This window comes from Burkholderia torrens, from assembly GCF_984668525.1.
Map to the genome: position 1 here is coordinate 456,764 of NZ_OZ480213.1, position 56,203 is coordinate 512,966.

The 56,203-nt window shown below is 66.3% G+C and carries 52 protein-coding genes and 1 pseudogene (2 of these 53 cut by a window edge); 26 read left to right on the forward strand and 27 right to left on the reverse strand.

What is annotated here, in order from left to right; translation table 11 throughout:
* The 3 genes from AC5LXX_RS32510 to AC5LXX_RS32520 form a co-directional block, all read left to right on the forward strand.
* Positions 1 to 3,162 carry the 3' portion of a YadA family autotransporter adhesin gene (locus AC5LXX_RS32510; protein ID WP_493414203.1) on the forward strand. 432 nt of this gene lie to the left of the window's left edge, so 3,162 of the gene's 3,594 nt are visible here — the last part of the coding sequence; the start codon falls outside the window, past its left edge; the stop codon is at positions 3,160 to 3,162.
* 168 nt (positions 3,163 to 3,330) lie between these two features.
* Positions 3,331 to 3,957 carry a methyltransferase domain-containing protein gene (locus AC5LXX_RS32515; RefSeq protein WP_493414204.1) on the forward strand — a complete coding sequence of 209 codons (627 nt, stop codon included), beginning with the start codon at positions 3,331 to 3,333 and terminating at the stop codon, positions 3,955 to 3,957.
* A gap of 239 nt (positions 3,958 to 4,196) precedes the next feature.
* Positions 4,197 to 4,604 (forward strand): VOC family protein, encoded by a 408-nt coding sequence (locus tag AC5LXX_RS32520; protein WP_322081000.1) that lies wholly within the window; start codon positions 4,197 to 4,199, stop codon positions 4,602 to 4,604.
* Between the two features lie 24 nt (positions 4,605 to 4,628).
* Here AC5LXX_RS32520 and AC5LXX_RS32525 read toward each other — a convergent pair whose 3' ends face one another.
* The 4 genes from AC5LXX_RS32525 to AC5LXX_RS32540 are packed head-to-tail and all read right to left on the reverse strand — an operon-like array spanning position 4,629 to position 7,845.
* Positions 4,629 to 5,162, reverse strand: a complete 534-nt coding sequence (locus tag AC5LXX_RS32525) for a P-loop NTPase family protein (protein WP_493414205.1) — start codon at positions 5,160 to 5,162, stop codon at positions 4,629 to 4,631.
* Between the two features lie 40 nt (positions 5,163 to 5,202).
* Positions 5,203 to 5,991: an ABC transporter ATP-binding protein gene (locus AC5LXX_RS32530; RefSeq protein WP_493414206.1), complete on the reverse strand. Its 789-nt coding sequence runs from the start codon at positions 5,989 to 5,991 to the stop codon at positions 5,203 to 5,205.
* Positions 5,988 to 6,842, reverse strand: a complete 855-nt coding sequence (locus AC5LXX_RS32535; RefSeq protein ID WP_493414207.1) for an ABC transporter permease — start codon at positions 6,840 to 6,842, stop codon at positions 5,988 to 5,990. The genes AC5LXX_RS32530 and AC5LXX_RS32535 overlap by 4 nt, the downstream gene beginning before the upstream one ends.
* 10 nt (positions 6,843 to 6,852) lie before the next feature.
* Positions 6,853 to 7,845 (reverse strand): aliphatic sulfonate ABC transporter substrate-binding protein, encoded by a 993-nt coding sequence (locus tag AC5LXX_RS32540; RefSeq protein ID WP_493414208.1) that lies wholly within the window; start codon positions 7,843 to 7,845, stop codon positions 6,853 to 6,855.
* A gap of 345 nt (positions 7,846 to 8,190) precedes the next feature.
* On the opposite strand from AC5LXX_RS32540, the gene AC5LXX_RS32545 reads away from it, so the two are divergent.
* Entirely contained in the window at positions 8,191 to 9,618 is a 1,428-nt protein-coding gene (locus tag AC5LXX_RS32545; protein ID WP_493414209.1) for an MFS transporter, read from the forward strand.
* A 124-nt stretch (positions 9,619 to 9,742) separates the two neighbouring features.
* On the opposite strand, the gene AC5LXX_RS32550 is transcribed toward AC5LXX_RS32545, so the two are convergent.
* Positions 9,743 to 11,143, reverse strand: coding sequence for an LLM class flavin-dependent oxidoreductase (locus tag AC5LXX_RS32550; RefSeq protein ID WP_493414210.1), 1,401 nt, complete (start codon positions 11,141 to 11,143; stop codon positions 9,743 to 9,745).
* Complete coding sequence (locus AC5LXX_RS32555; RefSeq protein WP_493414211.1) at positions 11,140 to 12,399, reverse strand: acyl-CoA dehydrogenase family protein; 1,260 nt, start codon at positions 12,397 to 12,399, stop codon at positions 11,140 to 11,142. The genes AC5LXX_RS32550 and AC5LXX_RS32555 overlap by 4 nt, the downstream gene beginning before the upstream one ends.
* A 292-nt stretch (positions 12,400 to 12,691) precedes the next feature.
* On the opposite strand from AC5LXX_RS32555, the gene AC5LXX_RS32560 reads away from it, so the two are divergent.
* Positions 12,692 to 13,930: an SfnB family sulfur acquisition oxidoreductase gene (locus AC5LXX_RS32560; RefSeq protein ID WP_493414212.1), complete on the forward strand. Its 1,239-nt coding sequence runs from the start codon at positions 12,692 to 12,694 to the stop codon at positions 13,928 to 13,930.
* Between the two features lie 55 nt (positions 13,931 to 13,985).
* Here AC5LXX_RS32560 and AC5LXX_RS32565 read toward each other — a convergent pair whose 3' ends face one another.
* From AC5LXX_RS32565 to AC5LXX_RS32600, 8 genes are all read right to left on the reverse strand, one after another.
* Entirely contained in the window at positions 13,986 to 14,813 is an 828-nt protein-coding gene (locus AC5LXX_RS32565) for an ABC transporter permease (RefSeq protein ID WP_493414213.1), read from the reverse strand.
* Positions 14,806 to 15,996 (reverse strand): ABC transporter substrate-binding protein, encoded by a 1,191-nt coding sequence (locus AC5LXX_RS32570; RefSeq protein ID WP_493414214.1) that lies wholly within the window; start codon positions 15,994 to 15,996, stop codon positions 14,806 to 14,808. The genes AC5LXX_RS32565 and AC5LXX_RS32570 overlap by 8 nt, the downstream gene beginning before the upstream one ends.
* Before the next feature lie 6 nt (positions 15,997 to 16,002).
* Positions 16,003 to 16,797, reverse strand: coding sequence for an ABC transporter ATP-binding protein (locus AC5LXX_RS32575; RefSeq protein ID WP_493414215.1), 795 nt, complete (start codon positions 16,795 to 16,797; stop codon positions 16,003 to 16,005).
* Complete coding sequence (locus AC5LXX_RS32580; RefSeq protein ID WP_493414216.1) at positions 16,794 to 17,891, reverse strand: acyl-CoA dehydrogenase family protein; 1,098 nt, start codon at positions 17,889 to 17,891, stop codon at positions 16,794 to 16,796. Before AC5LXX_RS32580 ends, AC5LXX_RS32575 begins: the two co-directional genes overlap by 4 nt.
* Positions 17,864 to 18,430: a carboxymuconolactone decarboxylase family protein gene (locus AC5LXX_RS32585; RefSeq protein WP_124448300.1), complete on the reverse strand. Its 567-nt coding sequence runs from the start codon at positions 18,428 to 18,430 to the stop codon at positions 17,864 to 17,866. The genes AC5LXX_RS32580 and AC5LXX_RS32585 overlap by 28 nt, the downstream gene beginning before the upstream one ends.
* Positions 18,431 to 18,545: 115 nt before the next feature.
* On the reverse strand, positions 18,546 to 19,505 hold the full coding sequence (locus tag AC5LXX_RS32590; protein ID WP_493414320.1) for an AraC family transcriptional regulator: 960 nt from the start codon (positions 19,503 to 19,505) through the stop codon (positions 18,546 to 18,548).
* Positions 19,506 to 19,794: 289 nt separating this feature from the next.
* On the reverse strand, positions 19,795 to 21,567 hold the full coding sequence (gene asnB, locus AC5LXX_RS32595; protein WP_493414217.1) for an asparagine synthase (glutamine-hydrolyzing): 1,773 nt from the start codon (positions 21,565 to 21,567) through the stop codon (positions 19,795 to 19,797).
* Between the two features lie 183 nt (positions 21,568 to 21,750).
* On the reverse strand, positions 21,751 to 22,659 hold the full coding sequence (locus AC5LXX_RS32600; RefSeq protein ID WP_493414218.1) for a LysR family transcriptional regulator: 909 nt from the start codon (positions 22,657 to 22,659) through the stop codon (positions 21,751 to 21,753).
* Between the two features lie 128 nt (positions 22,660 to 22,787).
* Here AC5LXX_RS32600 and AC5LXX_RS32605 point away from each other — a divergent pair, with 128 nt between their 5' ends.
* The 4 genes from AC5LXX_RS32605 (at position 22,788) to AC5LXX_RS32620 (ending at position 27,900) form a co-directional block, all read left to right on the forward strand.
* Positions 22,788 to 23,675 (forward strand): NAD(P)-dependent oxidoreductase, encoded by an 888-nt coding sequence (locus AC5LXX_RS32605; RefSeq protein WP_260435015.1) that lies wholly within the window; start codon positions 22,788 to 22,790, stop codon positions 23,673 to 23,675.
* Positions 23,676 to 23,729: 54 nt separating this feature from the next.
* The gene (locus tag AC5LXX_RS32610) at positions 23,730 to 25,247 is read left to right on the forward strand and encodes an aldehyde dehydrogenase family protein (RefSeq protein ID WP_493414219.1); all 1,518 of its coding nucleotides are present in this window, start codon (positions 23,730 to 23,732) and stop codon (positions 25,245 to 25,247) included.
* Between the two features lie 48 nt (positions 25,248 to 25,295).
* Positions 25,296 to 26,630 (forward strand): DUF3100 domain-containing protein, encoded by a 1,335-nt coding sequence (locus AC5LXX_RS32615; RefSeq protein ID WP_493414220.1) that lies wholly within the window; start codon positions 25,296 to 25,298, stop codon positions 26,628 to 26,630.
* 79 nt (positions 26,631 to 26,709) lie between these two features.
* Positions 26,710 to 27,900: a M20 aminoacylase family protein gene (locus AC5LXX_RS32620; RefSeq protein WP_493414221.1), complete on the forward strand. Its 1,191-nt coding sequence runs from the start codon at positions 26,710 to 26,712 to the stop codon at positions 27,898 to 27,900.
* 440 nt (positions 27,901 to 28,340) lie between these two features.
* On the opposite strand, the pseudogene AC5LXX_RS32625 reads toward AC5LXX_RS32620, so the two are convergent.
* From AC5LXX_RS32625 to AC5LXX_RS32635, 3 genes and pseudogenes are all read right to left on the reverse strand, one after another.
* A pseudogene (locus tag AC5LXX_RS32625) lies at positions 28,341 to 29,141 on the reverse strand (SDR family NAD(P)-dependent oxidoreductase); the annotation flags it as partial.
* Entirely contained in the window at positions 29,138 to 30,007 is an 870-nt protein-coding gene (locus AC5LXX_RS32630) for an SDR family NAD(P)-dependent oxidoreductase (RefSeq protein WP_493414222.1), read from the reverse strand. The pseudogene AC5LXX_RS32625 and the gene AC5LXX_RS32630, both read right to left, overlap by 4 nt.
* Positions 29,994 to 30,953 (reverse strand): alpha/beta hydrolase, encoded by a 960-nt coding sequence (locus AC5LXX_RS32635; RefSeq protein ID WP_493414223.1) that lies wholly within the window; start codon positions 30,951 to 30,953, stop codon positions 29,994 to 29,996. Before AC5LXX_RS32635 ends, AC5LXX_RS32630 begins: the two co-directional genes overlap by 14 nt.
* 56 nt (positions 30,954 to 31,009) lie before the next feature.
* Here AC5LXX_RS32635 and AC5LXX_RS32640 point away from each other — a divergent pair, with 56 nt between their 5' ends.
* From AC5LXX_RS32640 to lra1, 6 genes are all read left to right on the forward strand, one after another.
* A complete protein-coding gene (locus tag AC5LXX_RS32640; RefSeq protein ID WP_493414224.1) occupies positions 31,010 to 31,621 on the forward strand; it encodes a TetR/AcrR family transcriptional regulator in 612 nt (203 codons plus the stop codon).
* A 248-nt stretch (positions 31,622 to 31,869) separates the two neighbouring features.
* On the forward strand, positions 31,870 to 32,733 hold the full coding sequence (locus AC5LXX_RS32645; RefSeq protein WP_493414225.1) for a fumarylacetoacetate hydrolase family protein: 864 nt from the start codon (positions 31,870 to 31,872) through the stop codon (positions 32,731 to 32,733).
* Positions 32,730 to 33,482: an SDR family NAD(P)-dependent oxidoreductase gene (locus AC5LXX_RS32650; RefSeq protein WP_493414226.1), complete on the forward strand. Its 753-nt coding sequence runs from the start codon at positions 32,730 to 32,732 to the stop codon at positions 33,480 to 33,482. The genes AC5LXX_RS32645 and AC5LXX_RS32650 overlap by 4 nt, the downstream gene beginning before the upstream one ends.
* Positions 33,483 to 33,558: 76 nt before the next feature.
* Positions 33,559 to 34,887 (forward strand): MFS transporter, encoded by a 1,329-nt coding sequence (locus tag AC5LXX_RS32655; protein WP_493414227.1) that lies wholly within the window; start codon positions 33,559 to 33,561, stop codon positions 34,885 to 34,887.
* A gap of 30 nt (positions 34,888 to 34,917) precedes the next feature.
* Positions 34,918 to 36,096 (forward strand): L-rhamnonate dehydratase, encoded by a 1,179-nt coding sequence (gene rhmD, locus AC5LXX_RS32660; protein ID WP_493405907.1) that lies wholly within the window; start codon positions 34,918 to 34,920, stop codon positions 36,094 to 36,096.
* Positions 36,097 to 36,116: 20 nt separating this feature from the next.
* Positions 36,117 to 36,899, forward strand: a complete 783-nt coding sequence (gene lra1 / locus AC5LXX_RS32665; protein WP_012363568.1) for an L-rhamnose 1-dehydrogenase Lra1 — start codon at positions 36,117 to 36,119, stop codon at positions 36,897 to 36,899.
* Between the two features lie 29 nt (positions 36,900 to 36,928).
* On the opposite strand, the gene AC5LXX_RS32670 is transcribed toward lra1, so the two are convergent.
* The gene (locus AC5LXX_RS32670) at positions 36,929 to 37,873 is read right to left on the reverse strand and encodes a LysR family transcriptional regulator (protein ID WP_493414321.1); all 945 of its coding nucleotides are present in this window, start codon (positions 37,871 to 37,873) and stop codon (positions 36,929 to 36,931) included.
* A gap of 133 nt (positions 37,874 to 38,006) precedes the next feature.
* On the opposite strand from AC5LXX_RS32670, the gene AC5LXX_RS32675 reads away from it, so the two are divergent.
* The 7 genes from AC5LXX_RS32675 (at position 38,007) to AC5LXX_RS32705 (ending at position 46,687) form a co-directional block, all read left to right on the forward strand.
* Complete coding sequence (locus AC5LXX_RS32675; RefSeq protein WP_493414228.1) at positions 38,007 to 38,321, forward strand: L-rhamnose mutarotase; 315 nt, start codon at positions 38,007 to 38,009, stop codon at positions 38,319 to 38,321.
* Positions 38,322 to 38,341: 20 nt separating this feature from the next.
* Positions 38,342 to 39,241, forward strand: a complete 900-nt coding sequence (locus tag AC5LXX_RS32680; RefSeq protein ID WP_493414229.1) for an amidohydrolase family protein — start codon at positions 38,342 to 38,344, stop codon at positions 39,239 to 39,241.
* Positions 39,242 to 39,261: 20 nt separating this feature from the next.
* Positions 39,262 to 40,839 carry a sugar ABC transporter ATP-binding protein gene (locus AC5LXX_RS32685; protein WP_493414322.1) on the forward strand — a complete coding sequence of 526 codons (1,578 nt, stop codon included), beginning with the start codon at positions 39,262 to 39,264 and terminating at the stop codon, positions 40,837 to 40,839.
* Positions 40,840 to 40,916: 77 nt separating this feature from the next.
* The gene (locus tag AC5LXX_RS32690; RefSeq protein ID WP_493414323.1) at positions 40,917 to 41,882 is read left to right on the forward strand and encodes an ABC transporter permease; all 966 of its coding nucleotides are present in this window, start codon (positions 40,917 to 40,919) and stop codon (positions 41,880 to 41,882) included.
* Positions 41,875 to 42,876: an ABC transporter permease gene (locus tag AC5LXX_RS32695; protein ID WP_493414230.1), complete on the forward strand. Its 1,002-nt coding sequence runs from the start codon at positions 41,875 to 41,877 to the stop codon at positions 42,874 to 42,876. Before AC5LXX_RS32690 ends, AC5LXX_RS32695 begins: the two co-directional genes overlap by 8 nt.
* Positions 42,877 to 42,957: 81 nt before the next feature.
* On the forward strand, positions 42,958 to 43,965 hold the full coding sequence (gene rhaS, locus AC5LXX_RS32700; protein WP_493414231.1) for a rhamnose ABC transporter substrate-binding protein: 1,008 nt from the start codon (positions 42,958 to 42,960) through the stop codon (positions 43,963 to 43,965).
* A gap of 67 nt (positions 43,966 to 44,032) precedes the next feature.
* Complete coding sequence (locus tag AC5LXX_RS32705; RefSeq protein ID WP_493414232.1) at positions 44,033 to 46,687, forward strand: alpha-L-rhamnosidase-related protein; 2,655 nt, start codon at positions 44,033 to 44,035, stop codon at positions 46,685 to 46,687.
* A gap of 443 nt (positions 46,688 to 47,130) precedes the next feature.
* Here AC5LXX_RS32705 and AC5LXX_RS32710 read toward each other — a convergent pair whose 3' ends face one another.
* From AC5LXX_RS32710 to AC5LXX_RS32720, 3 genes are read right to left on the reverse strand one after another with little or no spacing between them, the layout of a single operon-like run.
* Positions 47,131 to 47,982, reverse strand: a complete 852-nt coding sequence (locus AC5LXX_RS32710; RefSeq protein ID WP_493414233.1) for an HpcH/HpaI aldolase/citrate lyase family protein — start codon at positions 47,980 to 47,982, stop codon at positions 47,131 to 47,133.
* A 3-nt stretch (positions 47,983 to 47,985) separates the two neighbouring features.
* Positions 47,986 to 49,176, reverse strand: coding sequence for a CaiB/BaiF CoA transferase family protein (locus AC5LXX_RS32715; protein ID WP_493414234.1), 1,191 nt, complete (start codon positions 49,174 to 49,176; stop codon positions 47,986 to 47,988).
* 2 nt (positions 49,177 to 49,178) lie between these two features.
* Complete coding sequence (locus AC5LXX_RS32720) at positions 49,179 to 50,351, reverse strand: acyl-CoA dehydrogenase family protein (RefSeq protein ID WP_493414235.1); 1,173 nt, start codon at positions 50,349 to 50,351, stop codon at positions 49,179 to 49,181.
* A 112-nt stretch (positions 50,352 to 50,463) separates the two neighbouring features.
* Here AC5LXX_RS32720 and AC5LXX_RS32725 point away from each other — a divergent pair, with 112 nt between their 5' ends.
* Positions 50,464 to 51,393, forward strand: coding sequence for a LysR family transcriptional regulator (locus tag AC5LXX_RS32725; protein WP_493414236.1), 930 nt, complete (start codon positions 50,464 to 50,466; stop codon positions 51,391 to 51,393).
* 40 nt (positions 51,394 to 51,433) lie between these two features.
* Here the strand turns inward: AC5LXX_RS32725 and AC5LXX_RS32730 are convergent, their stop codons facing one another.
* From AC5LXX_RS32730 to AC5LXX_RS32750, 5 genes are all read right to left on the reverse strand, one after another.
* Positions 51,434 to 51,748 (reverse strand): helicase, encoded by a 315-nt coding sequence (locus AC5LXX_RS32730; protein WP_493414237.1) that lies wholly within the window; start codon positions 51,746 to 51,748, stop codon positions 51,434 to 51,436.
* A gap of 99 nt (positions 51,749 to 51,847) precedes the next feature.
* Positions 51,848 to 52,102: a hypothetical protein gene (locus AC5LXX_RS32735; RefSeq protein ID WP_493414238.1), complete on the reverse strand. Its 255-nt coding sequence runs from the start codon at positions 52,100 to 52,102 to the stop codon at positions 51,848 to 51,850.
* Positions 52,103 to 52,213: 111 nt separating this feature from the next.
* Entirely contained in the window at positions 52,214 to 53,836 is a 1,623-nt protein-coding gene (gene groL, locus AC5LXX_RS32740) for a chaperonin GroEL (protein ID WP_493414239.1), read from the reverse strand.
* 77 nt (positions 53,837 to 53,913) lie between these two features.
* Positions 53,914 to 54,231 carry a co-chaperone GroES gene (locus tag AC5LXX_RS32745; RefSeq protein WP_493414240.1) on the reverse strand — a complete coding sequence of 106 codons (318 nt, stop codon included), beginning with the start codon at positions 54,229 to 54,231 and terminating at the stop codon, positions 53,914 to 53,916.
* Positions 54,232 to 54,256: 25 nt separating this feature from the next.
* Positions 54,257 to 54,430, reverse strand: coding sequence for a hypothetical protein (locus AC5LXX_RS32750; RefSeq protein WP_493414241.1), 174 nt, complete (start codon positions 54,428 to 54,430; stop codon positions 54,257 to 54,259).
* A gap of 196 nt (positions 54,431 to 54,626) precedes the next feature.
* On the opposite strand from AC5LXX_RS32750, the gene AC5LXX_RS32755 reads away from it, so the two are divergent.
* From AC5LXX_RS32755 to AC5LXX_RS32765, 3 genes are all read left to right on the forward strand, one after another.
* The gene (locus AC5LXX_RS32755; RefSeq protein WP_493414324.1) at positions 54,627 to 55,067 is read left to right on the forward strand and encodes an Hsp20/alpha crystallin family protein; all 441 of its coding nucleotides are present in this window, start codon (positions 54,627 to 54,629) and stop codon (positions 55,065 to 55,067) included.
* Between the two features lie 35 nt (positions 55,068 to 55,102).
* Entirely contained in the window at positions 55,103 to 55,516 is a 414-nt protein-coding gene (locus AC5LXX_RS32760) for an Hsp20/alpha crystallin family protein (RefSeq protein WP_493414242.1), read from the forward strand.
* Between the two features lie 84 nt (positions 55,517 to 55,600).
* Complete coding sequence (locus AC5LXX_RS32765; RefSeq protein ID WP_493414243.1) at positions 55,601 to 55,900, forward strand: hypothetical protein; 300 nt, start codon at positions 55,601 to 55,603, stop codon at positions 55,898 to 55,900.
* A gap of 61 nt (positions 55,901 to 55,961) precedes the next feature.
* Here AC5LXX_RS32765 and AC5LXX_RS32770 read toward each other — a convergent pair whose 3' ends face one another.
* Positions 55,962 to 56,203 carry the end of a DUF2878 domain-containing protein gene (locus AC5LXX_RS32770; protein ID WP_493414244.1) on the reverse strand. It continues 295 nt past the right edge of the window, so the window shows 242 of its 537 coding nt (coding positions 296-537); the start codon falls outside the window, past its right edge — the gene reads right to left on this strand; it ends in the stop codon at positions 55,962 to 55,964.

Genomic DNA, 56,203 nt, shown 5'->3' on the forward strand with positions numbered 1-56,203 from the left:
CTCGGCAACGTCGCGGATGCGCACGGCACGAGCTCGATCGCGCTCGGCCACTCGGCGCTCGCCAGCGGCGACCGCTCGGTCGCGATCGGCGGCGCGAACCCGACGTCGAGCGACGGCGTATCGGCCGGTGCATCGTACGACGCGGCGACGCAGACGCGTGCCGCCGGCACGCAGTCGGTGGCGATCGGCGCGGGCGCGCAGACGAACGGCAACAACCAGGTCGCGATCGGGTCGGGCAGCATCGGCGCGAACAACGGCGGCACGCCGGTCTTCGGCGGCACAGCCGCGCCGGTTGGCGGCGCGGTGTCGTTCGGCGCAATCGGCAGCGAACGCCAGCTCAAGAACGTCGCGGCGGGCGCGGCCGATACGGACGCCGTCAACGTCCAGCAGCTGAAGAACGTGAACAACACGCTCAGCACGGGTATCGGCAATGTCGACGCACGCGTGACGTCGGTCGGCAATTCGCTGTCGACCACGATCTCGAACGTCGACCAGCGCGTGACCAACGTCGGCAACAGCCTCAGCACCAGCATCGTCACCGCCACGCAGGACGTCGTGAAGTACACCGACAACACGCATGCGGCGATCGCGCTCGACGGCGCCGGCGGCACCACGATCGGTGGCGTCGCGGCGGGCGTGGCCGATACCGACGCCGTCAACGTCGGGCAATTGAAGGGCAGCGTCGCACCGCTGCAGACGTCCATCTCGACGGCAACCTCGAACATCGCGAACCTGCAGAGCAGCGTGACCGGCATCAACACGTCGCTGAGCACGGCCGCGTCGAACATCGGCGGCCTGCAGGCGGCCGATGCGCGCAACGTCAAGTACGACGGCGCAAGCGGCTTCGACTCGGTGACGTTCGCGGGCACGAACGGCACGACGCTGCACAACGTCGCCGACGGCAAGGACGTGCACGACGCGGTCAACGTCGGGCAACTGAGTGGCGGCCTCGCGTCGCTCAGCACGAGCGTGACGAACAACCTCAGCACGACGCTCGGCAACCTGAGCACGTCGATCACGAGCCAGATCGGCGACGCGACGAAGAACGCCGTGCAGTACGACAGCGACGCACACAGCGGCGTCACGCTCGGCGGAACGGGTGCGGCGGCACCGGTCGGCCTGCACAATGTCGCGGACGGGGTCGCCGCGAACGACGCCGTGAACGTGGGCCAGCTGGGCAAGGCGACCGACACGCTCAACCAGTCGATCACGACCGTCGGCAACCAGGTGACGACGAATACGGGCAATATCGCGGCGCTCCAGCAGGATGCGCTCCAGTGGAACCCGGGCCTCGGCGCCTACGATGCCAGCCACGGGGGCCACGGCCCGCAGCTCATCAGCAACGTTGCGGCCGGCAAGGCAGGCACCGATGCGGTCAACGTCGACCAGCTGACCGCGGCGATTCATGACGGTACGAGCCAGCTCGATGCGCTGGCCGTGAAATACGACGATGCGAGCAAGCAGCAGATTTCGCTCGGCGCGGGCAACGGCGGAAACCCGGTGCGCGTGACCAACGTCGCCGCCGGCAACGTGGCGGCCGGCAGCACCGATGCGGTGAACGGCGCGCAACTGCGCAGCGCGATCGACAGTACCGCGGCCGCACTCGGCGGCGGCGCGACGTCGAACCCCGACGGCTCGATCAGCGCACCGAACTACAAGATCGGCGGCAGCGCGTTCAACAATGTCGGCGACGCACTGACGAACCTCGACGGCCGCGTCGGCAGCAACACGACGACGCTCGCGAATCACGAAACGCGCCTCGGCAATGCCGAAACGAACATCGCGGGCAACACGGCCGCGATCGCCGGGCTGCAGCAGGACGCGCTGCAGTTCGACCCGACGCTCGGCGCATACAGCGCGGCGCGCGGCGGTGCGCCGACGAAGCTGGCGAACGTGGCCGACGGCAACGTCGCCGCGGGCAGCACGGACGCGGTGAACGGCGGCCAGCTGTCGGGCGTGAAAACCGCGCTCGAGCAGCAGATCACGAACGTATCGAACCAGGCCGGCGAAGCCGTGAAGAACGTCGTCAAGTACGACGTCGACACGAACGGCAACCGGCTGAATTCGGTGTCGCTCGTCGGCGGCGACGTCAATTCGTCCGTCGTGCTCAAGAACGTCGCCGCGGGCACCAGCGATACGGACGCGGTGAACGTGAAGCAGCTGAAGGACGTGCAGTCGAACCTCAACCAGCTCGGCGCGCTCGCCGTGCAGTACGACGACAGCTCGAAGAGCACGATCACGCTCGGCGGCGCCGGCGGCACGCGCATCACCAACGTTCAGGCAGGCACGCTCAGCGCCGCCAGCACGGATGCGGTGAACGGCTCGCAGCTGTATGCGACCAACCAGCAGGTGTCGAAGAACACCACCGACATCTCGAACCTGCAAGGCAGCGTGACCAACATCGCGAACGGCAAGGCCGGCCTCGTGCAGCAGCAGGATCCGAACGGCGCGATCACGGTCGGGAAGGACACGGGCGGCACCACCGTGAACTTCTCCGGCACGGCGGGCGACCGCGTGCTGACCGGCGTCGCGGCCGGCGTGAACGCCAACGACGCGGTCAACGTGGGCCAGTTCAACACCGCGCTGCAGAATGTCGCGGCCAACGACAAGATCCGCGCGGCCGCGACCGATGCGAACACCACGTGGATCGCGCGTGCCGATGCGGGTGCGATCGGCTCGACGGCGACGGCAACCGGCAAGAACGCGGTGGCGGTCGGCCAGGGCTCCGTCGCCGATCGCGACAACTCGTTCTCGGTCGGTGCGAAGGGCAGCGAGCGCCAGGTCACGAACGTCGCGGCCGGCACGGCGCCGACCGACGCGGTAAACGTGCAGCAGCTGAACGACAACCTCGCGACGGCGTCGACGCAGGCGAAGGGCTACACCGACCAGCGCATCGGACAGGTGTACAACTCGTTCAACGACCTGAAGAAGGACATGTACGGCGGTGTCGCGTCGGCGATGGCGGTAGCGGGCTTGCCGCAGCCGACCGGCGCGGGGCGCTCGATGGTGTCGGCGGCGACGTCGAACTATCACGGCCAGCAGGGCTTTGCGGCGGGGTACTCGTACGTGACGGAAAGCAACCGCTGGGTCGTCAAGGCATCGGTGACGGGCAACACGCGGTCGGACTTCGGCGCGGTGGTTGGTGCGGGTTATCAGTTCTAGCCGGCGCGTTTGACGTGATGCAATCAACAGTCCCGTGCAGATGCTCGGGATTGCGGAGCATCCCGATGTAATCGAGCGCGGTCGGCACGTGACTGGCAACGTGCCGACCGCGATTTCTCCGTATCATGTGGCTTCGGATCAAGCATTCACACCCTGCGGAGTTGCATCTTGAATGAAGCCAGCAAAGCAATAGCACGCCGTCTGCACGATGTCCGATTCGCTACGCGGTACTTCGTCGGCGACGGAATCGACGTGGGTGCGGGACACGATTCGATTGCGCAATATCATGAATTTTTCCCCGGCATGCGCTCGGTCCGTGCCTGGGACATGCCGGATGGCGATGCGCAACTCCTTGCCGGCGTGCCGGACGAAAGCTTCGATTTCGTGCACTCTTCTCATTGCCTCGAGCACATGCGCGACCCCGCGGAGGCGCTGCACAACTGGTTCCGGGTGCTGAAACCCAACGGCCATCTGGTATGCATGGTGCCCGATGAAGATCTGTACGAACAAGGCCAGTTCCCGTCCACGTTCAATGACGACCACAAATGGACGTTTACGTTATGGAAGGCACGGTCGTGGAGTTCTCGCTCGCTCAATCTGTTCGACTTGATTCAGACGTTGGGACCGTGTGCGCAGCCGCTCAAGGCGGAGTTGCTCGATGCCACTTTCCGGTTCCGCCTGCCTCGAGCGGACCAGACCTTGACGGCGGTCGGTGAAGCAGGCATCGAATTCGTGATCCGAAAGCGTCCCCCACAGGAAATGGTCGCGCACGGGCGACTTCCGGAAGCCGTCTGATCCGGCCGCGCGGCTCGGTACGCATGTCGCGCGTGGCCAGCCAGCCCCTCACGAATGCGAGTAGCGCGATCCGCCGCGATCGCCTCCATGCGCCAACGGACGGCCCCGCACGGGTTTCATGCGCAGTCCGGACGCCTGTCCAATGCGAGTTGTCGAATGTGAGCCTTCGCTCGTATTCTGAAGTCGTCGGGCGGAACGGCATGGGGCCACCGCCCATCACCGCATGCGAGAACACGACGATGACAGGCACCACACACACGATGAAGCTCAATCACCTGAGCTTTCCTTCGGCCGATACGCTGGCGACGGCCCGATTCTTCGAGCGCTACCTCGGCTTCACGATCGCGGGAAGCTGGGACCAATCCTGGATCCTGAAGCGCCCGGGCTTCGACGTCGTGATCGATCACGTCGGCGACGGCGTACCCGCATGGCCGGCGAATTTCCACGTCGGGTTCGAACTGCCGAGCCTCGATGCCGTGCGCGCGCTGTACGAGCGCTTCAGGGAAGAGGGCGTCGCGATGGAAACGGACATCTTCAACAACGGGCGCGGTTCGCGATTCTTTTGCCGGGAGCCCGGTGGCGTGATGTTCGAACTGAACACGCGCGCGGATGCCGCGCCGGAATATCAAGGCACGTTCGACGACTGACGCGGGGTGTCGCCCACGCCGTGCTCAACCGCCGGCGCGGGCATGCCTGTCGATGAACGCGCGAGTGTGCGAGGGCGCGGTGATTTCCGTCCATTGCAGATGCGCGTATTTCGGGTCGTCGCGCAGTTTCGCGAACTTGATGCGGTTCCTGTCGAACGTGGTGTACGACCACAGCAGCACCGAGTCGCGCGAGCAGAACGCCATTCGCAGCGATTCCCGGTTGCCGTGGGAAAGCTCGGTACGCGTGAGCCCGCGGCCGATCGTGCGCAGGAGCACACGGGAGAACACCGTCCAGCGACTGAAGTTGAGCCAGACGACGTGCGTGGCGCGCGACCACAGCACGTCGCGCACGGCGCTGTAGTTGCCGTCGGCGACCCAGCGGTCGCCGGTCGTCGCCGCCAGCAAGGCTTGCTCGAACTGTTCGGGCGGCACGGCGGTCCAGTCGGGACCCCAGTAGAGCCGGTCGAGTTCGATGTACGGGCAGCCTGCGGCAGTGGCCAGCGCGCTGGAGAAGGTGGATTTTCCCGCACCGCTTGTTCCGACGACGACGAAGCGCATGGTTTGACCGCGGTCGAATGTTCAGGCCGCGTATTGTGCCTTATTCCGTGCCGTCCACACGATCGTGAAAGCGCTGGAACGCACCGAGCAGCCGCGCACGCAGCGCGGCCAGCGCAGGATCGCGCCGATCGCGCGGCCGCGCGGCCTCGACGCGAATCTCGTCGTCGACGCGCCCAGGGTTCGGCGCGAGCATCAGCACGCGATCGCCGAGATACAGCGCTTCGTCGAGATCGTGCGTGACGACGATCGCGGCCATCCGGTGCCGGTGGACGACATCGAGCAGCAGCGTCTGCAAGCGCATCCGCGTGATCGCGTCGACCGCGCTGAACGGTTCGTCGAGCAGCAACAGATCCGGCTCACCGAACAGCCCGCGCGCGATCGCGGCGCGCTGGGCCATCCCGCCCGACAACGTGGCCGGCAGTTGCCGCGCGACGCCGGCCAGGCCGACTTCGTCGAGCAGGCGCGTGACACTCGGGTCGCGACCGCCGCGCGGGCCGGCCGCGAAGCCGACGTTGTCGGCGATCGACAGCCACGGCAGCAGCCGCGGCTCCTGGAAAATCACGCCGACGCGCGCGGACGGCCCGTCGAGCGCGATGCCGTCGAGGCTCACGTTGCCTCGGAAGTGCGCGTCGAGACCGGCAACGATCCGCAGCAGCGTGCTTTTCCCGCAGCCGCTCGGACCGACCACGCAGACGATCTCGCCGCGCGCCACCTGCAGCGCGATGTCGGCGAGGATCGTGCGGTCCCCGTATTGCTTGCGGGCGATCCGCAGGTCGAGCAGCGGCGTATCGGTATCCGCTGTTGTGCGCACAGAAGCCGCCGTACTCATTTCGAACCCTCGCGCGACGCGCCGTCGAACGCATCGCGCCAGCCGAGCCAGTGCAATTCGATGCGCCGCATCGCGCCGTCGGTCAGCTTGCCGAGCAACGCGAGCAGCAGAATCGCGCCGAACACGAGATCGGGGCGCCCGGTTTCCCGGCCGTCGCTCAACAGGAAGCCGAGGCCGCGCGTCGCCGCGATCAGCTCCGCGGCAACCATGAACATCCACGCGAGACTGAGGCCGGTACGCAGGCCGGTGAAGATCTGCGGCAGCGCGGCCGGCAGCAGGATGCGGCGGAACAGCGCGAGCGGGCCGAGCCGGTACACAGCGCCGAGCTCGACGAGCTTGCGGTCGACGTCGCGAATGCCGGCGACCACCGCGAGGTGAACCGGGAAGAATGCGCCGATCGCGATCAGCGTGATCTTCGGCGCTTCGTCGATGCCGAGCCACAGCAACAGCACGGGCACCCACGCGAGCGACGGAATCGCGCGCAGCGCCTGGAACGTCGGCTCGAGCAGCGCGTCGATGCGGCGGCTCAGGCCCATCGCCGCGCCGACGGCGAGCGCGAGCCCGGCGCCGGCCGCAAAACCGGCTGCGACCCGCAGCGTGCTCGCGCCGACATGGCGTGCGACACGCGTGACGCCCAGATGCGCGAGCGCATCGAGAATCTCGCTCGGCGCCGGGACGAGGTGGTCGGGCAGCCAGCCGCGCCGCACGACGCACTCCAGCAGCACGAGCGCAGCGAACGGCAGCGCGACGCCTGCGATGCGCCACGCGCGAAGCGGGTCGCGGCGGCCTGCACGGGCCGATGCCGCGTGACGCGTCGCGAGTGCGTCGCCGCGGGCGGCGGTGTCCGTCATCGCGGCATCCTCACTTCGACGCGGCGACGAGCGGGCGCGCGAACGACGGATCGATCAACGTATCGACGATCTTTGCGGGATCGACACCCGGCTTGGTCAGTTGCTCGGCCGTCAGCACCGGCGCCGCGGCCTTCAGCGCCGCGCGCTGGGTGTCGCCCGGCACCGGGTCGCTGAAGTCGTTGCGTTGCAGCTGCAGCTTCGCGACCGGCAGCGACACCTTCGATTCGTCGGCGACGATCTGCGCGGTGTCGGCCGGATGCGCAACGATCCACTGGCGCGCGCGGTCGTAGACCTTCAGCACACGTGCGACCGCCTGCGGATACTGGCCGGCGAACGCGTCGCGGACGTTCAGAAATCCATACGTATTGAAGGCAACGTTGCGGTACAGGAGGCGCGCGCCGTCGTCGAGCTGCGCCGCGGCCATGTGCGGATCGAGCCCGGCCCATGCATCGACCTGACCGTTCGCGAGGGCCGTGCGGCCGTCCGGATGCTGCAGGTTGACGATCTCGACGTCGTCGCGCGTCAGGCCGGCCGTGTGCAGCGCGCGCAGCGTGAACAGGAACGGATCGGTGCCGCGCGTCGCGGCGATTTTCTTGCCCTTCAGGTCGGCGAGCGTGCGGATCGGCGAATCCTTGCGTACCACGAGCGCCGTCCACTCGGGGCGGGAGAACACGTAGACCGCGTGGATCGGGTTGCCGTTCGCGCGTGCGAGTACCGACGCCAGCCCGGCCGCCGAGCCGAAATCGACCGCGCCGCTGTTCAGGTATTCGAGCGCGCGATTGCTGCCGAGGCTCAGCACCCAGCGAATTGCCGTGCCGTCGGCCTTGAACTCGTCGTCGAGCCAGCCGAAGTGGCGGATCACGAGGCTCTCGGGCGAGTAGTACGCATAGTCGACACGGATTTCCGCGGGCGTCGCCGCGTGCGCCTGCATCGATACGAGGCCGGCAAGCGCGGCAACGACGAGGGCCGCGGATTGCCACGCGCGGGACCAGAACGGCTTCATCGGGGAATCTCCGGAAGAGCGGCAACGCGCCGCGAACAGGCAGGTGATCGACTAATGTAACGAAGCGCCCGCGATCCGTTAACGAAGAAATCCGCGATTGAACATGCACGCTGCTGCTAAGCGCGCCGGTCGGGCAACTTTATGACGCAGGCCGATTAATTTATCGCTTTATATCGGTTGGGATACCCGGCTCGGGGGAACAGAATGCCCGCTGCCGGAACGCAATGGCGGCGCCTGTCGACGCGCCCGCGTTCCGCCGAGATCCCGCCTGTCGCGAATGCACGAGCCAGGTTCCCGGCTTCCCGCCGACCTCGGCGTGCATTCCGCCAAACACTAAGGAATGCGATGAGTTCGATCGATCTAAGCCCCGCCACACCCATTTCTTCCCCCATCCGCTCGGCCAGCGACGTCGCGCGCCTGATCAATACGGTCGACAGTTCGGTCAGCCATGCGCGGATGATCGTGCTGCTGGCGCTCGGCGGCGTGTTTCTCGATGCGTACGACCTGACGACGCTGTCCTACGGCATCGACGACGTCGCGCGCGAATTCGGGCTGACTCCCGCGCTGACCGGGCTCGTCGGTTCGGCGATCATGATCGGCACGATCTTCGGCAGCCTGATCGGCGGCTGGCTGACCGACCGGATCGGCCGCTACCAGGTGTTCATGGCCGACATGCTGTTCTTCGTGGTCGCGGCGATCGCGGCGGGGCTGGCGCCGAACGTCTGGGTGCTGATCGGCGCCCGCTTCGTGATGGGCCTCGGCGTCGGCATCGACCTGCCCGTCGCGATGGCGTTTCTCGCGGAATTCTCGAAGTTCAACGGGCGCGGCAACAAGGCGTCGCGGCTCGCGGCGTGGTGCCCGATGTGGTACGTCGCGTCGTCGGTCTGCTTCCTGCTGATCTTCGGCCTGTATTTCCTGCTGCCGGCCGAACATGCGGGATGGCTATGGCGCGCGTCGCTGATCTTCGGCGCGGTGCCGGCGCTCGTCATCATCCTGTTCCGGAACCGGTTCATGAACGAATCGCCGCTGTGGGCCGCGAACCAGGGCGACCTGGCCAATGCCGCGCGCATCCTGCGCGAGTCGTACGGCATTCACGCGCACGAAGCCGAGGATGCGCGGCGCGAGCCGAGCCCGCCGCCCGTTCGGATACGCGTGCTGTTCCAGCGCCCGTATCTCGGGCGCACGATCGTCGCCAGCGTGATGAACCTGTGCATCCCGTTCGAGTACACGGCGATCGCGTTCTTCCTGCCGTCGATCCTGTCGCAGTTTCTCGGCGCGGGCGTGTTCGAGACGATCGCGGCCTCGCTCGCGCTGAACGTGCTGTTCGCGTTCACCGGCGGCCTGCTGGGCATGCGCCTCGCGTATCGCTATCCGTCGCGGCATGTCGCGATCGCGGGCTTCACACTGCAAACGGTCGCGCTCGTCGCGCTGGCGCTGGCGGGCCATCCGCACGGTGCGCTCGCGGTCGGCATCGTGCTGCTGATGCTCGGGACCTGGCTGTTCGCCGAGGGCTTCGGGCCAGGTGCGCAGATGATGATCTATCCGACGCTGTCGTATCCGGCCGCGATCCGCGGCACCGGCGTAGGCTTCGGGCGTTCGCTGTGCGGCATCGGCCAGGCGCTCGCGCTATTCGTGCTGCCGATCCTGCAGGCGCGTCTCGGCACGGACATGTTCTGGGTCGTCGCGATCAGTGCGGTCACGCCGATCGTGTTCCTGCTGATCGTGCGTTACGAACCGACGGCGTACGACGTCGATGACGAACGCGTTGCATAGGCGCGGACCGGGACGCTCGCCGTCCCCGGAAAACACCAACGGCTTCGTCGGACCGCACGAAGCCGTTTGCACCGAAGCCGGTCGCCGCGCGAATGCGGGCAGACCGGCCTCGACATATTGCATGTTACGCGCTGACCGCCTCCCGCTCGGCTTCACGCTTGACCTGCTCGATATCGCGAAACTGCGCGGCAGGATGCTCGTCCGGCAGTCGTGCCGTGCCGCCGAACAGCTTCTCGCGCAGCGTGCCCGACGCATACGCGGTCGGGTACACGCCACGCCGCTGCAGTTCCGGAACGAGGTGACGCACGACATCCTCGAAGGTTTCGTGCGCGACCGCATACGCGAGATTGAAGCCGTCGACGTCGGTCGCCGCGACCCATTCCTGCAGGATATCCGCGACGGTCGCGGCGGAGCCGACGAACACCGGGCCCATCCCGCCGATGCCGCCCCATGCGGCCAGCGCCTCGATCGTCCACGCCGTGTCGCCGCCCGACAGGTGCTCGACGGCCGACACGATCGCATTCGTTTCGACGCGCCGGACGGGGTCGGTCGGCGCATACTGGCCGAAGTCGATGCCGGTCCAGCCCGACATGAACACCAGCGAGCCGTCGTACGACACGTAGCGGCGGTACTCGTCGAACTTGGCCTGCGCCTTTTCGTCGGTTTCGTCGACGATCACCGTGACGAGGTTGTAGATCAGCACCTTGGCCGGATCGCGGCCTGCCGCGGCAGCCTGCGCACGCACGTCGGCCACGTAGCGCGCGAGCTGCTCGCGGGTCGGCGCCGCGACGAACACGCATTCCGCGTGCTGCGCGGCGAACGCCTTGCCGGGGCCGGACGCGCCGGCCTGGAACAGCACCGGCGTGCGCTGCGGCGACGGTTCGCACAGATGGTAGCCGGGCACGTCGAAGAAGCGGCCCTTGTGGCCGATCTCGTGCACTTTCTCGGGATGCGTGAACACGCGGCCGTCGCGATCGCGCACCACCGCGCCATCCTCCCAGCTGCCCTCGAACAGCTTGTACAGCACCTCGACGTATTCGGCCGCGACCGCATAGCGGTCGTCGTGCGTGCGCAAGCCGTGGTCGCCGACGTTCTTCGCGCCGCTTTCCAGGTACGACGTGACGATGTTCCACGCGAGCCGGCCCTTCGTGTGATGGTCGGCCGTCGACAACCGGCGCGCGAACGTGTACGGGTGCTCGAACGTCGTCGACGCGGTGATGCCGATGCCGAGATGCTCGGTCGCCATCGCGATCGGCGCGGCGAGCTGAATCGGATCGTTGACCGGGATTTGCGCGGCCTGGTGCAGCGCGTGATAGTTGCTGCCCTTGTAGACGTCGTAATAGCCGATCACGTCCGCGATGAAGATCGCGTCGAAGATCCCGCGCTCGAGCACGCGGGCGAGGTCGGTCCAGTAGTCGAGATCCTTGTACTGCCACGAGCGGTCGCGCGGATGCGCCCACAGGCCCGGCGACTGGTGGCCGACGCAGTTCATCTCGAACGCGTTGAAACGGATGGTCTTGCTCATCTTGCGGCCTCCGGTTCCGCGCCGGCGCCCGCACCGTTGCCGACGCGCCAGACGAACGGCGGCGTACGGCCGTTGATGACCCAGTCGCCGACGATCCGCGCCTTGTAGACGAGCGGATTGTGCGACGACACCGTGCGTGCGTTGCGCCAGTGGCGGTCGAGCGCGGTCGTGGTGCGCGTCGCGGACGCGCCGAGCGCGTCGAACAGGCGCGTTGCCGCGCGCAGCACGAGTTCGGACACGACGAGCTGGCTCTGCGCGGATTCGATCTCGGCCGCGACGTTCGCCGCGTGCTCGGCCGCTTCGTCGCCGCCGAAGCGCGCTTCATAGGCCTGCTGAAGCGGCTGCGCGGCGCGCAGCGCGAGCGCGTCGGCCGCGTACGCCCATGAAGCGATTTCGCCGATCACCTGTTGCAGTTGCGCGTCGTCGCCCGCACGCGGTGCGTTGCCGTGGCTGTACACGCGCGTCCGGTTGCGCACGAGCTCGCCCGCGTCGCGCACGATCGCGTGACCGATGCCGGCCAGCGTCGCGACGTGGAACAGCTGGTAGAACGCGGTCTGGTATTTGAAGCGGCGCGCGAAGTCGATCACGTTGTCGGCGTCGACGGCCGCATCCTCGAAGCGCGTGGTGCCGCTGCCGGTCGTCGTCTGGCCGAAGCCGTCCCAGTCGTCCTCGCGGATCACGCCGGGTTGCGCGGTCGCGACGGCCACGATCACGTCGCTGCCGTCGTGCGCGCGCTGCGCGAACACGTCGATCCAGTCGGCGAACAGGCTGCCCGTGCTGTAGAACTTCCGGCCGTTCAGCACGAGCCGGCCGTCGCGTTCAGACACCTTCGTGATGGTCTGGCCGAGCGGCACGTCGCCGGCCTCCGACCACGCATTGCCGACGAGCTGGCCACTTGCGAAGCGGTCGAACCAGGTCGTGCGCTGCGGCCCGGGCGGGGCGTTCAGCCAGTCCTCGACGAACGCGAAATGCCCGCGCAACGCCTGCGGCAGATTGGAATCGGCGGCCGCCAGTTCGGTCAGCAGCCGGAACAGCTGCGGCAGCGATGCACCGGCGCCCCCTGCGCTGGCCGGCAACCGTATCGCGCCGAAACCCGCGGCCTTCAGCCAGCCGATCGCCTCGTGCGGCAGTTCGCGGCGGCGTTCGCGCTCGGCTGTGCCGGCGGCGATGCGGTCGAAGATCGGCCTGAACCGGCTCGCGAGCGCGTCGTAGTCGGTGCCGGTGGAAAGGTCATGGGCTGCGTGCGTCGAAGTCATGCGGTGTTCCTCGAAGAGCGGGGCCGATTGCGCCGGGAGGCCAGTATAGGAAGCTCGGCGCGGGCGTTCTAATAACGGATTCGCAGATCGTTATCGTCGATGCGTATTACCGTTGCCGGACGGGGATGCACCGACGTTGACGCGTCGATTGCGACGTCGAAGCGTGCCGTCGCTGGCGCCCATCGCCAGGTCGTTTGTTATCCAAAGGAATATCGTTCCGAGAATCGCTCGTTTTTCCGGCCGGCGCTGCGCTGCTAGATTGAATGCTTTCGCCACTCGACAGGAGAACCCGATGTCAGACACGAGCGCCACGATTCAGGAGCAGCCGGCCGATGCGCAACCGCACGCGGCCCGCGTGATCGCCGACGATGCGCAGGCGATCGCGGCCGCGCACGCACTGGCGAAGCGGCTCGCGGAAGGTGCGGCCGAGCGCGATCGCACGCGCCGTCTGCCGCGCGACGAAATCGAGTGGTTCTCGCAGTCGGGGCTGTGGGCGATCACGGTGCCGAAGGCATACGGCGGCGCAGGCGTGTCGCATGTCACGCTGACCGAAGTCATCAAGATCGTCGCGGCGGCCGATCCGTCGCTCGGGCAGCTGCCGCAGAATCATTTCGGGCTGGTCGATGTGATCACGCTGACCGGCACCGACGCGCAGAAGCGCCATTTCTTCGCGGAAGTGCTGAGCGGCAAGCGCTTCGGCAACGGGTTCTCGGAGAAGGGCACGAAGCACGTGCTCGACCTGAAGACGCGCGTGCGGCAATACGGCGACCACTATGTCGTCGACGGCACGAAGTTCTACTCGACCGGTGCGCTGTTCGCGCACTACGTACCGGTGCTCGGCCTCGATGATGCGCACCAGGCATGGCTTGCGTACGTGCCGCAACCGACGCCGGGGCTGACGGTGATCGACGACTGGTCGGGATTCGGGCAACGCACGACCGCGAGCGGCACGGTCGTGCTCGATGCGGTGCGCGTGCCGGCGTCGCACGTGCTGCCCGCGCAGCGCGTGTCGGACGTGCCGACGCTCAACGGTCCGCTGTCGCAGATCATCCAGGCCGCGATCGACGCGGGCATCGCGAAGGCGGCCATCGACGATACGCTGGCGTTCGTGCGGACCCGCACGCGCCCGTGGGTCGACAGCGGTGTCGATCGGGCAACCGACGATCCGCTGACGATTCGCGAGATCGGCCATCTGCACATCCAGCTGCACGCGGCCGAGGCATTGCTCGAACGTGCGGCACGCACGCTCGACGAGATCACGGCGCGCGGCGACGTGACCGAGGACGACGTCGCGCGCGCATCGGTCGCGGTCGGCGAAGCCAAGGTGCTGACGACCGAGGTTGCGCTGCTCGCGGGCGAGAAGCTGTTCGAGCTGGCCGGCACGCAGTCGACGCTCGCCGAACACAATCTCGACCGGCATTGGCGCAACGCGCGCACGCATACGCTGCACGACCCGGTGCGCTGGAAATATCACCTCGTCGGCAACTACTACCTGAACGGCGTGCGTCCGGCGCGCCATGCGTGGAACTGAGTCGATCGCGAGCCGGCCGATCGCCAGCCCGACCGATCGCGACCCGATCGTCGCGCTAGCGATCGGCCGCCAGCACGGCGCGCGCCAATAGCCGCGCGATACCGTCGAGCGCGAACCCCAGTGCGCCGATGACGAGAATCACCGCCGTCAGTTCGGAATACGCGAGCCGGTCGCGCGTGTCGAGGATCAGGTAACCGAGCCCCGCGCTGACGCCGAGCATCTCGGCCGGCACCAGCACGATCCACAGGATGCCGATCGCAAGCCGGATTCCGTTGAGCAGCGGCCCCGCGATGGCCGGCAGCACGATGTGGATCAGCAGCTCGCGGCGCGTGGCCGACAGGCTTGCGCCGAGTTGCAGCCAGCGCCGGTCGATCTGGGCAACCCCGGCGGCCGTGCTCATCAGCACGGGCCACAACGCGGCGAAACCGAGCAGGAAGTAGATCGCGCGGTCGCCGATGCCGAACGACATCACGGCGAGCGGCATCCACGACAACGGCGACACCATCCGCAGGAACTGAAAGGTCGGCGACAGCACGCGCTCGACCCATTGCACGCGGCCGATCAGCAACCCGAGCGGGACGCCGGCGAGCAACGCCGCGCCAAGCCCGACGCCGATGCGCCGCAGGCTGACGAGCGTGTGCTCGACCAGAAGATCGTCCGAACACAGCGCCCGCAGGCTGGCGAACGCGCTGTCCGGCGCGAACTGCCGGCCGAGCGAGCCGGGCGCGGTCAACACATGAGTCGCGGCCCACCAGACGACGACGGTCGCGACGAGGCCGGCCACGCCGAGCCATCCGGCGGTAGCGCGCACCGGGTAACGGGCGCCGCGGGTCCGGTGCGTTTCGCGAGCGGACGAGCGGCGGGTGGCAAGCGCGTCAGACAACGATGATCTCCTCACGCTTGAAAACGCCGGGCAGGCCGAACGCGGCCATCCCGCCGACCGCGTCGATGCTCTTGCGCACGAACCGGTCGTCGACGAGATCGCGGGCCGCGAACGCCGGGTCGAGCGACGCCAGGAATGCACTGTCGCCGTCGACCACTGTGCGCTTCAGCCGTTGAACCAGCGCCTCGGTATAGCTCGGGAACGGATACGGCTGGAAATCGATCCGTTTTCCGTTCCAGTCGGCATGGCGGATCGCGCCGCTCGCTCGATAGGTATCGGCAAGCGACGCCGACGGCACCAGCACGCGATCCAGCGCCGCGGCCGTATGCGGCGAATAGCGGTGAGCGCCGTCCTTCGACATCAACTGCGCGGTTTCCTGCGGATGCGCGCGCGCCCACAACTGTGCCTTCACGATCGCGTCGACAACCTTCTGCGACCACGCGGGGCGCTGCGTCAGATCGTTCTCGTGCATGAACACGACGCAGCACGCGTGGTTCTTCCAGACATCGCCGGTGAAGCGCAGGATCTTGCCGATCTTCATCAATTCCGCCGTCGCGTTGAACGGCTCCGCGACGATATACCCGGCGATCTGGCGCGCGGCGAGCGCGGGCAGCATGTCGGACGGTGCCATGACGACCAGGTTGACCTCGTTCGGCGCGGGCGTGCCGCGCCGCTTGAGCACGGGCACGAGCCCCTGCTGGCGCAGCATGTCCTGCAGCACGACGTTGTGGATCGAGTACCAGAACGGAATCGCGACGGTCTTGCCACCGAGATCGCGCAGCGAATCGACGTCGGGCGCGACCGTCAGCCCCGAGCCGTTCACGTGGTTCCACGCGACCACCTTCGCCGGCGCGCGGCTGCCGTAGCGTGCCCAGAGCGTCATCGGCGACAGCAGGTGCACGACGTTAACCTGGCCGGACAGGAACGCTTCGACGAGCTGCGCCCAGCTGCGCAGCAGCTTCGGTGGCTCGACGTTCAGCCCTTCGGACGCGAAGTAGCCGTTGTTGTGGGCAACCAGCAGCGGCGCCGCGTCGGTAATCGGCAGGTAGCCGATGCGAACGGGGGCATCGGGGTCCGCCGCGGCGTGCGCGTTCGCCATGGACAGCAGCGGGGCGGCCCCCGTCGCGGTGAACAGGGCCGCGAGCTTCAGCCATTCGCGGCGCGAAATCGGAATCTGGCACATGGGCAGTCAGGTCAGGGAGGAGGGTTCGGTGGCGTGCGGGCGCTTCATGCCGGCCTGCAATGCTTTCAGGATGTCGATGCGCATCGTGCCGAGTTCGCTGACGAACGCGTCGCGCGGATGCGGGAAATCTACCTGCCAGGCATCGATGAAGCGGCCTTGCGTACCGAGCAGCACGATGCGGTCGGCCACGAGCAGCGCTTCGTCGATGTCGTGGGTCACGAGCACCGTCGCGCATCGTGTAGTCGAGACGATGTTTACCAGCAGCCGTTGCATCGCGGCGCGCGTGACTTCGTCGAGCGCCGAGAACGGCTCGTCGAGCAGCAAGGCCTGCGGTTGACGCGCCAACGCCCGCGCGAGCGCCGCGCGCTGCGCCATGCCGCCGGAAAGTTGGGCCGGACGCAGCGCCGCGGCGGCCTCGAGCCCGACCGCGCGCAGCGCCGCTCGGACGCGCTCGCGTTGCTGGTCGCGCGTGAGGCGGTCCTGATGCTTGAACGCGAGCCCGAACGCGACGTTGCTTTCGGCCGACAGCCACGGCAACAGGCACGGATCCTGAAACGCGATCGCGATCCTCGGATGCGGTCCCTGCAGCGTCGCGCCATTGACTGACACGGCGCCCGATTGCGGCCGCTCCAGGCCGGCCAGTGCGCGCAGCAGGCTCGACTTGCCGGTGCCGCTCGGGCCGATCAACGCGACGATTTCGCCCGCATTGACGGACAGCGAGACATCGGCAAGCACGATGTTGCGCGGCGGTTCGCCGTAGCCGAGCGTCACGTTGCGGGCATCCAGCAGCGCGGGCGTCATGCGGCGATGCTCCGCGTCCGTGCCGCGAGTTGCGCCTTCAACTGCACCACGCTCGGCGTGACGATCGGAATGAACGCCGCTTCGCGCCAGCGCCGATCGAAACCGAGCCCGGCATCGCGCAGATAGCCGCGGCCGCCGCTCGCCTCGAGTTCGAGGTTCACGGCGGTCGCCACCAGCGTCGCGAGCGCGATGCGCAGCTCGAACAGGCGATTGGGGTGCATGCGCAGGCTGCCGTCGGCCATGCCGGACGACAGCAGCGCACATGCGGCGCTCAGTTCGGCCGCGCAGGATTCGACTTCTGGGCCGAGAATGCCGCGCGTCGTTTCTGCCGCGCGGCGCGCTTCGGCCAGCGACCGGCGCGCGAGCCCGATGGAAAGCCCGCACTGCAAGCCGAGGAACGCCGGGCGCACCGCGGGCAGGAAAGCCTGTGCGTCCGCATGGATCAGCCATGCGGCGCCGGTCGGGACGTCGGCGAGATGCAATGCGGCGGTGTTGCTGCCGCGCAGCGCGATCAGGTCGAGATCGGTACTCCGTGTCAGGCCGGATGCGTCATGCGGGATGGCGACGATCGCGGACGGCCGACCGTCGCGAAACGCAACGGCTGCCGCTACCACGAACTGCTCCGCGCGCAGGTTCGTCACCCAGGCCATCCTGCCGGTCAGGCGCCAGTCGTCCGTCGCTTCGATCTGAAGCGACTCGATTCCGCACAGATATTTCATCGCGTTCGACAGGCCGCTTGCACCCGCGCAGGTGCCGTCGAGCAGCGCCGGCAGCCAGCGCTCGCGCAGCGCGGCATTGGGGCTTTGCAACAGATACTCGATGAAGCTGCGCTGGCCCCAGAGCACGAATGCCGCCGCCAGCGAATGCTCGGCCACCGCGGCGATGCTCGCGATCGCATCCGTGGTCGTGCCGTCCGTGCCGCCGACGCTCGCCGGCACGCCGATCCGGAACAGCCCGGCGGCCGCGAGGCGCGGCACGACCTCGGCTTTCAGATCGGCGCTCGTGTCGAGCTGCGTCGCGTGCGAGTCGAGCCAGCCGGCGAGCGACGCGTCGAGTGCGGGCGCCGTCAGGCGGCCTGTGTCCGGGGTTCCCATCGGTATGCCGCCAGTTCGGGGTTGAGTTCGTTGCGCGCCAGGTTGTTCGCGAAGTTGCACAGCGTCGCGAGGCTCACGCCCAGCACCACCTCGAGCGCGTTTGCTTCGGTGAAGCCGGCCGCGACGAACGCGTCGAGTGCGTCGTCGGCCACGGCGCCGCGGGTCGCGATCACGGCGCGCGTGAATTCGGCGACGGCGTCCAGCCGCGCGTCGGCCACCGGCTCGCCGTCCCGCAACGCGTCGACGTCGGCGCGATCGACGTGCGCCTTCTTCAAGGCGGCCGCGGTGTGTCCGGCCACGCAGAACGCACAGCCGTGAACGGCGGCGGCGGTGATCTGCACGGCTTCGCGTTCGGCGAACGTGAGGCCCGCGCGGCTGTTGATTTCGGCGACGGTCAGATAGGTTTCGAGGGCGACCGGCGCATTCGCGAGCGAGCGCACGAGATTCGGCAGGAAGCCGTTCGCGCGCTGCGATTTCTCGAGGAATGGCTGGCTGGGCGCGGGCGCCGTTTCGACAGTGGGCAAGGGCAGACGGCTCACAGGAGTCTCCGGAAGGGCAGTGAGGTCATTGTCGAGCCGGCACCGCCGCCGGACAATGCGCGAACATCCGCGATTCCTGTGCATTCGTCCCGCGAAGCGCCGTCGCGCCGTCCGGCTAGTGCAGGCGAGCGGCCGATTGCGAAGCGCCGTCGCGGTCGCGACGCCATGCGCCGGGCTGCATGCCCATCGTGCGCTTGAATGCGTGCGCGAACGCCGACTCCGACTGATAGCCGACGCGCTCGCCCGCACGCGAAATCGGCAAGCCCTGCTGCAACAGGTCCGCCGCGAGCCGCATGCGCACCAGCGTGACGAATTGCATCGGCGAATGGCCCGACGCTTCGCTGAAGTGCTTGCAGAATGCGGTGCGCGACATGTTGGCGAACGCGGCCATCGACTCGGTGGTCCACGCGTCGCCGGGCGCGTCGATGATCGCGGCCACCAGCGTGCCGAAGCCGGTTCGCTGCATCAGCGCCGCGAGCCCGCTGGCCACGGAATCGTGCCCTGCGGCGTCACGGACCGCATAGAACAGCAGCAGTTCGACCAGTTTGTCGATCAGCGGCGAAGGTTCGTCGACGCCATGCCGCCCCTCGGCGCGAATCAGGTCGAACAGCCCATGGATGCCGCGATGGGCGCCGTCGCCGCGCCGCACGATCAGGCACGCCGGAAACAGCGACACGATCGCGCGCGAGGTGGTGGAGTGGAATTCGATGAAGCCGCACGCGAGCCCGACGCTGCCGTCGACCGCCGGGTCGAGCGGTTGCATCGATCCGCGCCGCTCGACGGGCAGACCGTTGGCGACAGTGCCGGCCATCGGATTCACCGGGCTCGGCGACAACCAGTGTGGGATGTCGCGCAGCAGGAAGACCGCTTCACCCTCGGAGACGAGGATGCTGTCGCGCCCGTCGGCAAAGTGAAGCCATGCGGCACCGTGCAGGATGAGGTGGAAGCTCGCCTTGGCGCGGCCGGCGGTCGACGCCTGCCAGTCGCCGCAATACTGGCCGACGTGAAAGAGCTGGCTTCTGGGCTCCAGGCTGGAGAGCAGCCAATGGACGACCTTGTCTGTTTGCGCGGACATTCCGATGCTGGCGGGAGGGTGACGCGCCCATGCTACGGGCAGCGCCGCGCCGCTCAAACCAACGATTCGTAGAAAGCATTTTCCTGGCGCGGCGAAAGCGGGGCCGCCGTACGCCTACGACTCCCGTCGAATGCGTTCGAGCCGTTCAAACAATGACGACTTCGTTATGGTCCAGGATGGCGGGCGCGTAGAACGCCACCTCGAAGCCTGCCGCTTCGCAAGCGCCGGTCCGGTTCGATGCAAAGATCGAGACGCTCCTTCTCGGGCACCACGCAAAACACGGCTCGCCTCATGGCATGCTCACGCCGTGAACCCGCGACCAGTGCGCCAGCGAGCAAGCCCGAAACATTACCGCCCGCTCGTGCTCGTTCAACGGCGACGGATCGGCGCAGCGGCGCTGCAGCCGCGGTACGTCGAGCAAGCCGGCGATGCGGTCGGCGTCCGTAGCCAGTATTTCGCGTGTGTGCTGGCGCAATGCCTCGCCGTTGCCTTGATCCTTGGGTAAGGCCGACTTCCTGCGCAGGCGCACGGCTTCCGGCACCGCACCGCGCGACGCTTCACGCAACATGGCCTTTTCCACGCCATCACGTAGCGCCAGCTCGGCCGGAATGGTGGCAGCCAGGTCCAGAACTTCGGTATCGCTGAAGGGGACGCGCGCTTCCAGTCCATGCGCCATGCCATGGATATCGCCGTTATGCAACAGCCGCTGCAACCAACGATGGCGCACCAGCCATTGCGTGGCGCGCAAACGTGAGGCGGGCGTATGCCAATCGTGTCCGGCTGCGATCGCCAGTTGGCGATAGGCCTCGCCGTAGTGTTGCAGCGGTTGCTCCAGCAAGCCGGGCCGTAGATAGGGATCGGCGGTCAAGCGTTGCAGGATATGGGTCGGATCGCGGGTGGCGTGCGGGTCGAGCAGAAAGTGATAACCGTAGTGCGTTTCGTCGGCGGCATCGCCCACCAATACCGCCTTGACGCGCGTGCTGGCGGCTCGCGCCAGGTAATGTTGCGCCAGCTCCTGTTCCCACGCGGGCAGTGCATCGTTTTGCGTGGCCAACTGCAGCAGATCCTGGGCGAGTGCGGAGCGCGTCGGTGCGACGTCTTCACGTGGCAGGCCCAACTCGCTTGCGGCCTGCTCGGCGAAAGGTTGGTCATCGGAAGCCACGATCAGCGAACGCGCGTAGTCGTAGCGATGGTGATCTTCAAAGCGAATGGTGAAGCAGGGCGGTGTCGCACCTGCCGCTCGCGCCAGGCCGCCTATCAGCGTGGAGTCGAGGCCACCGCTGAAAAACAGGCCGACCGGTGTATCGGCGATCAAGCTACGCTGGACAGCTGCGGCGAGCCGCTCGCGCAGCGCGTGGGCGACATCGGCCGCCCTGGCAACCGGGTTTTCGGCAATCTCCGGCGCCCAGCGCGATAGCTGCAAGCCATCGCGATCCACGCGTAGCAGATGCCCAGGCGGCAGGTAGGCCATGCCATCGAACATGGGTTGCGCCACGCCGCTGAAGAACGGCGCCACCAGGTATTCCATCACGGCGTCGATATTCGCGCGCGGCGCTTGCATCGCAGGCAGCAGTCCTTTTGCCTCCGAGGCAAACAGGAATTCCGCCCCCTGTTGCAGGTAAACGAACGGCTTGACGCCCAGCCGGTCGCGCGCGGCAAAGGCTCGTTGACGATGGGTGTCCCACACCAGGAACGCGAACATGCCGTTGAAGCGCCGAAGACACACTTCGCCCCATACCGCATACGCGGCGAGCACCACCTCGGTGTCGGTGTTCGTGCGGAACGACCAGTGCGCGCTCAGTTCGCGGCGAAGCTCCGCGTAGTTGTAGATCTCACCGTTGTAGACCAGCACGTAACGATGGTCGGCACTGCACATCGGCTGCGCGCCATGCCCGGTGTCGAGTAGAGCCAGACGGTTGTGAGCAAGCACGGCGTGTTGGTCATGCCATAAGCCCTGGCCATCCGGCCCGCGATGCCGCTGTCGCTCGCGCATGGCGAGTACTCGCTCGACCTGTGCCGGCGCCTGGCCGTCATGACGAATCAGCCCAGCCAAGCCGCACATCAGACGGTCACGCCCGGTTGAACGGGTGCGGGCAACAGCGTGGTCAACTGTCGTTGCAGAGCGAAGTGAAATTTTTGCTTCGCGAACGTGACACGTTTATTTTTGTCGACGGCCGGCGACACCTTAAAAAAACTCATTTTGTTAAGACCTCTCAGTATGGCTTCGCGCCGCGCGCAGGAGCCGTTAGCGAAACGCCCGCATCTGCCCTGTCATCATCTGCAGCATCTTGTTGGCGGCTACCGAGAGCTTGCGCCCCGCGCGCGTGACCATGTGCGCCTCGGCGTTCTCGAGGATCGGATGCGCGATCTCGAGCGCGAACAGATCCTTGGCCTGCAGTTCGGCCGCCACCGCGAAGGCTGGCATCACCGCAATGCCGAGCCCGGATTTCACGAACTCCTTCAGGATCGCGAATGAATTGGTGGTGATGATCGGCGCGAGCCGTACGCGCTCGGCGTATTCCACGGCCTCCATCATCTGTCGCGTGCCGTAGGACGGGTGAGTGGCCGCCAGCGGGTAGGTGGAGAGCTGCTGCACCGTCAGCACCTTATGGCTGCGGCGCGGGAAGTCGGGGCCGACGATTGCCATCATCGGCTGCCGCTTCGACGCGCGCGACACCAGCTTGGGCTCGGCGGGCGGGTTGTAGACCAGGCCGATCTCGCCCTCGTCGTTCGAGATTTTGCGGATCACGTCGTTGGTGCTCCCCACGTCGAGGTTGACGTGGATCCCGGGGAACTGCCGGCAGAACTGCTGCATTGGCCCGGCCAACAGATCCGACACGAAGCCCTCGCCGAGCACCAGACTGACCTGGCCGGTCTTGAGCCCGCGCAGTTCCTGCAAACGCGAGATCAGGTCGTCGCGGTGCGCGAGCTGCTCGCGGAAATACTCGATCACGCAGCGTCCCGCCTCGGTGGGCGTCACGCCGCGCGCGTGGCGCTCCATCAGCGTGGCGTCGAGCTCCTTCTCCAGCAGCCCGATCTGGCGGCTCACGGCCGAGGGCGCCACGTCGAGCCAGTCGGCCGCAGCGCGGATCGTGCCGCAGCGCACGGCCTCGTAGAAATAGACGATCCGGCTGTCGGTAAGGGTATCGCTCATGATCCGAGTGTTCTAAAAAAGAGAACAATATCAATATTGGCGTTGATTGATTATACGGGTCGCCGGACCGAACATCGTTGACATGCAAGGCGGGCGCATGCTGGCGCGCCGGCCTCGAACCAACAGCTATCAGGAGTCGTCGGATGAAAACGGTGGGCGTGATCGGTCTGGGCAACATGGGGCGCGGCATGGCGGGTTCGCTGCGGCGCGGCGACTACACGGTGCTCGGTTACGACGCGGCGCCGGGCGTGGCGCTCGAGCTGGCCGGGCAGGCGGTGTTGTCGGCGCGCGATTCGGTGGCCGAGATCGCGCGCGATGCCGACGTGCTGCTGCTGTCGCTGCCGACCTCGGCGGTGGTCGAGGCGGTGGTGCTGGGCGCCGGCGGCGTGCTCGAGAACGCGAGGCCGGGCAGCATCGTGATCGACACCACCACGGCCGATCCGGACAGCACGCGGCGCGTGGCGGCGGCCCTGGCCGAGCGCGGCATCGGTTTCGTCGATGGCCCGGTGAGCGGCGGCCCGAAGGGCGCGGCCACCGCCACCATGACCATGGTGCTGGGCGGCTCGGACAGCGATATCGCGGCCATCGAGCCGATCCTCGCGGTGATCAGCGCCAAGCGCGTGCATGTGGGCCCGGTGGGCGCCGGGCACGTTACCAAGCTGCTCAACAACCTGCTGACCGGCGTGCACCTGCTGGTCGCCAGCGAGGCGGTGCGCACCGCGCGCGCGGCTGGCGTCGATCCGGAAAAGCTGGTCGAGGCGCTCAACGGCGGCTCCGGCCGCAACAGCGCGACGCTGACCAACTACCCGACCTGGATCTTCAACGGCAAGTTCGATTCCGGTTTCACCATGAAGCTGATGCGCAAGGACGTGCGGCTCGCGCTGGGCCTGCTCGACCAGTTCGACAGCGTCGCGCCGGTGGCGCGCGAAGCGGCGCGCGTGTGGGCCGCCAGCGAGGGTTCCGTCGCCGATGGCGAGGACTTCAACCGCATCGTCGACTTCCTCGACCCGGCCTGAGGCGGGGCAGCCCGCGCCACGATCCCGCTCGACTCATCTACACGGAAACCTGACATGACCCAGCACGCAGACCAGTTGCTCGCCGCTTTCGCGCACTTCTTCCCCGGTGCCGCCACGATCGGCTCGTATATCGACGGCGAACTCGTCGCCGGCCAGGGCGACACGATCCAGCTTTACGATGCGGCGACGGGCGAGGCCACGCTCGCCTATCGCGACGCCGGCGCAGCCGTTGTCGATCATGCCGCCGACAGCGCGCGCCGCGCGCAGCGCGAATGGTGGGCGCTCACGCATGCCGCGCGCGGCCGCGTGATGCAGGAGGTGGCGCGCGCGATCCGCGCCGAGGCCGAGGCGATCGCGCGGCTGGAGGCGCTGGGCTCGGGCAAGCCGATCCGCGACTGCCGCGGCGAGGTGGCCAAGGTCGCCGAGATGTTCGAGTACTACGCGGGCTGGACCGACAAGTTCTACGGCAGCGTGATCCCGGTGCCGACCTCGCACCTCAACTACACGCGCCGCGAACCGGCCGGCGTGGTGCTGCAGATCACGCCGTGGAACGCGCCGGTATTCACCTGCGGCTGGCAGGTGGCGCCCGCGGTGGCGATGGGCAACGGCGTGCTGCTCAAGCCCTCGGAGCTGACGCCCTTCACCTCGCTGGCGGTCGCCGCGCTTGGCGAGCGGGCCGGCCTCCCGCGCGGTCTGGTCAACGTGCTGGCCGGCTTCGGTCACACCGCCGGGCAGGCCGCGATCGCGCATCGCGTGGTGAGCAAGGTGGTGTTCGTCGGCTCGCCGGCCACCGGCGCGCGGATCGCCGAGGCCGCCGCGCGCCGCGTGCTGCCGTGCGTGCTGGAGCTGGGCGGCAAGTCGGCCAATATCGTGTTCGCCGATGCCGACCTCAAGCGCGCCGCGCTGACCGCCCAGGCGGCGATCTTCGCCGGCGCGGGCCAGAGTTGCGTGGCCGGCTCGCGTCTGCTGGTGCAGCGTGCCGTCTACGACGAATTCGTCGCGATGGTGGCTGCGGGAGCGAAGAAGATCCGTGTCGGCGCGCCGCTCGACGATGCGACCGAGGTGGGCCCGATCAACAATCGCAAGCAGTACGACCACGTGATGTCGATGATCGCGCAGGGCGTGGCGGCGGGCGCCACGCTTGCCAGCGGCTCGGCCGAGCGCGTCGAGGCGGGCCGCGGCGGCTACTTCGTCGCTCCCACCGTGCTGGCTGGCGTGTCGAACGCGATGGAGGTGGCGCGCACCGAGATCTTCGGGCCGGTGGTGGCCGCCATCCCGTTCGACACCGAGGAGGAGGCGATCGCGATCGCCAACGACACCGACTTCGGCCTGGCCGGTGCGGCCTGGACCACCGACGTGGCGCGCGCGCATCGCGTGGCCGCGCAGGTGAATGCCGGCACCTTCTGGGTCAACGGCTACAAGACCATCAACGTGGCGTCCCCGTTCGGCGGCTACGGCATGAGCGGCTACGGCCGCTCGAGCGGGGTCGAGGCGCTGTACGAATACACGCAGACCAAGAGCGTGTGGGTCGAGACGGCGGAAGCACCGCCCACCGCGTTCGGTTATCTGTAATCACCGGCCCGCATTCGACGGCAGCCGGGCTTCAAGGGGAGATTCGTCATGGAACACGCACTGGGTATCGAGCGCCGCGCGCTGGGCGGCGCGGCCACCGCCAAGGTCCTGCTTTACGCGGCCGGCATCCTGCTGGTCGCCGAATGGATCGGGTCGTTCACGTTCAAGCTCGGACCGGGCAAGGTCGTGCTGCTGCCGATGATCTGGGCGCTGCTGCTCGGCGCTGCGGTGGGGCTGGCCAGCGCGCGCTGGAACAGCAGCGCGCGCCTGAGCGTGCCCGACCAGTTCTTCGCGGCCGCGATCCTGCAGCCGGCGCTGCTGCTGTTCGTCTCCAAGCTCGGGCTGATGGTGGGCAGCGCGCTGCCCAAGCTGGCGTCGGCGGGCTGGGCGCTGGCCTTCCAGGAATTCGGCCACTTCGTCGGCACGATCCTGCTCGGCCTGCCGCTCGCGTTGCTGCTCGGCATCAAGCGCGAGGCGATCGGCGCGACCTTCTCGGTCGGCCGCGAGCCGAGCCTGGCGATCATCGGCGAGAAGTACGGGATGGATTCGGCCGAGGGCCGCGGCGTGCTGGCCGAGTACCTGACCGGCACCGTGTTCGGTGCGGTGTTCATCGCCGTGTTCGCGGGTTTCGTGAGCAGCCTCGGCATCTTCGATCCGCTCGCGCTGGCGATGGGCTCGGGTGTCGGCTCGGGCAGCATGATGGCGGCCGCCTCGGGCGCGATTGCCGCGCAGCAGGACCCCGAGACGGCGAAATCCGTGCTCGCGTTCGCCGCGGCCAGCAACCTGATCACCACCACCATCGGTACCTACTTCACGCTGTTCATCTCGCTGCCGCTCGCGGTCTGGGGCTATCGCGTGCTGGAGCCGTTGATCGGCCGCACCACCAAGGCATCGGCGCAGCCGGAGGCGGCCAGCCCGTCGCTGGGCGAAGTGCGGACGGAGGCACCCGCGCTCGGCTACGGCGGCAAGCTGCTCGCCTGGATCGTGACGGCCGCGATGGCGCTGGTGTGCGACTGGATCGCCCACGGCACCACACCGCTAGTCGGACTGCCGGGGATCGTGATCATGGTATGCGCGACGATCGTCGGCGATGCGCTGGCGCGCGTGACGGGGCGACGGATTCCGGCGGTCTGCTGGGTATCGGTGGTGGCGATGTTCCTGACCTCGCCGTGGTCCCCGTGGGCTTCGCAGATCGCCGCGCTCAGCTCGCACAACGATTTCCTCGGGGTGACCACGCCGATGCTGGTGTTCGCGGGGCTGTCGATCGCCAAGGACATCCCGGCTTTCCGCCGGCTCGGCTGGCGCATCGTGCTCGTGTCCTTCGTGGCCAATGCCGGTACCTTCATCGGCGCGACCCTCGTGGCGCAACTGTTTCATATCTGATGCCTCGCGGCGCGGCGGCGGGCGGCATGGACCGACCAGCCGCCGCACCGCGACGACCGACAAGAGCGCTTCCCTCCGCATGAAACTGATCGATTCCATCGTCGCGCACGCCGACGAACTGACGGCGATACGCCGCGATATCCACGCCCATCCCGAGCTGGGCTACGACGTGTTCCGCACCGCCGAACTCGTCGCCGAGCGGCTCGAGCAATGGGGTTATGCCGTCACGCGCGGCGTCGGCCGCACCGGCGTGGTCGGCACCTTGAAGCGCGGCGGCAGCGCGCGTGCGATCGGCCTGCGCGCCGACATGGATGCGCTGCCCGTGCAGGAGGCCAACACCTTCGCGCACCGTTCGACGGTGCCCGGCGCGATGCATGCGTGCGGCCACGACGGGCACACCGCCATGCTACTGGGGGCCGCGCGCCATCTGGCGCGGCATGGCGAGTTCGACGGCACCGTGCAGCTGTTCTTCCAGCCGGCCGAGGAAGCGGGCGGCGGCGCGCGCGCGATGATCGAGGACGGCCTGTTCGAGCGATTCCCGGTGGATGCCGTGTTCGGGCTGCATAACTGGCCCGGCATCGCGGCCGGCGATTTCGCGGTGCGGCCGGGGCCGCTGATGGCCTCGACCAGCCTGTTCCGGATCGACTTGCGCGGCGCCGGCTGTCACGCGGCCATGCCGCACCTGGGCCGCGATCCCGTGTTCGCGGCGGGGCAGGTGTTGAGCGCCCTGCAGGGCATCGTCACGCGCAACCGAAATCCGATCGACGGCGCGGTGCTGTCGGTCACGCAGGTGCATGCGGGCGAGGCGATGAACGTGGTGCCGACCGATGCCTGGCTCGGCGGCACGGTGCGGACCTTCTCCGATGCGACGCTCGACCTGATCGAGACGCGCATGCGCGCGGTGGTGGCCGCGACGGCCGCGGCCTTCGATTGCGAGAGCGAGGTGGATTTCCAGCGCCAGTATCCGGCTACCGTGAACGACGCCGAGCAGACGGCGGTGGCGGTGGCGGTGATGCGCGAACTGGTGGGCGACGCGCATGTGAACGCGGCCGTCGATCCGACCATGGCGGCGGAGGATTTCTCGTTCATGCTGCGCGAGAAGCCCGGTTGTTATGCATTCCTCGGTAATGGAGGCGGCGATCATCGCGTGCATGGGCATGGCGGCGGGCCTTGCCTGCTGCATAACGCCAGTTACGACTTCAACGATGCGTTGCTGCCGGTGGGGGCGAGTTATTTCGTCAGGTTGGTGGAGCGGGTTTTGGGGCGGTAGGGGGCGGTGCCGACTTTTCTGGATCAGCGAGCCCGCAGCGGGCTGCTTCGCACCGAGTTCGCCGCGGCGACCACCGGCGGTCTCAAGCGCGCGTTGCCGCTCGCGCTTGAGACCGCCCGCGCGAGCCCCCTTGATCTTGCATCTCTTGGTGAGCGTGTCCGGCGTGCACCTTCGTCATGCCCTCCGACGGAAATGTGACGGGTTCAGGCCCTTGGCGCCGGCGCAGGAACGGATGCTGCATCCGGCCTTGCACCGGGCCCGGCTGGACGATCTTGGCCGCGTTCAAGCTCACGCATCAACTTGTGCATCTCATGTTGTCGCCCGAGATGCCAGTCCGTCACGATGTTGAAGAGTCCTCGCGTCCACGAAAACGGTGCCCACCGGAACGGGGCGACGATGCGCGGTTGGCGGGTTCGCAGCCCTTTGATGACGGCCTTGGCGACGTCATCCGGTTGTATCGGTCGCCGCAACGGTGCAGGAAACCCTTTTTCAATCAATTTCGTCGCTAGCGCATTTCCGCCAAAGCCGACCTTGGCAATGGCTGTCGCCACCCATCCCGGATAGAGCACGCTCGCGGTGGACCCGGTGCCGCCCAGCTCGGCGCGCAGTGAACGCGCGAGCATCTCGACTCCGGCTTTGGACGCCGCGTAAGGCGCGTTGACCATGCCGTTCACGAACGCATAGACCGAAGCGGTGACCAGGACCTGGCCTCGATTGCGCACGATCTCCGGCAATGCAGCCTTGATCGTGCGCCAAACACCGAGCAGGTCGACCTCGACAATTCGTTCGAACTCCTGTTCATTGCAGCTATACACGGTGGCGGGCACATCGTGCCATGAGATGCCCGCATTGGCGAACGCAATGTCGAGGCGGCCGAATCTGTCGACGGCGTGTTGCACGACCGCCTTGGTGGCGGCAGCATCGGTAACGTCGAGCGCAAGGGCGAGCGTGCGCTCGGAGTCAAACTCCGCGGCGAGGCGGTCCACTGAAGCCTGCGTCACATCGGTTAGAACGAGTCGTGCACCACATGCATGCAACGCACGCGCGGTCGCAGCGCCGATGCCGCCTGCAGCACCCGTGATAAGCACGACTTTTTCCTGAAGATCGTAAGCCACTTTGTACTGCTCCTCTGCTATTGGATTTCCATTGCTGCGCAAACAAGGGGCGATGGATGCCGGGCCATCGGCTCCGCTTGTCTTGCGGAGCCGATCGGTTCCCGCGGCCACCGGATTGCCGCTCATTTCGCCGGAGCGTGCGCGGTCGAATCGTTCCAGCCAGTTGCCGACGCGAGACTGATGGCGCGTTCGATGTCCTCGCCGCGAAAGCCGGTGCGTTCGACGAAGCGCCTGAAGAAGCCGGGTGCCTTGGCCACGATCGTGTTGATCTTCGGGACGACGATCATGTCCGCGCGGCGCTCGATGCCTGCCACGATGTCCTGCACGACCTGCTCGCGCGGGATCATCTTCCAGAAGCCTCGATCGTTGCCTCCCCACAATGCCCGGCCGGCAGGATCGGCAACGACATCGTCCATCAGCGGCGTCGGGAAGAACGTCGGATGCGCGCTGCCGACCCCGATACCCAGATGACGAAGCTCCAGACGGATGCTGTCGCACATCGCCCAGACGCCCGCCTTGCTGGCCGTATAGGACGCCTGTAGCGGCGAATGCACAAACGCGGCCATTGACGAAATCGCCAGCATGTAGCCGCGCTGTTGCTGGACGAATGGCAAGCCGGCACGGAACGTACGCCACACGCCGTTGAGGTTGATGTCGACGACACGATCAAACGCGGCCGGGTCGATGGTGGCCATCGGGGCCATGGTGTCGATGCCTGCGTTTGCGATGACCACATCGATCCGGCCGAAGTGATGCGCCGCATTGGCCATTGCGGCTTCGAGGCTTTCGAAATCGCGGACGTCGGCAGTCCAGCCAAGAACGTCGGAAGGGTGGCCGAAGCCGCGAGTTTGCGCCGTGAGCCTGTTTGCCTCCAGGTCGAAAAGTGCGAGACGCGCGCCCCGAGCGTGCAGCGCTTCGGCCAAGGCCGATCCCAGGCCTCCGGTGGAACCGGTAATGGCCACCACCTTGTTCGCCAGCTTATAAGTCGACATGTGCGTTTCCTTGCTTCGTTGGAACGTGACGATGGAGAAATGCCAGCTGGTCGGCGACCACCTGTTCGAAGTCCTTGCCCACATAGATGTCGAAGTGGCCGGCCCGATACACGCGCAATTCCCCTTGGGGCGCGCGCCGGGCGTACCGTTTCGTCGGCCCCGCCGGAGCGACGGAGTCGGCTTCGCAAACGCAAAACAGAATCGGACAGGAAATGTCGCCTGCCTTGCGACCCGGGCGGTGCCGAACGATGTTCAGGCCGAAGCGTGCCGCGACCTGATTGCGAAATGCAGTACCGTCAGGTACCAGCGCGAGATAGCCATCCAGCGCATCCGGTGCGGTCATCAACGCGGCAGAACCGGGCCGACCCGCCGTCGGCACCATCACCGGCGCCCTGCCGACGAGGGATAGCACTGCATCGCACAGAGCGAGCGCGGTGACCTTGAGCGCGCTACGCCAGTTCAACGCGAACAACGACGCGACCCCGTCCGTGAACGGGCATTGCGCGATGGCACCGGCAATCGTCCGGTCGCGTGCTGCGGAAAGAATCACATGACCGCCGCCGAAGGATGTTCCCCACAGGACCACCTGATCCGGACGGAGATTGCTGTGCCCGCGTGCAAAAGCGATCGCACCCGACCAGTCCTCCAGTTGACGATCGATATCGAGCAGTTGGCGAGGGGAGCCGTCGCTCGCGCCGAAATGTCGATAGTCGAACACGACGCATGCGTAGCCGTCCGCGCAAAAGCGTTGCGCATAGGCGTCGAGCCGCATTTCCTTGATTCCGCCCAGCCCGTGCGCCATCACGATGACAGGAAACGGGCCCGTCCCGCGAGGTTCGTACAGCCAGCCACGGCAATGTTCTCCGCGGCCGCCAGCCACGAACTCGATACTTGTCCGCCCGGCCATGTGTCCCTCCAAGATGTAAAATGCTGGATCGAAATCCAATATTGGAATGTATTCTAAGATTGCAATGCGTTCCAATTAATGAGGGAAAACCCCGTATGGAATCCAGAACTCAGCGTCGGGCAGCCGCGACCCGCCTAGCGATCGTGCAAGCCGCCGAGACTTTGCTGACGGAGGGCGGACTAAACGCGGTGACGCCTGAAGCGGTTGCGACCCGGGCGGATGTCGCAGTGCAGACGCTCTATAACCGTGTCGGTGGCCGTTCCGCGTTGCTCATTGCGGTGGCGGAGCGCGCGCTGGAAGAAAACCGCGAGTACATGGACGCGGCCTATGCATCCGATGGCGATGTGGAGACGAAACTACGTTGTGTGGCAGCTGCTTACGCGCGGTTCGCCAAGGAGCGCCCGCACCAGTTCCGTATTCTTGTCGAACCACCGAATGAGCCGGAGGCGCTCGCACGCATTGCTGCGCTGACCAGACAGCAAAACGCCAAATTGGCCGCATTGATCAGCCGAGGCATCGACGAAGGGTTGGTGCAGGCAGACATCGAGCCGGAACACGCCGCGACGGCGCTTTGGGCAATGATGAATGGCATCATCAGCCTGATGTGGCGCCCCGATAGCCTTCGACTGGATGTCGATCACATTGACGATGTACTGCGTACCGCGATCTCATTGTTGACCGGCGGTATCAAGAGGCGGGGCGATTGACGCGTTGAGCCCGGACAACCCGGCGCCTGCAGAAACCCTGCGTCACTCCGTCCAGGACGGACGTTCAACTTGACTGCCTTTGCCAAGCACGGCATCTCGGCCGAGCGGCTACATGACGCTGAAAGGCCGCGCTGACCGATCGATTCGGTTTGGCTATCACTTCATGCGAATTTCGGATTGTTCCGCTATTGCCGGCGCTTCAACATGGGCCCTGCAGAGGACATTCAATTCACATGAGGAGACGTTGCATGAAGTTGGTGCGCTTTGGTGTGCCGGGCGAGGAGCGACCCGGCGTCATTGACGGGGACGGTCGCATTCGCGATCTGTCGGGGCACGTGGAAGACATCGCGTTGGACGCACTGTCCGACGAGAACCTGCGCCGCCTTGCGGCGCTCGATGCGGCGTCGCTTCCGCTCGCACCGGCCAACGTCCGGATCGGCCCGTGTGTCGGCCGGGTCGGCAAGATGATTTGCGTCGGCCTGAACTATTCGGATCACGCCGCGGAATCGAACATGGCCGTCCCGACGGAGCCGGTACTGTTCATGAAGGCGACGAGCGCGATCGTCGGCCCGGACGACGACGTCGAGATCCCCCCTGGCGCGGAGAAGGTCGACTGGGAAGTCGAACTGGGTGTCGTCATCGGTCGCGAGGCTCGCTATGTGTCGCGCGAACGCGCACTGGAATACGTCGCCGGCTACTGCGTCGTCAATGATGTATCCGAGCGCGCGTACCAGCTGGAGCGCGGCGGGCAGTGGGACAAGGGCAAGGGATGCGACACGTTCGGCCCGCTCGGCCCGTGGCTCGTCACGTGCGACGAGATCCCCGATCCCCAGTCGCTGCGCCTGTGGCTCGAGGTCGATGGCAAGCGCTACCAGGATGGCAGCACGCGGACGATGATCTTCGACGTCGCCACGCTCGTTTCCTATATCAGCCAGTTCATGAGCCTGCAGCCGGGGGACGTGATTTCCACCGGTACGCCGCCCGGGGTCGGGCTGGGTCAGAAGCCGGAGCCGGTCTTTCTTCGCGCGGGCCAGACCATGCGGCTCGGCATCGACGGACTTGGCGAGCAGCAGCAACGCACGGTTGCCGCACGCATCCCGGAGGCGCGATGAACCAGATCGAATTGAGCGGCCGTGTGGTCGTGATCACGGGCGGCGCGCGCGGCATCGGCTATGCGGTCGCGCAGCGCGCGCTGCGCTCGGGTGCGGCGGTGTCGTTGTGGGACGTCGACGGGGAGCGGCTCGCGCGCAGCCAGCGTGAACTGTCGGAACTCGGCACCGTATCGACCGTCATCGTCGAATTGACGGACGAAGCGTCCGTCGACGCCGCGGCCACGGCCACGTTCGAGCGGCACGGTGCAATCGACGTGCTGATCAACAGCGCCGGTATCACGGGGGGCAACGGTCTGACGTGGGAACTGCCGCCCGAGGTCTGGCGCCGCGTGATCGACGTGAACCTGATCGGCTCGTATCTGACCTGCCGCGCCGTGGTGCCGCGAATGCTCGAGAAGGGCTACGGCCGCATCGTCAACATCGCATCGGTGGCCGGCAAGGAAGGTAATCCGAACGCATCGCACTACAGCGCCTCGAAAGCCGGCCTGATCGGCCTCACGAAGTCGCTCGGCAAGGAGCTGGCGACCCGCGGCATTCTCGTGAACGCAGTCACGCCCGCGGCAGCGAAGACCGAGATATTCGACTCGATGTCGCAGCAGCATATCGACTACATGCTGTCGAAGATACCGATGAACCGCTTCCTGATGCCGGAAGAGGCTGCTTCGCTGATTCTGTGGCTCGCGTCCGAGGATTGCGCATTCAGCACCGGGGCCGTATTCGACCTGTCGGGCGGCCGCGCCACCTATTGATCGACGGTAGTCGACCCGCGCCAAGCGGGTCGCACGATACAGGGCGGATCGACCGCCCGGACAAGGAGATACCACGATGCACGCGACGCAACCCACTGTCGAGCAGACGGTCGGCAGGGTCATGCGGAGGTTGCTGCCGTTCCTGTTGCTGATGTATGTCCTCGCATTTCTCGACCGGACGAATGTCGGCTTTGCCCAGCACGCACTGCAACGCGATGCCGGCCTGTCCGATGCGGCATTCGCTTTTGGCGCAGGCGTGTTCTTCGTCGGCTACGCGCTGCTCGAGGTACCGAGCAACCTGATCATGCATCGGGTCGGCGCGCGAATCTGGATGTGCCGGATCATGGTCACATGGGGGCTCGTGTCGGCGGGAATGGCATTCACGAACAGCGCAACCACCTTTTACGTATTGCGTTTTCTGCTGGGCGTCGCCGAAGCAGGGTTCTTCCCGGGGATCATTTATTACCTGACGAACTGGTTTCCGCAATCGGCACGTGCCCGCGCGATCGGCGTGTTCTATTTCGGTGCGCCGTTGGCGTTCATCTTCGGCGCGCCCTTGTCGGGGTTGTTGCTGGATCTGCACGGCGCGCTCGGTCTGGCCGGCTGGCGCTGGATGTTCATCGTCGAGGGCGGGCTGGCGTCGCTGGTCGGGGTATGGGCGCTTCGCTATCTCGACGATGCGCCGGCCGACGCGCAATGGCTCGGTGTGCCGGCTCGCCGCGTGCTGGTAGACGCGATCGAGCAGGATGCGAAGATTGCGACGCAACATGGCCCACGCAGCGTGATGGCTGCCATGACGAACGCGCGTGTGCTGGCTTATGCGGCCGTCTATGCGTTGATCCAGGTGAGCGTGTATGGCGTCATCTTCTTTCTGCCGCAACAAGTGGGTGCATTGCTCGGCCGACGTGTCGGCTTCGAAGTCGGGCTGGTCACCGCAGTGCCGTGGTTATGCGCGCTGGGCGCCGCATGGTGGGTGCCGCGCTTGGCGGAGCGCTCGAGCGGACATCGGCGCTGGGCGATCGTCATGCTCGTGTGTGCCGCCGCCGGCATCGCGCTGTCGGGCATTGCGCCCGCGCCACTCGTCGCGCTCGCCGGGCTGTGCGCGGCCGCGAGCGGTTTCATTGCCGCCCAGCCGCTGTTCTGGACGTTTCCCGCGCGAGACCTGACCGGCGCGGCCGCCGCGGGCGGGATCGCGCTCATCAATTCACTCGGCAGCCTGGGCGGATTCATCGCACCGACGCTGCGCGCATCGGCTGACCATTGGTTCGGTGCAGGTGCGGCCGGGCTGCAGGTTCTCGCGCTTGCCAGCTTGCTGGCAGCGTTGCTGATTGCGGTCATCGTGCCGCGTCGATCCGTCGGCATTGCCGCCGAATCATTCAAACCGCCTGTCCAGCGCATGCGGTAACCCAGCCAAAACATTCGGAGCTTATTCTTCATGGCCATGCCCACCATCAAGCATGTGCGCGCGTTCACCGTTCGCGGCGGCGGCGCGGATTATCACGATCAGGACGACGGACACTGGATCGACGACCACATCGCCACGCCGATGTCGCGTTACCCGGAATACCGTCAGAGCCGGCGGTCGTTCGGCATCAACGTCCTCGGTACGCTCGTGGTCGAGATCGAAGCGAGCGACGGCAGTGTGGGCTTCGCGGTCACGACGGGCGGCGAAATCGGTGCGTTCATCGTCGAAAGGCATCTCGCGCGTTTCCTCGAGGGCCGCTGTGTGACCGACATCGAGACGATGTGGGACCAGATGTATTACGCGACGCTCTACTATGGGCGCAAGGGCGTCGTGCTCAACACGATCTCGGGCGTCGATCTCGCGTTGTGGGATCTGCTCGGCAAGGTGCGTGGCGAGCCCGTCTATCAGCTGCTTGGCGGCCCGGTTCGCGACGAGCTGGTGTTCTATGCCACCGGCGCGCGCCCGGATCTCGCGAAGCAGATGGGCTTCATCGGCGGCAAGATGCCGTTGCAGCATGGCCCGGCCGAGAACGAGGAAGGGCTCAGGAAGAACCTGGAGAAACTCGCCGACATGCGCAACCGCGTCGGCGACGACTTCTGGCTGATGTTCGACTGCTGGATGAGCCTCGACGTGCGCTATGCGACGCGCCTTGCCAATGCCGCCCATGAATACGGTCTGAAGTGGATCGAAGAATGCCTGCCGCCCGACGACTACTGGGGCTATGCGGAACTGCGGCGCAACGTTCCGCGCGGCATGATGGTGTCGACGGGCGAGCATGAGGCGACCCGGTGGGGTTTCCGCATGCTGCTCGAAATGGGATGTTGCGACCTGATCCAGCCGGACGTCGGCTGGTGCGGCGGGATTACCGAGCTCATCAAGATTTCGGCGCTGGCGGACGCGCACAACGTGATGGTGGTACCGCACGGCTCGTCGGTGTACAGCTACCATTTCGTCGTGACGCGCCACAATTCGCCGTTCGCGGAGTTCCTGATGATGGCACCGAAGGCGGACGAAGTCGTACCGATGTTCACGCCGCTGTTGCTCGACGAACCGGTTCCGGTCAACGGGCGGATGAAGGTGCCGGACCGGCCGGGATTCGGCGTGCGGCTCAATCCGGAGTGCGCGCTGGTTCGTCCATACACGCATTGAACGCAACGAGGAGAAACAAGGTGCTGCTCGAAGACAAGGTCGTCATCGTCACTGGGGGCTCGCGGGGCATCGGCCGGGCTATCGCCGTCGCCAGCGCGCGTGAAGGCGCGGACGTGGTCGTCAATTACTGGGGCGACAACGACGCGTCGTATGGGCGGCGCTCCGCCATTGCCGAAGTCGTTGCTGAAGTCGAGCGCGCGGGCCGTCGCGCGATCGCGATCGAGGGCAACGTCGCGCTGCCGCAAACCGGCATCGACCTGGTTCGCCACGCGGTCGACGCGTTCGGCAAGGTCGACGTGCTGGCCAGCAACGCCGGCATCTGTCCGTTTCACGCGTTTCTCGACATGCCTCCGTCGGTCCTGGAGCGCACGATCGGCGTCAACCTGAACGGCGCGTTCTATGTGACGCAGGCGGTTGCACGTCAGATGAAGGAGCAGGGAACGGGGGGCGCGATCGTCGCGACCAGTTCGATCAGCGCACTCGTGGGGGGCGGCATGCAGACGCATTACACGCCGACGAAGGCGGGTGTGCACTCGTTGATGCAGTCGTGCGCGATCGCTCTTGGGCCATACGGTATTCGCTGCAATTCCGTGATGCCGGGGACGATCGCGACCGATCTGAACGCAGCGGACCTCGAGGACGAAGACAAGCGGCGCTATTTCGAGAAGCGTATCCCGCTCGGCAGGCTGGGGCAGCCCGAGGACGTTGCCGATTGCGTGGTGTTCCTCGCGTCCGACCGTGCACGCTATGTGACGGGTGCCGCGCTACTGGTCGACGGCGGGATGTTCGTGAATCTGCAGTGAGCGAACGGCCGCCTTCGGGGCCCGCGTGATCAGTTCGCGATCGGCTGGGAGAAGCGGCGAAGCAGGGCAATGAAGTGAACCGCCGGCTCGGACAGCGGTTCCTCCTTGCGTGTGAGGATCCCGTAGCCGGGCAGGCTCTTGCCGATCTCGATCGGCAGTGCGACGAGCAGCTTCGCGCGCACGTGGTCGCGGACGACCGATTCGGGAAGCATCGCGACGGCATCGTACGTGCCGACGAGCTGCAGGGTCGCGAAGATCGAGCCGCATTCCGTGACGTTGGCCGGCGTCGACAGATTCGCGCGGGCAAGCTCCTCTTCCAGGATGGCGCGCGCCGGGCTCGTGACCGGCTGCGCGATCCAGGGCCACGCGACGAGCTCGTCGAGCGACACGCGGGACACGTCGGCGAGCGGGTGTCGGGGGCGCACGACGAGCACGAGCGTCTCGCGTGCGAGCGGCTCGAAGCTGAAGTCGTTGTGCTGGAGCGATGCGGTCAGTCGGCCAAGTGCAAGGTCGACGTCGCGTCGGTAGAGGAGCTGAACGATCTGATCGCTGGTCTCGCCCAGGATCCGCATGTTGAGGAGCGGGCGCTCGGTTTTCAGCGTGGCGACGGCGAGTGCCAGTACGTCGGGTGCGGCGCCCATGATCGCGCCGACCGTGAGCTGGCCGTGCCCGCCGCGGCGCTTTGCGTCCAGATCCTCGGCGAAGCGGGTCAGGTCGGACAGTGCGCGGCGAGCGTAGGTGAGCACGACCTCTCCCAGCGCGGTAGGAGACATGCCGCGGGCGTTGCGCTCGAACAGCCGGAAACCGAATGCGTCCTCGATATCGCCCAGCATGCGGCTCGCGCTCGGTTGCGCGACGTTGATCTCGTCCGCGGCCTGATGGAGGTTGCGCGTGTCGTCGAGCGCCACGAGGAGCGCGAGGTGCTTGAACTTCAGGCGGTTGATGAGAGAGACGGTGGCGTCGTGCGGACTCATGTGAGGAATGCGATTCGGTTTGTGGATCGCCCAATCACGAATACGGATTGGTTTGTTATCGGTGGCGGAATTATAGTCGCTGCCATACGCCGCTGGCGCACGAAAAGCGGCATGACACGACGGAGATTCAAACATGGAGACGATCGCCTTCCGGATGGTGCTGAACCCCGGGCAGAGCGAGGAGTACAGGCGACGCCACCGGGAAATCTGGCCCGAGCTGGTCGACACGCTTCACGAGGCCGGCATTCGCGACTACTGGATTTTTCTCGACGATGCGACGAACCATCTGTTTGCCGTGCTGAAGCGCGAGCGCGGTCACCGGATGGACCGGCTCGTGACCGACGACGTGATGCGCAAATGGTGGGGCTTCATGTCCGACATCATGGCCACCGGTTCGGACGGCGCACCGGCACAGAAACCGCTGGTCCCGATGTTCTATCTTCCCTGACCCGCACACGGAGAAGCAGCATGCAAGTTATCGATCCCCATGTGCATTTCTGGTCGCCCGGTACGCACCACTACCCGTGGCTCGCGAATCCGGGAACGTCGTTCGTCGGCGATGCGCTGCTGCTGAAGCACGATTACCTGCCCGGTGATCTGTTGAGCGATGCGGGCGAGATCGAGATCGTGAAGATCGTGCACGTCGAGGCCAATCACGACCCGGCCGACCCGGTCGAGGAGACGCGCTGGCTGCAGGCGCTCGCCGATGCAGGCGACGGACGGGCTGCCGGATGGCCGAACGGCATCGTCGCCGCGGCGGATCTGAGCGCACCCGATGTCGAGGCGACGCTGGCCGGACATGCTGCGTTCGCAAACGTACGCGGCATTCGCCAGATCCTCAATGTGCATGACAACCCGTTGTACGGCTATGTTCAGCGGCATTACCTGCGCGACCCGGTCTGGCGGAAAAACTTCGGACTGCTTGCGCGATACGGCCTGTCGTTCGACTTGCAGCTCTACCCATCCCAGATGGACGAGGCGGCGCAGCTGGCGCGGATGTACCCGGACATCCAGATCGTGCTGAACCACGCCGGAATGTTCGTCGACCGCGACAGCCCCGCCGGCTATCGCGCGTGGCGCGAGGGCCTGAAAACGCTGGCCGCGTGCCCGAACGTGGCCGTCAAGGTCAGCGGGCTGGCGATGTTCGATCATCACTGGACCGTGGAAAGCCTGCGTCCGTATGTGCTCGAGACGCTCGATACCTTCGGCATCGAGCGTGCGATGTTCGCGTCGAACTTTCCGGTCGACAGGCTGTTCGGCTCGTACGACGCGTTGTGGCAAGCCTATGCGCGCATCGTCGCAGGCGCGAGCGACGACGAGCGCCGGCAATTGTTCGTCGCCAACGCCGAGCGCATCTATCGAATCTAGCGGTGACAGCGGCCGCCGCAATGGCTGGCGGCCGCACAACGACAATATCGACGGAGACAACAGTGCAGACATCCTCAAGCGGCACGGCCGTGCCGCGGCTGGCGCTCAGCGGCGCCAGCAAGTCGTTCGGCGCGGTGCGCGCGCTGATCGACGGCAACCTCACGATGATGCCGGGCGAAGTGCACGCGCTGCTCGGCGAAAACGGCGCAGGCAAATCGACACTCGTGAAGATTCTCGCGGGCGTCCATGCGCCCGACACGGGCACGCTGACCATCGACGGAGCCGAGCGGCGATTTTCGTCGCCGGCCGATGCGCGCGATGCCGGCATCGCGGTGATTTATCAGGAGCCGACGCTTTTCTTCGATCTGTCGATCGCGGAAAACATCTACATGGGACGGCAGCCCGTCGACCGGCTCGGGCGCATCGATTACGACACGATGCACCGGGAAGTGGCCGAGTTGCTCGTATCGCTGGGCGTGAACCTGAAACCGCAGCAGTTGGTGCGCGGCCTGTCGATTGCGGACCAGCAGGTCATCGAGATCGCGAAGGCGCTGTCGGTCGACGCAAACGTGCTGGTCATGGACGAGCCCACCGCCGCGCTGTCGCTGCCCGAAGTCGAGCGGCTGTTCGCGATCGTGCGGACGCTGCGCGAACGGGGCGCGGCGATCCTGTTCATCACGCACCGTCTGGAGGAAGTGTTCGCGTTGACGCAGCACCTGACGATCATGCGGGACGGCGCGAAGGTTTTCGACGCGCGCACGTCGGACATGACCACGGCCGACATCGTCGCGAAGATGGTGGGCCGTGACCTGGAGACGTTCTATCCGAAAGCGCAGGTCGAGCCGGGCGACGTGAAGCTGGCGGTGCGCGGACTCACGCGCATCGGCGTGTTCAAGGACGTGTCGTTCGATGTGCGCGCCGGTGAAATCGTCGCGCTGGCCGGCCTGGTGGGCGCTGGCCGCAGCGAGGTGGCGCGGGCGATCTTCGGCATCGACCCGCTCGATTCGGGCGAGATCCGCGTGGCGGGCAAGGTGCTCGCGCCCGGTCAACCCGGACGGGCGATCAAGGCCGGGCTCGCGATGGTTCCGGAAGACCGGCGTCAGCAAGGACTCGCGCTGGAACTCAGCATCGCGCGCAACGCGTCGATGACGGTGCTCGGCCGCCTGACACGGTACGGTTTGATCTCCGCTGCGCGTGAAGTGGTGCTCGCGCATGAGTGGGGAGCCCGCTTGCGCCTGAAGGCGAGCGACCTGACGTTGCCGGTCGGCACGTTGTCTGGCGGCAATCAGCAGAAGGTGGTGCTCGGCAAGTGGCTGGCGACCGGTCCGAAGGTGCTGATCATCGACGAGCCGACGCGAGGCATCGATGTCGGCGCGAAGGCGGAAGTGTATGGGGCGCTGTCGGAGCTGGTCAGGGACGGCATGGCGGTACTGATGATTTCGAGCGAACTGCCGGAAGTGCTCGGCATGGCTGACCGCGTGCTCGTGATGCACGAAGGTCGCATCAGCGCGGAGATTCCGCGTGCGCTCGCGACCGAAGAGCGAATCATGCGGGCCGCGCTCGGGCAAGACGATATCGAACTGGGACGGGCGGCATGACAAGCGGAACGAACACGATGAATCGAACAGAGCGCTTCCCGAGGCGTGGGACGCTGGCTGGCGGATTGTCTGCGGTCATGAGGCGACGCGAGGCGACATTGTTCGTCGTCCTGGTGGCGCTGGTCGCATGCACGGCGCTTGCCCGGCCGCAGTTTCTCAGCATGCAGAACCTGCGGGACGTGCTGCTGAACGTGTCGATCGTCGGCCTGCTGACCGCAGGCATGACGGTCGTGATGCTGATGCGGCACATCGACCTGTCGATCGGCTCGGTGGTCGGCATCAGCGCGTATGGCGTCGGCGCCCTTTATGTCGCGTATCCGGCCATGCCGGTACCGGTCGCGCTGGCGGCGGGGCTCGCCATCGGACTGGCGGCAGGTGCGGTCAATGCCGGTCTGGTCGCCATCGGCCGCGTCCCGTCATTGGTCGCGACGCTGTCGACGCTCTACATCTTTCGTGGTGCAGACTATGCGTGGGTCCACGGCGGTCAGATCAACGCCACGAGCCTGCCCGACGCGTTCTCGCGGCTTGCGACCGGCTCGGTCGTGGGCATTCCGATCCTGGCGCTGGTTGCCGCCGCCGTCCTCGCCGGATTGTCGGTCTATCTGAAGCAGTTTCGCGGCGGGCGCGAACATTACGCGATCGGTTCCAATCCTGAGGCGGCGCGGCTGGCCGGCATCCGGGTCGATCGGCGAGTCATGACCGGCTTCATGATCTCCGGCGCGATCGCGGGCTTCGCGGGCGCACTTTGGCTCGCACGCTTCGGCACGGTCGATGCCAGTACGGGCAAGGGCATCGAACTCCAGGTGGTCGCGGCAGCCGTGGTCGGCAGCGTGGCCATCAACGGCGGCGTCGGCACGATCCTGGGCGCGACGCTTGGCGCGGTCGTGCTCGGTGTCATCAGCATCGCGCTCGCGGTGCTTCACGTTTCGCCGTTCTGGGAGCAGGCGATCCAGGGCGCGCTGATCGTGGCGGCCGTCGCCGCCGATACGCTGCTCGCCCGCTCCATTGCAAAACGCATGATGAGGAAACGCGACCATGGTTAATCGATCCACCGCGGTTTCGGGCCGCCGGTCCGCCGCTGCCCTGAGCTGGGAAGTCCTGCTGGCCGTCATACTCGCAGCGTCGCTGGTGATGGCACGCGTGCTGTCGCCGGTCTTTCTCGACGCGGCCAACTTGACCAACATCCTGCTCGACATCACCGAGATCTCGCTGATGGCGCTGACGATGACGCTGATTGTCGTGACGGGCGAGGTCGACCTGTCGGTCGCGTCGATCCTCGGTGCATCGAGCGCGCTGATGGGCGTGCTCTGGCATCTCGGCCTGCCGATGCCGGTCGTCCTCGTTCTGGTGCTCGCTGGCGGTGCGCTTGCCGGGTTCTTCAATGGCTGGGTGATCGTCCGCTTCGAGCTGCCATCGCTGGCGGTGACCATCGGTACGCTCGCGCTGTTTCGCGGCCTTGCATACGTGCTGCTCGGCGACCAGGCGATTGCGGATTTCCCGGCGGCTTACACGTCGTTCGGGATGAATACGATAGGCGCGACATTCATTCCCGAGCCGTTCGTCATCGTCATCGTCGCTGCCGTGCTGTTTACCGTTTTGCTGCAGGCGACGGCATTTGGTCGCAGCCTGTATGCGATTGGATCCAACAACCAGGCGGCCGCTTTTTCGGGCATCGATGTCAGGAACACGAAGCTGAAGCTGTTCGTGTTGTCGGGGGTGATGAGCGCGATCGCGGGCATCGTCTACACGCTCCGCTTTACGAGCGCGCGCGGCGACAACGGCGAAGGTTTCGAGTTGGCTGTCATCGCTGCCGTGTTGTTCGGCGGCGTGAGTATCTTCGGCGGACGCGGCTCGTTGTACGGCGTACTGCTGTCGCTGCTGATTATCGGTGTCCTGAAGAACGCGCTCACGCTCGTCGACGTCTCGAGCGAGACCTTGACGATCGTCACTGGCGTGTTGCTGCTGTCTTCCGTTCTGATCCCGAATCTCGTCGCAGGCTGGCGGGCACGCAGAGCGCGACGCGCGATCGCGCATTGAACGGCACCGTGTGCCGAGTGTGAACCCAACGCATATCAACAACGCCGGGCGGGCGGCCCGGCGATTCACAGGAGACGTAGCATGATCAAGACACTGCGCATTACGACGACCGTCGCGGTTTGCGGCCTGTTGTTCGGAGTCGGGGGTGTCGCCGGTGCAACCGGCGTGAAGGACGGCCTGAAGATCGCGTTCGTGCCGAAGCAGATCAACAACCCGTACGAGGTCATTGCCGACGAAGGCGGGATGGCGGCCATCAAGGAGTTCAAGGGGGACGGAAAGGTGGTCGGCCCTTCGGACGCTGGCGCGTCGTCGCAGGTTCAGTATGTCAATACGCTGATTACGCAGCGACAGAATGCGATCGTGATCGCGGCAAACGATCCCAATGCGGTCGTGCCGTATCTGAAGCGCGCGATGTCGCAGGGCATCAAGGTCGTCACGTTCGATTCCGACTCGGCGGCGGATGGCCGCAATGTTTTCGTCAACCAGGCCAATGCCGAGAGCATCGGCCGCGGGCAGATCCAGCTCGCCGCGAAGTTGATGGGCGGGGAGGGCGAGTTCGCGATTCTGTCGGCAACGCCGAATGCCACCAACCAGAACACCTGGATCAAGTGGATGCAGGAGGAATTGAAGAAGCCGGAATACGCGAAGATGAAGCTCGTCAAGATCGCATACGGCAATGACGACGACCAGAAATCGTTTGTCGAAACCCAGGGCCTGCTGCAGGCCTACCCGAACCTTAAGGCGATCGTGTCGCCGACCTCGGTCGGCATCGCCGCCGCCGCACGCTATATCTCGACGTCGTCGAGCAAGGGCAAGGTGGCGGTGACGGGGCTCGGCACGCCGAACCAGATGCGAGCCTTCGTGAAGAACGGCACGGTCAAGGCGTTCCAGCTCTGGGATCCGGGCCAACTCGGCTACCTCGCCGCCTATGCTGCCGCCAATCTCGCATCGGGTGCGATCTCCGGCAAGGAAGGCGAGAGTTTCGAGGCGGGCAAGCTCGGCAAGCGCACGATCGGCAAGAGCGGAGAAGTGATCCTCGGGCCGCCCACGACGTTCGATGCGTCCAACATCGATCAATTCAACTTCTGATCTGACGCTCCGCGACCCCGCCTGATGTCCGGGCGGGGTGTCCCGCGGGACACGGCTCACGCATCCCGTGTTGCGCATTCGCGGCCACGCCGTGCATGTCGCGACCCGGTCCCGCGCGTTCAACGCAGCATCTTCGAACTATCAATCAAATATGAACAGACAGGCGCTGTTTCCAGGCATGCGCGGATGGGTCGTTGCCGTGTCGGTCTGGGTATTCGGACCCGCGTGCGTGATGGCGCAAACCACCGATGGAGAGTTGATTCGTCCGGTTCGCGTCGTCAGCACGGCGGGTAACGTGGCCAACGCCGACGCGTTGACCACGGGCGGCTCGACGACATTGACGATGGCGCCGGGCGGTCCTTCTCCGACCATCATGCTGGACTACGGGCGAGTGGTCGGTGGTCTGCCGGTGTTCCTGGTGAACTCGGTGTCCGGGCGTCCCGCGCTACAGGCGGTCTATGCGGAAGCCCAACAGTACCTCGGCGCGAATGGAGACGGCTCCTATCCGGACGGCGCCGAGTTCAACGTATCTTTCGTCGGCAATGGCGGGGCGGTGAGCCTGTCGCGCGTGAACACGTATCGACCGAGCGGCCCAGGGCTGATCGTGAGTCGCCTGGTTCAGGGCGGAGAGCGCTTTCAGGTCATCCGGCTGACCCAGCCGGGCAGCGTGACGCTGTCTCGCGTGGGTATCCGTCCGCTCGTCCCCGCACCCCAAAAGCGCGCCGGCTATTTCACGTCCAGCGATCCGGCGTTGAACGAGATTTGGGATCTGGGTGCGCGCACGGTCGAGCTGGGTACGGTCCCGGCACGCAGCTTGCCGCCTACCTGGACCGTGACGCCCCAGGGTTTGGTCGTCAGGGACAGCACATTCTCGATTTACCAGGCCGGGACGAAGTGGACCGGCTACACCGCGGAGTTCGACGTCCAGGTGCTGGAGAACGAGGCCGGCTGGATGGTCGGCGCGAGCCCGAGCGGCGGATTCAGGCTGGTACTAGCCGCGAGCGACGATGCTATCGGGACCCCGAATACGCTTCGGCTCACGCATCCTTTCGTGGCCGGCACGCTGGCCCAGGTCGCGTTGCCGTTCGAACTCAAGCGTGGCACGTGGCATCACGTGAAGACCGTGGCAGGAAGCGCCGTGCAGGTTTATGTGGACGACCGGCTCGTGCTCGATGCACCCATACCTTCACCGGGCTCGTTCGGCTTCGCGGGATACGACGGCAGTGCAGGGCTGTTCCGCAACCTGAAGATTACCGGGGGAGGCAGTACGTTGCTCGATGCGAAGCTGACGGATCCGGCCGTCCTCGATGCCTTCGCCGCGGGAACGAACCGCTTTGCCGTGATTCTCGACGGTGCGAAGCGTGACCGGTACGTGTGGAGTGGCGACTTGGCCGTGAGCGCGCCGACGATTTACTACTCGACCGGTGCCACTGACGCCGTTGCCGGCTCCCTGGGACTGTATGCCGCCTATCAGCGTTCGAACGGCATGTTCCCCGGCGATCTTCCCCCGCAACTTGCGGCCGGCGTGGCGAGCGCGGATGCAATGCCCGATGCGTACTATTACTCGCTGTCTTATTCGATCTACTTCCTGACGTCCCTGTACGACTATTACCTGTACACGGGCGATCTCGACTTCGTACGTTCGAATTGGGCAGCCGTTCGCCGTTCGTTCGACTACCTGCGAGGCCTGACCAATGCGAATGGCCTGATCGTGACGGACGCGTCGAATGCCGCTGACTGGCACCCGCACGATGCGTCGAAATTGACCGGGACGGTGACGGAGTTCAACACCCTGTATTACGGTGCGCTCCGTGGGGGGGCGAAGCTCGCTGCAGCCGTGGGCGACCTTGGCGCCCAGCGTGACTACGATGCGCTGGCAGCCCGCGTGCGTGGGGCGGTCAACGCGACGCTCTACGATTCCGGTAGCGGTCTGTACGTCATCAGCGACCAGATTCGCGGTCCGGTCGCCCAGGATGCAAATGCATTGGCGGTGCTTTACGGTATTGCGCCGCGGGACAGGTGGGCGACGATTCTCGGCAAGATGCGCACTGCGCTTTCCACCGTCAACGGTCCGCTCGCATTTTCGCCTGATTACCGGACGCCGCCGCTGCTCAGCCAGATCATCAGCCCGTTCGTTTCCAGTTTCGACGTTGCCGCGCGGTTTGAAGCCGGCGATGCGGGAGGCGCACTGTCGGTCATTCGCACCGTATGGGGGCATATGCGAGCCGGCAGTCCTTACTACAGCGGTGCGACCTGGGAAGCGATCGCGCCTGACGGCACGCCCGTTCCGCCTGCCGACGCCGGCAACACCTACGCAAGCCTCGCGCACGGCTGGTCGTCAGGGCCGACGTCTGCATTGTCGAAATACGTACTCGGTGTGCGGCCACTCTTGGCCGGCTATCGATCGTGGCTCGTCGAACCCCAGCCGGGCGATGTGCGCTGGGCGCGGGGGAGGGTGCCGACCCCTTACGGCGGGATCGAAGTCGAGTGGCGGACTTCGGGAGTCGACTTCGAACTGACGGTCGTCGTGCCGCCTGGCACGACCGGGGCGGTTGGCGTTCCCGTTGGAGAGGGGCGTCGCACGATGGTCGTCAACGGGCGCACCGTGCAAGCTGACGTGTCGTCTGGCGGCCCGCAAGGCGTCAATCGTCGGAGCGGCTACGCTTATCTCGGCAATTTGCCGGCTGGACGCTACCGAATTTCGGTGGGCAAACCTGGCTGAACCGGGATCTGCTCCGGGACGCGTGACGCCTCGCAAAAGTGCCGCGCGTCCGAAGTGAGGTCGCTTGCCTGGTCGATGGATCGATACGGTGACGTTGCAACATGTCGCTCGACGGAGGATGCCCGGTTGACCACCTCCACATTCCCGAAGGCGTAGATCGGATTTCTAGAATGCTGGCGAGTCGCCCAAACAGGGGCTTACTGGTGAGCAGCAACCGTGCGGTACTGCCTCACTCTCCCTGCACCCGAAAATCAAGGCGATCACTCGGAGCAAGTGTTCTTGCCGACGATTTTTTATCCAGAGCCCGCAGGTGCTCTGGCGCTTCTTTCCCAGCTTCAGATGACGCGGCCGGCCGTCTGCCAGGGCGGTTCAGACGAAAGTGGAGCGGCGGTCAGCGGGCATCGATGGATGTCGTCCGTCATCCATCGTTCGGAAAATTGCACTTACTTCCGCATGCTCGCGACAATGGCCTCGGCCGCCCGGATCACCGGAAGATCGACCATGCGGCCGTCCAGGTTGAACACCGCGCTGCCGTGCTTCCCGGCTTCGTCGATCACGCGGCGCGCCCACGCCTGTTCGGTATCCGAATAACCCATCGCGTCGTTCACGACGGCGACCTGCGCCGGGTGAATGCACAGCTTGCCGCCGAAGCCGAACGCGCGTGCGCGCCGGGCATCAGCCGCGAGCTGCACGGCATCGTCGGTGCGAACGGTCACGCCGTCGATCGGCGCGGGCAGCCGTGCACGGCGCGACGCGGCCACGAGCGCATTGCGTGCAAAGGCCAGCTCCGGCTCGTCGGGCGACGCGCGCATGCCGAGGTCGAGCTGGAAATCCAGGTGGCCGAATGCCAGGCGAACGACCTGCGGATCGCGCGCCAGCGCATCCGCTGCATCGAGCCCGGCCAGCGACTCGATCAGCGCGACGATGCACGCTTCATCGCCGAGCTGCGCGGCGACGGCGCGCAGCGCGTTCGGGTCTTCCGACTTCGGCAGCATCACGGAAACGCGTTGCGGCATCCAGTCGCTCAACAGCGTGATATCCGCGTCGTGCCACGGCGTACCGACGGCGTTCACGCGCACGACGGTGCGCGAGCGCTGCGCCGAAGTCAGCCGCGGCAGGTGCTGCGCGAGTTGCGCGCGTGCGTCGTCCTTGCTGTCGATGCCGACCGCATCCTCGAGGTCGATGACGATGCAGTCGGCGCCCGAATCGAGCGCCTTCGCAATGCGCTCGGGCCGGGTGGCCGGCACGAACAGGAGACTGCGGGCGTGCTGGACGGGGAGAGAGGCGGTGGACATGGCTCAGATCGCGCCGGCGGCACGCAATTGTTCGATATCGGCATCGGTGCGCCCGAGCGCGCGGAGAATGGCCGTGCTGTGTTCGCCGAGCGCCGGCACCGGGCCCATGCGCACGTCGAAGCTGTCGAGCGTGGCGGGCGGCAGCAGTGCCTGCAGTTCGCCGGCGGGCGAATCGACGGAACGAAACCGCTGGCGGGCATGCAGTTGCGGGTGCGCCCACAGATCGCCCACCTGGTTGACGGCCGCATTGGCGATCTGCGCGTCGTCCAGGCGTGCAATGACTTCCTGCGCGGTGAGTCCCGCAAATGCCGCTTCGATCACGGCCTTCAGTTCGGTGCGGTGTTCCGAGCGGCGCACGTTGGCGTCGAAGCGCGGGTCGGCCGCCAGCGCCGGGTCGCGCAGCACGGCATCGCAGAACACCTTCCACTCGCGCTCGTTCTGCAGGCCCAGCATCACCACGCGGCCGTCGCCGGCCGTGAACGGGCCGTACGGATAGATGGTCGCGTGCGCCGCACCGCTGCGGCCCGGCTGCTGCTGGCCGTCATACGCGTAGTACATCGGGAAGCCCATCCACTCGCCGAGCGCTTCGAGCATCGAGATTTCCACGTGCGAGCCTTCGCCCGTGAGGCCGCGCTGCAGCAGCGCGCTGAGAATGCCCGTGTACGCATACATGCCGGCCGCGATGTCCGCGATCGACACGCCGGCCTTGCAGGGTTCGTCGGGCGTACCGGTAATCGACAGGAACGCGGCCTCGCTCTGGATCAGCAGGTCGTAGGCCTTCTTGTCGCGATAGGGGCCGTCGCCACCATAGCCGGAGATGTCGCAGACGACGAGGCGCGGGTATCGCGCGTGCAGCGCGTCGAACGACAGGCCCATGCGCGCGGCCGCGCCGGGCGCCAGGTTCTGCACGAGCACGTCGGCCTGGGCCACGAGTTCTCCGAGCACGTCCTGCGCGGCGGGCTGCTTCAGGTCGAGCGTCAGGCTTTCCTTCGACCGGTTGGTCCAGACGAAATGCGACGCGAGGCCGTGGGTCCGTTGATCGTAGGCGCGCGCGAAATCGCCGACGCCCGGGCGCTCCACCTTGATCACGCGCGCGCCGAGGTCGGCGAGCTGGCGCGTGCAGAAGGGGGCGGCGATCGCATGTTCGAGCGCGATGACGGTCATTCCGCTCAGGGGGCCTTTGCGTGCTTGCATGGTCAGTAGGAACGGGGAAGTTCCAGCACGTGCTCGGCCACATGCCCGAGAATCATGTTGGTGGAGATCGGTGCGACCTGGTACAGGCGCGTTTCGCGGAATTTGCGCTCCACGTCGTATTCGCATGCGAAGCCGAAGCCGCCATGCGTCTGCAGGCACGCGTTGGCGGCTTCCCAGCTCGCCTTCGCGGCCAGGTACTTGGCCATGTTGGCCTCGCCCCCCGCGTGCTGGCGCGCGTCGATCTTCTCGCACGCGCGCCAGCGCATCAGGTTCGCCGCTTCCAGCTCGATGAACGACTCGGCCAGCGGAAACTGGATCCCCTGGTTCTGCCCGATCGGGCGGCCGAACACCTTGCGCTCGACCGCGTAGTCGCGCGCCTTCTCCAGGAACCAGTAGCCGTCACCGATGCACTCGGCCGCGATCAGCGTGCGCTCCGCGTTCAGGCCGTCGAAGATCACCTTCAGCCCCTTGCCCTCGGTGCCCAGCAGCGCGTCTTCCGGCAGCTCCAGGTTGTCGAAGAACAATTCGTTGGTCTCGTGATTGACCATGTTGGGGATCGGCCGCACCGTGAGGCCGTTGCCGATCGCCTGGTCCAGCTCGACGATGAAACACGACAGGCCGTCGCTCTTCTTCTGCACCCGGTCCAGCGGCGTGGTGCGCGCGAGCAGGATCAGCAGGTCGCTGTGCTGGACGCGCGAGATCCATACCTTCTGGCCGTTGACGACCCAGCGGCCGTCTTTCTTCACGGCCGTGGTCTGGAGCCTGGTCGTGTCGCTGCCGGTGGTCGGCTCGGTCACGCCCATCGACTGCATGCGCAGTTCGCCCGACGCGATGCGCGGCAGATAGCGCTGCTTCTGCGCATCCGTACCGCTGAACACGATCGTGTTCATCACGTACATCTGGCCGTGGCACGCGCCCGAGTTGCCGCCGGAGCGGTTGATCTCTTCCATGATGACGGACGCCTCGGCCATCGACAGGCCGGGGCCGCCGTATTCCTGCGGAATCAGCGCGGCGAGCCAGCCGGCCCGCGTGAGGGCATCGACGAATGCCTCGGGATATCCGCGGGCCTCGTCGATCCTGCGGTGGTATTCGGCCGGAAACTGGCTGCACAGGCCGCGCACCGCGTCGCGGATGGCCTGGTGCTGGTCGGGGGCGGAAAAAACGGAAGCGCTCATCAATCCTGTCTCGTCACTGGCATCGTCGCGGTCCATAATAAGTTTTGATGGATTCGCCAAAAAATAGAATTTTTTGATCGATGGATCAGTTTTCGGTATCGAGGACCCTGCGATGGATCTGAAGCAACTGCGCGCGTTCGTCACCGTCGCGGAAACCGGCAACGTCACGCGCGCGTCGAGCCTGCTGAACCTCGTGCAGCCTGCCGTATCGCGCCAGTTGCGCCTGCTCGAGGAAGACATGGGCACCGAGCTGTTCGACCGCAGCCGTCACGGGATGCAGCTCACGCCGTCGGGCAAGACGATGCTCGAATACGCGCGGCGCATCCTCAACGAAGTGGCGCGTGCCAAGGCCGAGATCCAGCCGACCGACGGGCCCGTCGCGGGCATCGTGAGCATCGGGCTGCTGGCCAGCACGTCGGATCTGCTGGCCACGCGGCTGGCGGGCGAGGTCGCGCGGCGCTATCCGCACATCCGCCTGCGGCTCACGATCGGCTATGCGGGGCACCTGCAGGACTGGCTCGAAGCCGGCGACGTGGATGCCGCGCTGCTGTACGGGCAGAAGGAAACGCCCGCGCTGCACGTCAAGGCGCTGATCGAGGAAAGCCTGTGGGCCGTGGCCGCACCGTCGGCGGGGCTGGTGCGCAAGCGGCCGGTCGCGCTGTCGCGCGTCGCGAACGAGTCGTTCATCCTGCCGTCCGCCCCGCATGGCCTGCGCGCGGCGATCGAGCACGCGGCGGCCGAGGCCGACGTGACGTTGCGGGTGGTGGCCGAAACCAATGCGCTGAGCGTGCAGAAGGAACTGGTCGCGCAAGGTCACGGGTGGACGATCCTGCCGGCCGTCGCCGTCACGCAGGAGATCGAGCAGCGCACGCTGAGCGCGGCGCCGCTCGCGCCGCCGGGGCTGCGGCGCACGATCGTGCTGGCGGCGCCCAGCAGCCGGCAGGCCACCGCGCCGGTTCGTTGCGTGGTCGGCGTGCTGCTCGACTGCGTGAAGACCACGTTCGAACAGGGCCACTGGCCCGACGCGCGCTGGCTCGGCTAGGGTTGCCGGACACACCGCGGCGGGCGCGCCCGGCAACTTTTTACGCGTCTTTCAGCCAGGGCATTTCCACGGGCGACACGACCAGTTGCCGGAATTCGCGCTTCAGATCGAAGATGAACCCGACCAGGATCATCGAGTCGGCGTAAGGAATCGGAAAGACATGCGGATTCTCCGGCGTACGCAGCGGGCGCTCGGCGGTATCCGCCGTCGCCGCGGCATTCTCGCGAACGCTTTCGAGTTCGTCTGCCATGGCCAGGCCGGCGCCTTTCAGCACGCGGCTGCGCAGGTCGCTGTAGGGCTCGATGCGCGCAGCGTCTTCGTGGTATTCGGGCACTTCGTATATGAACCAGGACATTTTCGTCTCCCATCACAAGGGGCGCTATTCTAACGCCGCGCGAGGGTTCACCGAAAATCGGCCGCGTCGTGCGCCGGCCGCGGTCGCTGCGATGGAGTGCTAATCGTTCGCCATGAGATGGCTGATGATCAGCGCCGGATCCGCGATGTCCAGGATCAGCCGGCGAAAGATGCGCTTTCGCATGTGTTCTTCGTCGAGCATCCAGGGCTCGCCCTTTTTGCCGAGATAGTGCGCGAGCGCATCCTCGTTGGCCGCGTTGGCTGGAAGATCGAGGCGGGCGCACAGCAGTCCTGCCACGACATCGTCGATCTCGATGTCGAGCGGCTTCGAATCAATGTGAAGGACGAGTTTCATGTCGATTCCGGGGCAAAAAGCGGCGCCGCATGCCGTATGCGTGCGTGCGGCGCCGAACGTGTCGCGCCGGCCGCGACTGTTTGGCCGGCGCATGCACGAACCGCTACCGGGTCAGTACTCGAGCTCCGGTGTTGCAGGTTGCGCGGCCTTCTCGTCCTTGGGCGCATCGGCAACCGACGCATCGGTCGTGAGGACCAGGCCGGCGATCGACGCAGCGTTTTGCAGTGCAGTGCGCGTCACCTTGGTGGGATCGACGACGCCGGCTTCGACGAGATCGGCGAACTCGCCGGTGGCGGCGTTGTAGCCGAAGTTGCCCGTGCCTTCCAGTACCTTCGCGATGACGACCGAGGGCTCGTCCCCGGCATTCGAAGCGATCACGCGCAGCGGTGCTTCGAGCGCGCGCAGCACGATACGGATACCCGCATCCTGGTCGCTGTTGGCGCCTTTCAGGCCCGTGATCGTCGAACGCGCGCGCAGCAGTGCCACGCCGCCGCCCGGCACGATGCCTTCCTCGACCGCCGCGCGCGTGGCGTGCAGCGCGTCGTCCACGCGGTCCTTCTTCTCTTTCATCTCGACCTCGGTCGCTGCCCCGACCTTGATGACGGCGACACCGCCCGCGAGTTTCGCGACGCGTTCCTGCAGCTTCTCGCGATCGTAGTCGCTCGTGGTTTCGTCGATCTGCGTGCGGATGGACTTCACGCGCGCATCGATGCGCTGCGCGTCACCCGCGCCGTCGATGATGATCGTGTCGTCCTTGCGCACCTCGACGCGCTTGGCCTGCCCCAGATCCTCGAGGGTGGCCTTTTGCAGCTGCTTGCCGGTCTCTTCCGAGATGACGGTTGCGCCGGTCAGGATGGCGATATCCTCCAGCATCGCCTTGCGGCGGTCGCCGAAACCGGGCGCCTTGACGGCCGCGACCTTCAGGATGCCGCGCATCGCGTTCACCACGAGCGTGGCCAGAGCTTCGCCGTCGATGTCTTCCGCCACGATCAGCAGCGGCTTGCCTGCCTTGGAGGTCGCTTCGAGGACCGGCAGCAGATCCCGGATGTTCGAGATCTTCTTGTCGTGCAGCAGGATCAGCGCGTCATCCAGATACGCAGCCTGCTTCTCGGGATCGTTGATGAAGTAGGGGCTGACGTAACCGCGGTCGAACTGCATCCCCTCGACGACATCCAGTTCGTTGTCGAGCGACTTGCCGTCCTCGACCGTGATGACCCCTTCCTTGCCGACCTTCTCCATCGCATCCGCGATGATCTTGCCGATCGCTTCGTCGGCGTTCGCCGAGATCGAACCGACCTGCGCGATCTCCCTGCTCGTGGAAATCGGCTTCGACAGTTTGCGAAGTTCCTCAAGCACGGCGGCCACGGCCTTGTCGATGCCGCGCTTGAGGTCCATCGGATTCACGCCGGCGGCGACGTGCTTCATGCCTTCCTGCACGATCGCCTGCGCGAGCACGGTGGCCGTGGTGGTGCCGTCGCCTGCCACGTCCGCGGTCTTCGATGCGACCTGCTTGACGATCTGCGCGCCCATGTTTTCAAAGCGGTCTTTCAGCTCGATTTCCTTCGCGACCGACACGCCGTCCTTCGTGATGGTCGGCGCGCCGAAGCTGCGTTCGATCAACACGTTGCGGCCTTTCGGCCCGAGCGTGACCTTCACGGCATCGGCGAGCAGGTTCACGCCCTTGACGATCTGGGCACGGGCGCCGTCGTGGAATTTGACGTCTTTTGCACTCATGGTGTTGCTCCGGATAGTAGTCGTTGACTCGGCGCGTCGCGAACGGCCCGTCGGGTGTTCGCGACCGGCTCGGGATCTCAGGCGGCCTTGCGGGCGGCGCCGGTATCGGCTTCGAGCACGCCCATCACGTCTTCTTCGCGCATGACGAGCAGTTCCTCGCCATCGACCTTGATGGTCTGGCCTGCGTACTTGCCGAAGAGAACCTGGTCACCGACTTTCAACTGGAGCGCGCGCTGCGTTCCATCCTGGAGCAGCCGGCCGCTGCCGACCGCGACGACTTCGCCTTGTTCGGGTTTTTCCGCGGCCGAGTCGGGAATCACGATGCCCGAGGCCGTCGTCCGCTGCGTCTCGATTCGCTTGACGATAACCCGGTCGTAGAGGGGACGAATCTGCATTCTCATCTCCTGAGCGATTGAAGGTTCACGAAAAAGGAATCCGGCTGCCGACCGTCGCGACGTGAGTGTCGCCGCCGGGCAGCCGCACCACTGTCTGGCGGAAACCGAAATAGAGGCATCCGCCGCGCGCTTCAAGAGGGCGTAAAAACGTCAACATGTAACAAAATGTTTCTGCGTGAAGCCTGTCGAAAAGGATCATGAAGCCTCCCCGGCGACATGTCGAACGGCATCTTGAAATTTTCGTTTCTTGCGCTATGTTAGGGATCGCCAAGGCAGTCGCACTAAGCGCTGCGTGTTTCGATTTGTTTGTCGGCGGGGTTTCCCACGGGCAGGCGGACTGGAGCGCGTGGTTCCGTTCGTCTCTCGTGAAGGGCCCCGGTTTCAAGGAGCCAGTCATGAGCGAACTTTTCTTCGGCACCGATCTGCTGGGCGAATTCGATCGCCTGCAACGGCAGATGGCCAGCCTCTTTGCGGCGTATCCCGCCAGTCTGCGCGCCACGCGCAGCGAAACCTTTCCCGCGGTGAACATCGGCAGCACCGACGACAGCATCGAGGTCGTCGCGTTCGCGCCGGGGCTTGATCCGGCCGCGATCGACGTCTCGATCGACAAGGGGCTGCTGACGATCAGCGGCGAGCGCAAGCCGCCCGAGTCGAACGGGGACGACGAAGCGCGCGTCTACGCGAGCGAACGCTTCATGGGCGCGTTCCGGCGGGTGATCGAATTGCCGCAGCACGCCGATCCGGACAAGGTCGATGCGCGCTATGTGAACGGTTGCCTGACCATCAGCGTCGGGCGCTCCGAGGCATCGAAGCCGCGCGCCATTGCCGTCCAGTGAAAGTCGATCCAGGCACGAAACGAACGGAGGACATCATGAACGACAGCACCGAACTGACGAAGCGTGAGGCCGCCACCGGCGTGGCCGGCCGCGCGGACGGGACGCCCGCGAAGCAAGTCACGCGGGTCGCGCCTGCCGTCGACGTATTCGAGGACAACCGCGGCATCACGCTCTATGCGGACCTGCCGGGCGTGCCTCGCGAAAAGCTCGACGTGCGGGTACAGGACGGCAACCTGACGGTGGAAGCCGAAGCGGTCATTCCGACACCTTCCGGATTGCGGCTTCAGCATGGGGAAGTTCGCCATCCTCACTTCTGGCGTGCGTTCAGCATCAGCCCGGACTTCGACGTCTCGCGTATCGATGCGCAGTTGCGCGACGGGGTCCTCAAGCTGACCGTTCCGCGCCGCGAGGAGGCGAAGCCGCGCCGCATCCAGGTGAACGTTGAATAGACGGCCGGCGCGATGGGGGGCGGGCAAACGACGCGCCAGGTGCGACCCGCGCTGTTTCGGTTCCATTGCTGACAGGAGGTGGACATGCTCAGTCCGCACGAATTTGCGACCCTGATGCTGGTCCGCCAGGCGCCGGACCAGATCGACATGAAGCGCGCCGAACTCGATGCGCTGCTCGAGCGCCAACTGGTCATGCTCGAGCATGGCGCGTCGGGCCGGCGCCAGGCTCACCTGACGCACAAGGGACGATTGCTGCTCGACGCACTCGATCCGGACAGCCCGCTTTGCCAGGCGAGAATGAGCAAGGCAGGCGGGGGCATGGACGGCGGCGTTCCGCTCGCCAGGGCGGTTACCCGCACGGTGGAGGGCTTCGCGGCGGAATGAGCTGTGCCGTGTCCGGCGATCGAAGCAGCGCATCCGTCGCTTCGGCGGCGGGTTCGGCTCGTCAGGCCTCTCGACGCATCCCGTCGAGACGGCCACCCAGCCAGACTGCCGAGGGCAGCAACACGGCCCAACCGCACCCGAGCAGCACCCACGCGGCGGGGCTCGCGATGTGCACCGCGCCGAGCGCCGCGCCCGCCCGAAACGACAGCGGACCGGCGCAGGCACCCAGCGCCGCGGCGATCAGCCAGCGCCCGCGCAACCAGCGAAGGAGCACGTTCAACTGCGAAGCGAACAGGACCCACA

Excerpts from the sequence above, each read along its gene's own strand:
- AC5LXX_RS32520 (WP_322081000.1), top strand. The coding sequence starts at position 4,197 with ATGACAGGCACCACACACACGATGAAGCTCAATCACCTGAGCTTTCCT.
- AC5LXX_RS32525 (WP_493414205.1), bottom strand. The coding sequence starts at position 5,162 with ATGCGCTTCGTCGTCGTCGGAACAAGCGGTGCGGGAAAATCCACCTTC.
- AC5LXX_RS32530 (WP_493414206.1), bottom strand. The coding sequence starts at position 5,991 with ATGAGTACGGCGGCTTCTGTGCGCACAACAGCGGATACCGATACGCCG.
- AC5LXX_RS32535 (WP_493414207.1), bottom strand. The coding sequence starts at position 6,842 with ATGACGGACACCGCCGCCCGCGGCGACGCACTCGCGACGCGTCACGCG.
- AC5LXX_RS32540 (WP_493414208.1), bottom strand. The coding sequence starts at position 7,845 with ATGAAGCCGTTCTGGTCCCGCGCGTGGCAATCCGCGGCCCTCGTCGTT.
- AC5LXX_RS32545 (WP_493414209.1), top strand. The coding sequence starts at position 8,191 with ATGAGTTCGATCGATCTAAGCCCCGCCACACCCATTTCTTCCCCCATC.
- AC5LXX_RS32550 (WP_493414210.1), bottom strand. The coding sequence starts at position 11,143 with ATGAGCAAGACCATCCGTTTCAACGCGTTCGAGATGAACTGCGTCGGC.
- AC5LXX_RS32555 (WP_493414211.1), bottom strand. The coding sequence starts at position 12,399 with ATGACTTCGACGCACGCAGCCCATGACCTTTCCACCGGCACCGACTAC.
- AC5LXX_RS32560 (WP_493414212.1), top strand. The coding sequence starts at position 12,692 with ATGTCAGACACGAGCGCCACGATTCAGGAGCAGCCGGCCGATGCGCAA.
- AC5LXX_RS32570 (WP_493414214.1), bottom strand. The coding sequence starts at position 15,996 with ATGTGCCAGATTCCGATTTCGCGCCGCGAATGGCTGAAGCTCGCGGCC.
- AC5LXX_RS32575 (WP_493414215.1), bottom strand. The coding sequence starts at position 16,797 with ATGACGCCCGCGCTGCTGGATGCCCGCAACGTGACGCTCGGCTACGGC.
- AC5LXX_RS32580 (WP_493414216.1), bottom strand. The coding sequence starts at position 17,891 with ATGGGAACCCCGGACACAGGCCGCCTGACGGCGCCCGCACTCGACGCG.
- AC5LXX_RS32590 (WP_493414320.1), bottom strand. The coding sequence starts at position 19,505 with ATGTCCGCGCAAACAGACAAGGTCGTCCATTGGCTGCTCTCCAGCCTG.
- asnB (WP_493414217.1), bottom strand. The coding sequence starts at position 21,567 with ATGTGCGGCTTGGCTGGGCTGATTCGTCATGACGGCCAGGCGCCGGCA.
- AC5LXX_RS32600 (WP_493414218.1), bottom strand. The coding sequence starts at position 22,659 with ATGAGCGATACCCTTACCGACAGCCGGATCGTCTATTTCTACGAGGCC.
- AC5LXX_RS32610 (WP_493414219.1), top strand. The coding sequence starts at position 23,730 with ATGACCCAGCACGCAGACCAGTTGCTCGCCGCTTTCGCGCACTTCTTC.
- AC5LXX_RS32615 (WP_493414220.1), top strand. The coding sequence starts at position 25,296 with ATGGAACACGCACTGGGTATCGAGCGCCGCGCGCTGGGCGGCGCGGCC.
- AC5LXX_RS32620 (WP_493414221.1), top strand. The coding sequence starts at position 26,710 with ATGAAACTGATCGATTCCATCGTCGCGCACGCCGACGAACTGACGGCG.
- AC5LXX_RS32630 (WP_493414222.1), bottom strand. The coding sequence starts at position 30,007 with ATGTCGACTTATAAGCTGGCGAACAAGGTGGTGGCCATTACCGGTTCC.
- AC5LXX_RS32640 (WP_493414224.1), top strand. The coding sequence starts at position 31,010 with ATGGAATCCAGAACTCAGCGTCGGGCAGCCGCGACCCGCCTAGCGATC.
- AC5LXX_RS32645 (WP_493414225.1), top strand. The coding sequence starts at position 31,870 with ATGAAGTTGGTGCGCTTTGGTGTGCCGGGCGAGGAGCGACCCGGCGTC.
- AC5LXX_RS32650 (WP_493414226.1), top strand. The coding sequence starts at position 32,730 with ATGAACCAGATCGAATTGAGCGGCCGTGTGGTCGTGATCACGGGCGGC.
- AC5LXX_RS32655 (WP_493414227.1), top strand. The coding sequence starts at position 33,559 with ATGCACGCGACGCAACCCACTGTCGAGCAGACGGTCGGCAGGGTCATG.
- rhmD (WP_493405907.1), top strand. The coding sequence starts at position 34,918 with ATGGCCATGCCCACCATCAAGCATGTGCGCGCGTTCACCGTTCGCGGC.
- AC5LXX_RS32670 (WP_493414321.1), bottom strand. The coding sequence starts at position 37,873 with ATGAGTCCGCACGACGCCACCGTCTCTCTCATCAACCGCCTGAAGTTC.
- AC5LXX_RS32675 (WP_493414228.1), top strand. The coding sequence starts at position 38,007 with ATGGAGACGATCGCCTTCCGGATGGTGCTGAACCCCGGGCAGAGCGAG.
- AC5LXX_RS32680 (WP_493414229.1), top strand. The coding sequence starts at position 38,342 with ATGCAAGTTATCGATCCCCATGTGCATTTCTGGTCGCCCGGTACGCAC.
- AC5LXX_RS32685 (WP_493414322.1), top strand. The coding sequence starts at position 39,262 with ATGGCTGGCGGCCGCACAACGACAATATCGACGGAGACAACAGTGCAG.
- AC5LXX_RS32690 (WP_493414323.1), top strand. The coding sequence starts at position 40,917 with ATGAGGCGACGCGAGGCGACATTGTTCGTCGTCCTGGTGGCGCTGGTC.
- AC5LXX_RS32695 (WP_493414230.1), top strand. The coding sequence starts at position 41,875 with ATGGTTAATCGATCCACCGCGGTTTCGGGCCGCCGGTCCGCCGCTGCC.
- rhaS (WP_493414231.1), top strand. The coding sequence starts at position 42,958 with ATGATCAAGACACTGCGCATTACGACGACCGTCGCGGTTTGCGGCCTG.
- AC5LXX_RS32710 (WP_493414233.1), bottom strand. The coding sequence starts at position 47,982 with ATGTCCACCGCCTCTCTCCCCGTCCAGCACGCCCGCAGTCTCCTGTTC.
- AC5LXX_RS32715 (WP_493414234.1), bottom strand. The coding sequence starts at position 49,176 with ATGCAAGCACGCAAAGGCCCCCTGAGCGGAATGACCGTCATCGCGCTC.
- AC5LXX_RS32720 (WP_493414235.1), bottom strand. The coding sequence starts at position 50,351 with ATGAGCGCTTCCGTTTTTTCCGCCCCCGACCAGCACCAGGCCATCCGC.
- AC5LXX_RS32725 (WP_493414236.1), top strand. The coding sequence starts at position 50,464 with ATGGATCTGAAGCAACTGCGCGCGTTCGTCACCGTCGCGGAAACCGGC.
- AC5LXX_RS32730 (WP_493414237.1), bottom strand. The coding sequence starts at position 51,748 with ATGTCCTGGTTCATATACGAAGTGCCCGAATACCACGAAGACGCTGCG.
- AC5LXX_RS32735 (WP_493414238.1), bottom strand. The coding sequence starts at position 52,102 with ATGAAACTCGTCCTTCACATTGATTCGAAGCCGCTCGACATCGAGATC.
- groL (WP_493414239.1), bottom strand. The coding sequence starts at position 53,836 with ATGAGTGCAAAAGACGTCAAATTCCACGACGGCGCCCGTGCCCAGATC.
- AC5LXX_RS32745 (WP_493414240.1), bottom strand. The coding sequence starts at position 54,231 with ATGCAGATTCGTCCCCTCTACGACCGGGTTATCGTCAAGCGAATCGAG.
- AC5LXX_RS32750 (WP_493414241.1), bottom strand. The coding sequence starts at position 54,430 with ATGATCCTTTTCGACAGGCTTCACGCAGAAACATTTTGTTACATGTTG.
- AC5LXX_RS32755 (WP_493414324.1), top strand. The coding sequence starts at position 54,627 with ATGAGCGAACTTTTCTTCGGCACCGATCTGCTGGGCGAATTCGATCGC.
- AC5LXX_RS32760 (WP_493414242.1), top strand. The coding sequence starts at position 55,103 with ATGAACGACAGCACCGAACTGACGAAGCGTGAGGCCGCCACCGGCGTG.
- AC5LXX_RS32765 (WP_493414243.1), top strand. The coding sequence starts at position 55,601 with ATGCTCAGTCCGCACGAATTTGCGACCCTGATGCTGGTCCGCCAGGCG.